The following is a 54,561-nucleotide window of genomic DNA, read 5'->3' on the forward strand; positions in this document are numbered from 1 at the left end:
CCCAGGCGCAGCAGCGCGCAGGACCAGCAGCCGCTGGAGCCCGCGGTGCTGAGCGGCCCGATGACGGAACGGTTGCCGAAGGTCCACGCGGGGATCAGCGTGCGGCCCGGAGGCACGCCCTCGGACAGCAGTCGGTGAGCACGGCGGGACGCGTCGGCGCCGGTGACCACGACGACGTCGTAGTCGGCGAGTTCGTCCCAGCCCGGGTGCGCGTGCGCGCGTTCCGGCGGGGACTCCGCAGGAGCACCGGGGCCGCCGAGCCGCACGATCTCCACCGGGCAGCCGTCGGCGGCCAGGCCGTCCGCCTCGGCTCGTACGTCGGGGAAGTCGCGCAGCACGCCGATCCGGGCGCACCCGTTGCGCAGCAGGCTCAGGGCGCACCACTGTGCCACCGCGTCGCCACCGAGGACCGCGACCCCGGTCTCGCGGAAGCGGCGGAAGCGTTCCGCCGGACCGTCGGCGTAGTGGTCGACGTAGGCGATCTGCGCGGCGAATCTTCGGGCCGCGTCCGCTTCGGGCCCCGCCTCCGGGGCCGCGGTGTCCCCGGGCGGGATGTCTCGGGCGTAACCGCGTTTGTAGAGGGTCTTCACCAGTTCGGCGGCCATGGTCTGCTGGGCGGGGCCGAAGCCGTCGCAGATGGCCGACAGTGTGTGCTGGCCGTTCAGATGCGGGACGAGGAGGGAGGCGAAACGGTACGCCGTACGTCCCGTCAGATGGAATCCGCCGTCGGCGTTGTGGAAGAGCACGCCTCCGGGGGTCTCGGTGAAGAGAACGTCCCGGTTCACGCGCGGCCGGGTACCTGCCAGCGCTTCGAACGCTTCTGGAGCCATGGGGTCAGACTTTCTGTGTGGTCTGGGTGTGTTGGGACGCCCTACGCGCATAGATGCGGAGGAGCTCATGCATCCGGTACGGGCCGGGCGGCCCCTCCTCGAGCAGCCCGGCCTCGGCCAGCCGCTCCAGTACCTCCTCGGCCTCGGCCACCGGGAGGCCGAGCGCCTCCGCGGTGTCCTCGGTCCTCACCTTGTCGTGGGACCGGGCGCCGATCCGGAGAAAGGCGTCGGCCAGGCTCGGGCCCAGGCGGTCCAGAGCCTCGCCGAGTACCTGCTCGACGGACATGCCGGGGTCGTCGGTGAGCGAGAGCCGGGCCATCGGGTCGTCGGCCAGCCAGCGGACGCTGTCTGCGAGGCCGAGTCCGGGGCGGGTGAGCAGACGGGCCGTCAGGATCCGTAGCGCCAGCGGGTAGTGGGCGCACACGGCCGCCAACTGCCGTGCCGCGTCGGGCTCGGCATCCACCCGCTCGGTGCCCAGGACGGCCACCAGCAGTTCCCGGGACTCCGCCTCGTCGAAGGCGCCCAGCCGGTGCACCGAACCGCCGTGGGTGGCCACCAGTCCTGCGAGGCCCCGGCGGCTGGTGACGACGGCGGCGGCGCCGGGTGCGGAGGGCAGGAGGGGACGGACCTGGCCGGCGTTGACGACATCGTCGAGGACCAGCAGGATGCGGTCGCCACCGCCGTTGCGGGCGTTCCGTGCCCTGAACTCCTCCAGTTCCGCGGACACTTCGGCGGGGCGGCGGGGTTCGCCGCCGGGGCCGGTCATCGTCACCAGGAACCGTCCGCCGGGAAAACGGTCGCGGACGAGCTGGGCGACATGGCAGGCCAGTGCTGTCTTCCCGATGCCCGGGGCGCCGGAGACCAGCACCGTGGCCGGGCCGCCGGTCTCTCCCGTGAGCCGGGCCGCCATGGCCGCGACCTCCGCGGACCGTCCGCTGAACGACGGCACCGTGGGAACCGACGGCAGCACGGCGGGAGCGGCGGGAGCGGCGGGAGCGCTGGTGGCAGGTGCGGGCTCCTTCTCCTCTTTCGCCGGCTCCGCCGTGAGCGCGAGGATCTGCGGTGCGGGACGTTTGCCGGAGGCCGGGCCGAGATCGTCGCCGCGGAGGATGGCCAGTTCGAGCCGCTGCAACGCAGGGGAGGGGTCCACCCCCAGCTCTTCCAGCAGGTACTCCTTGACCCTCCGGTACTCCGCCAGCGCCTCCGTCTGACGCCCCGTCCGGTACAGACACTCGATGAGCTGCTCCCGGAACCGCTCGTGGCCCGGGTGGGCGCGCGTCGCGCTCCACAGCTCGACGAGCGCCTCGCCGCAACGGCCCAGCGCGAGTTCGAGGTCGCAGGCGCGCTCCACGCACCGCAGCCGCTCCTCGGTCAGCCGCGGGACCTCGTCGCGGTGCAGGACGTCGGACCGTACATTCGCCAGCAGCGACCCCTGCCACAGCGCCAGGGCGCTCTTCAGGACGTCGAGCTCCGTCTCCGGGTCGTGGCTCAACCGGGCCGCGCGGCGGACGCATTCGCGGAAACCGATGAGGTCGAGGTGCTGCTCCCCCGCGACGATCCGGTAGCCGCCGGGCACCGCCTCGATGGGCGTCTCGGTCACCCCGTGCTTGGCGAAAAGCCGACGCAGCCGCAGGACGCACGTCTGCAGAGCGGCCTTCGCCGTGGCGGGCTGGACCTCGCCCCAGACGGTGCGCAGCAGGTACTCGGCCGAGACGACGGAGTTGGCGTGGAGCAGCAGGGAAGCGAGCAGGATGGTGGGCTTGGACGGAGCGAGCACGACGGATTCCGGCCCGTCGGTGATGCTGAGCGGGCCGAGCAGTTGGAAGCGCATCGCCGCCTACTGCCAACCGTTGGCGCAGGCGCGGAACTCCGCGGGCGGGGCGGGCCGTTGGAGACCGGCGGTCGCCCCGGCCCAGAGGTCACAGAAGGTGTCGAGAAGGGGTTGCGGAATCAGGGGCGAGGCGACCCCGGAGAGGTGCCGCGGCGACGACGGGGGACCCTCCGTCGAGGTCGCCGCCGCAGCACCGGCTGATGTGTACAGGACCGCCGCACCGAGTCCCAGGACGAGCGCCGTCCGCGCCCAGAGTGTTGGTCTGCGGGAAACTCCGGTCACGTTCTCCCCCTTGCCGTAGCTGGTCAACTAGCGGGCACGCAAGACCATGCCAGCGAGGGAGGGGGCGTAACAGACAGAAGGCTGACAGCTTGTTGCACGCGTGGAGGCAGCATGCTGTCAGCGCTCAAGTCCGTGTCCAGGCGCCCGGTGACTTTGGTCCGCGGCTGCCGAGGAAGCGGCGGGACAGGCCACGCGGCCGACGCGTGTGCGCTGCGGATGATCATGGATCGTTGACCGGTCGCCGTACGGCGAGGGGTGCGCCGTTTCGCTACCCAGGCCCCGATCGGAGCTGAGCCGAGGGGGAAGTCGAGCCCGCCGGACCCCGTCGTCTCGTCCGTACGAGGCGCGGGGCCGGCCGGGCCCGGTGGTCCGGCCGGCCCGTCCCGGGAGCGGGCCGGAAGTCCGGTCCGAGCGCGGCCGTGTGGTCAGACCGAGGTGCCCACGGGCTCCCTGGCCCCCTCCTCCTTCTCCGTGATCCGGACCCGGGACCCGGCCTCGTTGTGGCGCGTCACCCAGGTGTCGAGCGCAGTGGTCGACGCCAGGTCGCGGTGGCGCAGCCCGGTCAGGTCCAGCTCGACCGGGCGGTCGGCGGGCAGAGCCTCCAGGGAGTCGAGGATGACGGGCAGGCGCAGGAACGTGGCGTTGCCGGTGAGGGATACGCGGATCGCCCCGCTGCCCGTGTCGGCTGACCGGATACGGACGTGGGAGGTGTCCCAGGCCAGCTTGACGATGGAGAGGCCCAGCCCGATGAGAACGCCCTCGAACATGTTGACCGTCACGATCGCCAGCGCCGTGGCCACCAGGATGACGGCCTCCATCCGGTGCTCGCGCCACATCGGGACGATGCGGTCGGTCGGCAGCAGCTTCCAGCCCGCGTGGACCAGAACGCCGGCGAACGCCGCGAGCGGGATGATGCCGAGGACCGCGGGGAAGAAGACGGCGAACAGCAGCAGCCAGACGCCGTGCAGGACCCGCGAGAGCTTCGTCCTCGCCCCGGCGTTCACATTGGTCGCGCTGCGGACGATGACGGCCGTCATCGGCAGGGCACCGAGCAGACCGCACACGGTGTTGCCCGCGCCCTGGGCCATCAGCTCCTTGTCGTAGTCCGTACGCGGTCCGTCGTGCAGCCGGTCCACGGCCGCGGCGCTGAACAGGCTCTCGGCGGAGGCGATGAGGGTGAAGGAGACGACGGTTCCGATGACACCGACCTGGGCGAGCGCTCCGAAATCGCCGCCACCGGGAAGGTTGACGGACTCGAGCAGGCCCTGCACCTCGACCTGCTTCAGGGGAAGGCCGAACAGCCAGGTGACGACTGCGGACAGCACCACGGCGACCAGCGCGCCGGGCACGAGGCGGACCCGCCGCGGCATCCGCTGCCAGCCCAGCATCACCAGGACGGTCCCCGCCCCGATGCCCAGGGCCGACAGGGCGTGGGGCGAGCCGAGGACGGTGGAGACCAGGCCGGGCAGTCCGGCGATCTTTCCGAGCCCGCTGGAGGGCGAGGACTGGTCCGCCATCGCGTAGAGCTGTCCGGCGATGATCACCAGGCCGACGCCGGCGAGCATGCCCTCGACCACGGAGACCGAGACGGCACGGAACCAGCGGCCCCATCCCAGGAATCCGAGGAGCAGCTGGATGAGCCCGGCGGCCAGGACGATGACGCCGAGGGCGCCGAGACCGAACTCGCGGACGGCCTCGGCGACCAGCACGGTCAGACCGGCGGCGGGACCACTGACCTGCATGCTGCTGCCGGGCAGCATGCCGACCAGGATGCCGCCGACGATCCCGGTGATCAGACCGGTCTCGGCCGGGACACCTGAAGCGACGGCCACACCCACGCAGAGGGGCAGGGCGACGAGGAACACGACGACCGACGCGCTGAGATCGCGGCCGAAGGAGGGGGGAAGCATCAAGGACCTCTCGGTTCTGTCATCCGCGTCATCGGGAGACGACGGGTCGGGAACGGCGTGCGGCACCACGGCTCACAGGGGCAGGAATTCCTCGACTCCGGCGCGGTGGGTGCTGACACGGCCGGTGTGGACCTCGTAGAACCAGGCATGCAGGCGCAGCCGTCCGTCGGCGAGCCGAGCGGACACACAGGGGTACGTACGCAGTGTCCCGAGCTGGATCAGGATGTGCTCCTGCACGGCGCGGGCGATGTCGGGCACGGTCGCCCCCGAGCCCCGCGGCGCGCTGCTGACGGTCGGCTCCCGCTCGAGCCAGCCCCGCACCGCCGGTACGGCTCCCAGATCCGCCCCGGTCACCAGCGCGGTCACCGCGCCGCATCCCGAATGTCCGCAGATCACGATGTCGGAGACGCCGAGCACCTCGACCGCGTACTCGATGGTGGCCGCCTCGCCCGTGGCGTGCACGGCCGAATAGCGGGGGACGACGCCCCCCGCTGTGCGCAGCTCGAACAACTCGCCCGGCCTGGCACCGGTGATGAGCGCCGGGACGACCCTGGAGTCGGAGCAGCTGAGGAACAGCGTGTCCGGCGACTGTCCGGCTTCCAGATGGCTCAGCTCCGCCCCTTCGCGGCTCGCGAAGCTCCTTGCGTGGTCGATCAGTGCGTGCACGTCGCTCTCCCCTTTGCTCGGGTGACGGGTATCAACTGCGCCGAACGAGTGCCCCGTTCGGCCATGTCGATCACCGTGTCAAAGCGCACCTGAAGCCCACCTGAAGCTGTTTCACAGGGTGAGACGGGCCGGGGCGGGAGCAGGGAGGAGTAGACGGGCGTTAGGGGCGTTGGGGGCGGTCGGGATGCCGGCGCGCCCGGACGCAAACGACGAGGCACCCCCGGCAAACACCGGGGATGCCTCGTCACCGGAACGTGATCGATGCGCGGGGTGGTGCGGGGCCGTTCATGCGACCGGGGCACCGAACTCCGGCTCGTGTCAGGGGCGTCGCAAACGACAGGCCGTCATCAGGCGGCGCTGCGGCCCACGATGACGGACTCGCGCCCTTTCGCGCCCTCGACCACCGTGAGCGCGACCGTACGCACCTCCCGCGCCCGCCACAGCCACAGGACGTCGCGCCCGAAGGACCAGACGAGCGAGGCCAGCGCGAGAGCCACGGTCGCGAACGCCACCGCGTACGGCAGGAGTTCGCTTCCCGCCACGACCAGGACGATGCCCTGCGTCGCCGCCACGGTCTTGCGCGCCCTGCTCGGTGGCAGCGCCCCGCGCATCCAGGGCAGCACGCGGGCCGCCGCGACGAACGCGTAGCGCATCATGCCGATCGCCAGCACCCACGGTCCGAGCGAGAAGGAGTCATGGAAGCTGAGCACGAGGATCAGAAAGGCGTCGACCTCCATGTCGAAGCGGGCTCCGAGCCGGGACGACGTCCCGGTGCGCCGGGCCACCTGCCCGTCGACCGCGTCGAGGATCAGGGCCACCGTGGCGAGCGCCACCAGGACGGTGACGGGCGGGCGCCCTCCGAGGGAGTCGGCGACCAGAGCGGCAACACCCCCCGCGAGGGTCGCCCTGGCCAGCGTGACGTGATTGGCCGGCCCGAAGGACCGGGTTCCTGAACGACGCAGGGCGAGGGTGAGCACCACCCAGGTGGCGACCGCGAAAACGGAGCCGGTCAGCCATCCGACAGGCCCCAGGCCGACCGCAAGCCAGAGCAGAGCCAGGAGCAGTAGCTGAGCACCTATCCCCGCGGTCGTTTCCTGCCGGAACGGCCGGGTTTCGTACCCGCCGTATACGGCCATTGCGCCTCCTCCGGCTGTGTGACAAGTCGATCAGTGCCGCGTACCGTACCTGCGGACTTCGTGACTACTAACAACGTGAACCGTCGCCCCAGCGTTCAAGGAGGCTGCCGATGAATCGCGCCGCCCGCGCCTTCTGGCTCCGCTCTCCCGGACACGGGGAGATCCGGACGGTCGACCTTCCCAGCCCCGGCGCCGGTGACGTCGTGGTGCGCACCCTCTGCTCGGGAGTGAGCCGCGGGACGGAGACGCTGGTCTTCCGCGGCGGGGTGCCCGAGAGCCAGTACGGCACCATGCGGGCGCCGTTCCAGGACGGCGACTTCCCCGCCCCCGTCAAGTACGGGTATCTCAACGTCGGGGTGGTCGAGGAAGGGCCCGGAGAGCTCCTCGGCCGTACGGTCTTCTGCCTCTACCCGCATCAGACGCGGTACGTCGTCCCCGCGAGCGCCGTGACCCCGGTGCCGGACGCCGTCCCCGCAGAGCGCGCCGTGCTGGCCGGAACGGTGGAGACCGCGGTGAACGCCCTCTGGGACGCGGCGCCCATGATCGGCGACCGCGTCGCCGTGATCGGAGCCGGAATGGTCGGCGCGAGCGTCGCGGCGCTGCTGGCCGGGTTCCCCGCCGTCCGTGTGCAACTGGTCGACGCCAACCCCGCCCGGGCGGCGCTGGCCGAGGCGCTGGGCGTCGACTTCGCACTGCCCGAGGACGCGGCGGACGGGTGCGACCTCGTCGTCCACGCCAGCGCGACCGAAGCCGGGCTCGCGCGCGCCCTGGAACTCCTCGATCCGGAGGGCACGGTCCTCGAGCTGAGCTGGTACGGGGACCGGAAAGTCGCCCTTCCGCTGGGCGAGGCCTTCCACTCCCGCCGTCTCGTCGTACGCAGCAGCCAGGTCGGCACCGTCTCCCCGGCCCGCGCGTCCCGGCGCACCTACGCGGACCGGCTCGCGCTCTCCCTCGACCTGCTCGCGGACCCCGCCTTCGACGCACTGATCACCGGCGAGTGCGCCTTCGAGGAGCTGCCGCAGGTGATGCCCCGTCTGGCCTCCGGCGACCTCCCCGCGCTGTGCCACCGAGTCCGGTACGGAACCGGCCCGGAATCGGGCTGAGCAGATCTCCGCTCCGGCCCGTACCCATGGGCACGAGAAGCGAGCTCGGACCGGGACACGGGCCCGGCCCGCACCGTACGCCCCTGCCGGGGCGTTCTCCGCACAACCTGGAGGGTCATCCGTTGTTCAGCGTCACCGTCCGCGATCACATCATGGTCGCTCACAGCTTCCGCGGCGAGGTCTTCGGGCCCGCGCAGCGCCTGCACGGCGCGACCTTCCTCGTGGACGCCACGTTCCGACGGGCCGAACTGGACGCGGACAACATCGTCGTCGACATCGGGCTGGCCTCCCAGGCGCTGAACGGCATCACGGCGGAGCTGAACTACTGCAATCTGGACGACGACCCGGACTTCGCGGGCATCAACACCTCCACCGAATTCCTGGCCAAGGTCATCGCCGACCGTCTGGCCGACCGCATCCACGCCGGCGCGCTCGGCGAGGGCGCCCGCGGTCTGGACGGCCTCACCGTCACCCTCCACGAGTCCCATATCGCCTGGGCCGGTTACGAGCGCTCGCTGTGAAGCCCGCCGACGCCACCCCGACGACCGTGCCCACGGTGCACGTCGTCCTGCCCGGTGACGTCGACGACCCGACGGCGCCCAGCGGCGGCAACACCTATGACCGCCGCGTGTGCCTGGAACTGCCCCGCGCCGGCTGGCGCGTCCACGAGCACCCGGTGCCAGGGACGTGGCCCCAGCCCGGAGCTGCCGCCCGCGCCAAGCTGGCCCGGATCCTCAGCGGGCTGGCGGACGGCAGCGTCGTTCTCCTGGACGGGCTCGTGGCCTGCGCCGTCCCCGACATCGTCGTCCCAGAAGCGGCCCGGTTGCGCCTGGTGGTGCTACTGCACCTGCCGCTCGGCGACGAAACGGGACTGGCCCCCGCCACCGCCGCGGACCTCGACGCCCGCGAGCGCAGGACCCTGCAGGCGGCGTCGGCCGTCGTGGCGACCAGCGCCTGGGCCGCCCGCCGGCTCGTCGCGCACCACGGGCTCGCCCCGGGCCGGGTGCACGTCGCCGCCCCGGGCGCCGACCCCGCACCCAAGGCCCTCGGCACCGACGGCGCGTCGCGCCTGCTCTGCGTCGCATCGGTCACGCCGCGCAAAGGACAGCACAGGCTGGTCGGCGCGCTGGCGACGGTCGCCGACCTGCCGTGGACGTGCATTTGCGTCGGGGGACTGGGCCAGGACCCCGCGTACGTCGTCCGACTGCGCGCCCTGATCGCGGAGTTCGGGCTCGCGGACCGGGTGCGGCTCGTCGGCCCGCAGACCGGTGAGGAGCTGGAGGCCAGCTACGCCGCGGCCGACCTCCTGGTGCTCACCTCGTACGCCGAGACATACGGCATGGTCGTCACGGAGGCCCTCGCACGCGGGATCCCCGTCCTCGCCACGGCCGTGGACGGCCTCCCGGAGGCGGTCGGGCGCGCGCCGGACGGAAGCGTACCGGGCCTCCTCGTACCGCCGGGTGATCTCCAGGCCCTCGGCACCGGGTTGCGGCGCTGGCTCGAGGAGCCCGATCTGCGCGGGCAGTTGAAGGTCTCGGCGCGCCGGCGGCGGACCACGTTGGAAGGGTGGGACATGACGTCGCGCAATCTCGCCGCCGTGCTGGAGCGGCTTCCGCAGGCCCCCCGGAGGTCGGCATGACGAAGACCGAAGTACCGCCGTACGCCCCGGAGTGGCTGGAGTTGCGGGAGGGCGCGGACGCCGCCGCCCGCGCGAGCGAACTCCTGGCCCCGCTGCGCCGGCATCTGGCCGCGCTGCCGCGCTGGGAGCCGGGCGCCGGACTGGTGATCCGCGATCTGGGCTGCGGCACCGGCTCCATGGGACGCTGGCTCGCCCCCCGGCTGCCCGGCCCTCAGCGCTGGGTGCTGCACGATCGCGACCCCGGTCTGCTGGCGCACGCCGTGGCCCGGATGCCCGCCGCTGCCTTCGACGGCAGCCGCGTCACGGTCACCGCACGCCACGGCGACATCGCCCGGCTGTCCACGGACGACCTCTCCGGCACCGCGCTGGTGACGGCCTCGGCTCTGCTGGACGTGCTCACCCCCGACGAGGTGGACGGCCTCGTGGCGGCCTGCGCCGGTGCCGGCTGCCCCGCGCTGCTCGCGCTTTCGGTCGTCGGACGTGTCGAGCTGACCCCGGCCGATCCGCTCGACGCGGAGATCACCGAGGCGTTCAACGCCCACCAGCGGCGCAGCGATCACACCCGCCGGCTGCTCGGCCCGGACGCCGTCGCCGTGGCGTCCGACGCTTTCGCCCGGCACGGCATGGACGTACAGGTGCACAGCAGCCACTGGCGGCTGGGCGCCGACCAGTCCGCGCTGACCGCGGAGTGGCTGCGGGGCTGGGTGGACGCGGCCCGCGAGCAGCGTCCGGATCTCGACGCGTCGGCCTCCGCCTACCTGCAGCGCCGCCTTGCGGCGTGCGACGCGGGCGGGCTGCGCGTGGTGGTGCACCACAGCGATCTCCTCGCCCTGCCCCGCCGGACGCCCGGGGGGCCGCGATGATGCGTGCGGCCTGGGCGAGGATACGGATCCTCGTCGGCGTGGGGATTCTCGTCGTCCTGCTCTGGCGGCTGGGCAGCGACGCGTTCGTCGACGGGCTCCGCAGGATCGACGCCGCGGCGCTCCTTGCCGCGCTCGCGCTCGGCGTGATCACCACGGTGTTCAGCGCCTGGCGCTGGTGCCTGGTGGCCCGCGGGCTGGGGCTGCGGCTCCCGCTCGGCCAGGCCGTCGCCGACTACTACCGCTCCCTGTTCCTGAACGCGGCGCTGCCCGGCGGAATCCTCGGCGATGTGCACCGCGCCGTACGGCACGGGCAGGACGCCGGTGATGTCGGACGCGGAGTACGGGCGGTGGTCCTGGAGCGGACCGCGGGCCAGGTGGTGCTGATCGGCGTCGGCGTCGCGGTGCTGTTCGCCTCTCCGTCACCGGCCCTGCATGATGTGAGGTCTCTGGTCGCCCCGGGTGCGGTCCTGGCGTTCGCGGTGGCGGCCGCGATCGTGGTCGCGGCCGCCGTGGGCCTCCGGCTGGCGCCCGGTGCGTCCCGCGTCCGCCGTGCGGTCGGCTCCGCTCTGGTTGAGTCCCGCGAGGGGCTGTTCGGCCGGGAGAGCCTGCCCGGCGTGGCGGTCTCGTCGGCCGCCGTGCTCGCCGGGCACCTCGCCACGTTCCTGCTCGCCGCGCGGGTCGCCGGATCCGCCGCGCCCGCGGTCGAGTTGCTGCCCCTGATGGTGCTGGCGCTGCTCGCCATGGCCCTGCCGCTGAACGTCGGCGGCTGGGGGCCGCGGGAGGGTGTCACCGCGTGGGCCTTCGGCGCCGCGGGTCTAGGCGCGACCCAGGGGCTGACGGTCGCCGTGGTGTACGGCGTGCTCACCTTCGTCGCGAGCCTGCCCGGCGCCGGGGTGCTCGCCGGCCGGTGGCTCGCCGGACTCCGGCCGCAGCGGCCGGAGTTCGAGTTCGAAGAGCGTGTCCTCGCCGAGAGCGGAGCGGCGCACCGCGGGGCGTAGGGCTTCCCGCATCACCGGGGTGCCGTCGAAACGGAGTCCCGGGATGCCGTCGCCGATGAGGACCGGAGCGACAGTGACGTAGAGACGGTGGAGGGCCTGTTCATGGAGAAAGCGCGAGACCGTGACACCGCCGCCCTCGACGAGCAGGCGGCCGAGGCCGCGCCGGGCCAGGGTGTCGACCAGGCGCCGGGGGGCGAACGCCGCACGGTCCGGCAGCGGCAAAATGTCCACACCATCCGGAACGTTCAGTTTTCTACCTCTGCTCGGTCGGGTACGCCCGGGGCCGGCATGGTCCGGGTCCGAACGGTCCGGGCCGGCATGGTCCCGGCCCGAACGGTCCGGGCCGGCATGGTCCCGGCCCGAACGGTCCGGGCCGGCATGGTCCGGACCCACCACCCACAGCGTCGGTGCGGCCCCGTCGGTGAAGACCTGGCGATCCAGCGGTACGCGGCCGTGCGGGTCGAGGACGACGCGGACCGGATTGGTCCCAGCGCAGGCGCGCACGGTGAGCCGGGGGTCGTCGGCGACGGCGGTACCCGCTCCGACCACGACCGCATCGACCAGGGCGCGCAGGCGGTGGAGGTGGCAGCGGTCCTCCTCGCCGGTGACGAAGTCGGCGTCGCCGTTACGGGTGGCGATGAAACCGTCGAGACTCTGCCCGAGTTGGGCGAAGGCCAGGCGCGGTCCCCCCAGACACAGCGACGCATAGCGATCTGCCAGCGCGTCCGCTTCCGGGGAGGCGTCGCCGTCCCAACGCCAGGTGCCGTCCGTGTCCCGGACCAGCCCGGCGGCCCGGGCCTGGACCGCCGTCCGTATGCCGAGCAGCCGGTCCCAGGCTTCGGCCGCCTCGAGTGGATCGTTGCGATGCGGCGCGCTGCCGGTGGTCATCGGTTCACCTCGGGGTGGTCGGGGCGCGCGGAACCGGTGCCGGCCCCGGAGAGAAGGGAGTAGTACTCACCGAAGGATTCCGCAAGGCTCGCCAGAAGTTCTTTTCCCTTTTCCGCCGACGCCTTCGAGGGTCGGCCGATGACACCCGACTCCGTATAGGCGGCCATACCGAGCGTGAGCAGATGCCTGCGATCGTCGGCGAGACAATCCGCCGTTTCATATCCCGGACGAACGAGTTCGGGATGGGCATGAAGGAGGATGGACGTCTCGAGTTCCCCGGCATGCATATCGCTGAACGATGAAGTCTCCACACCGGCGCGTGAGCGTGCGGCATCCCAGTCCACCGAACCCGGGAAAAGCGCCATGCGGGTGCCCCTGCCCGCGGATTCCTGAACCGCGTTGCGTAGTACGTAGTTTCCGCCGTGTCCGTTCACCAGAATCAGGGACGCGACGCCGGAACGGCGGAGCGAGTCCGCGATATCCCGTACGACGGCGAGGAGCGTCGCGGCGGAAATGGAGACCGTGCCGGGCCAGTCGGCGTGCTCGTGCGAACAGGAGAGGGTGAGCGGAGGGAGGTGGTGGACCGGGTACGCCGCTGCGATCTCCCGGGCAATGGTGCAGGCCACGACCGTGTCCGTGACCAGTGGGAGAAATGCCCCATGTTGCTCGAAACTGCCGATGGGCAGCACGGCGACACGGGCTCTCCGGTCCCTCACCTCCTCGGTCGTGCTCGGCGGCAACAGACTCCCGGAAGCCGCCCCGTGCGTTTCCGAACCGCTCATGCCATTCCGGCCTTTCGCTCCTCGATACGTGTATGCGGCCGCCATCCGGCCCGAATGCGGCGTGCAAACGGACTTTCCGAGCCGGTACCCGCAAGAGCAGAGTACGCGGCATCGGTGATCCCTCCCAAGGGGCGAACGCGACGAACTCCGCAACTTGTTGAAGTGTTGCCACTTCATTCTTCATACAGGTCCCGCGCGGCGCGCATTAGGGGTAGCATCTCGGCATGACAGCAATGGATGTCGTGACCGACCCAGGCCCAGGTCCATCAGGTGTCGTTCGCGTGGTAAATGTCCGACTGCCCACCGTGCACGGCGATTTCCGCGCAATCGGCTACCTGGACCGCGACGGCGGCGAGGAACAAGTGGCGCTGGTATACGGCGATGTCGCGGGAGAGCGCACGCTGACCCGCCTGCATTCCGAGTGCCTGACCGGGGACGCCTTCGGGTCCATGCATTGCGATTGCGGAGATCAACTGTCGGCGGCGCTCCGCGCCATCGCGGCCGAGGGAAGCGGCGTTCTCGTCTACCTCCGCGGCCACGAGGGCCGGGGCATCGGGTTGCTGGCCAAGCTGCAGGCGATGAAGCTCCAGACGGAGGGGCTGGACACAGTCGAGGCGAACCTCGCCCTCGGCTTCCCCGTCGACGCCCGGGACTACCGCGTGGCTGCGGACATCCTGCACGACTTGGACGTGGACTCCGTACGGCTGATGTCCAACAACCCGTGCAAGCGGGAGGCGCTTTTGCGGCACGGCATCAAGGTCGCCGAGCAAGTCCCCTTGCTCATGCCGCCGCACGAGGAGAACATCCGCTATCTGCGGACCAAGCGGGAGCGCCTCGACCACTACCTGCCGCACCTCAATGCGGCGGGGGAATAGGCAGCGATCCCCCAGGCTCCCGCCGCCAGGACGCGAACTCCCTTGGCCCGTCCGGGCGTTGACCCGCGCGGGTGGCTGCGTCCGGCCCCGGCCGGCCGCAGCCGTTCCCGTGGCGGCGCGCCGGGCCGCCGGAACGGTCCGGAGCCGAGGCACCTGCCCGGCACCGCCGGATGCCGACAGCCGCGCTGCACCCTGACCCGTACGGCAGGCACGCCGATCCTCGGACCTCAGCCGAACCGGTCCGGCTCCCGCATCGCGGATCATGGACCGAGACCGTGCGGATCACGGGTTCCGCGTCCCCGGCGTCCTGAATGCGGTCATGGATACTGGAAGCCATGCGCATCGATCTGGACCCCGCGGCCATGGACAGGAACTCCTTCTACAAGCTCCTGACTTCCGTGGTCGTCCCTCGCCCCATCGCGTGGGTCTCCACCGTCTCGCGGGACGCCTCCACCCCGAACCTCGCACCGCACTCGTTCTTCACCATCGCCTGCGTGGCACCACCCGTCGTGCAGTTCACCTCCGTCGGACGGAAGGACACGCTGCGCAACGTCGAGGACACCGGGGAGTTCGTGGTGAATCTCGCGCCCGAGCCGCTCTTCGAGAAGATCAACGCCACCGCCACCGACTTCCCGCCAGGCATCAGCGAGTTCGAGGCCGTCGGTGTGGAGACCGAGCCGAGCCTGCGGGTGAAGCCGCCGCGCGTCGCCGACTCGCCCGTCGCTCTGGAGTGCGCACTGCACAGCACACTGTGCCTCGGTGACTCCACGGTCGTCATGGGGCGCGTCCTGCACGCCGCCGTCTCGGAGGACGTGATGGACGGGCGCCACCCGGAGATCACCAAGCTGCGTCCGCTGTCCCGGCTCGGCAAGGACGAGTGGGGCGCGCCCGGCGATGTGCTCGAGATCTCCCGCATCCGCTACGCGGACTGGGAACTCCCCAGCCGCGGGGACGCGGACTGAAGGAGCGCCGCCCGGGAGCAGCCGTACGCACGACGTCCGGGAGCAGTCGTACGCACGACGTCCGGGAGCAGCCGTACGCACGACTTCCGCGGTGCACGCGAGAAAGAACCCGCCGTACGCATGTCGTGCGTCGCGCACACAGCGTCCACGGTGCGCGCGCTCGGCGCGTGCTCCGTGGACGTGTGTCCGTAAGGGGTGAGAGGCCGCCTCAGCCTGCGGAGGCCGCGGCCCGTGGGTCCAGCACTCCGCTCGCGACCAGCACGAAGAGGGCGATGCCCAGCAGGATCCGGTAGATCACGAAGGGCATGAAGCTCTTGGTCGTGATGAACCGCATGAACCAGGCGATCACCGCGTAGCCCACCGCGAACGCCACCAGGGTCGCGAAGATCGTCGGCCCCCACGAGACGTGCCCCTCGCCGGCGTCCTTGAGTTCGTACGCGCCGGAGGCCAGAACGGCCGGGATCGCCAGCAGGAACGAGTAGCGGGCCGCGGCCTCGCGCGTGTAGCCCATCAGCAGACCGCCGCTGATCGTCGCCCCCGACCGGGAGACGCCGGGGATCAGCGCCATGGCTTGACATACGCCGTAAATCAGGCCATCCCGGACGCCGAGTTCGGCGAGCGTCTTGCGCTCCCGTACGGCACGGTGCTTGGCGCCCTGCTCGTCCCGTGCGGCCAGCCGGTCCGCAACACCCAGCACGACGCCCATCACGATCAGCGTGGTGGCGATGAGCCGCAGATCCCGGAACGGACCCTCGATCTGGTCCTTGAGGGTCACGCCCAGCACCCCGATGGGGATCGAGCCGACGATCACCAGCCAGCCCATCTTGGCGTCATGGTCGCCGCGCATCTCCTTGTTGAGCAGCGACTTCGACCAGGCACTGATGATCCGCGCGATGTCCTTGCGGAAGTAGATCAGTACGGCGGTCTCCGTGCCGATCTGGGTGATCGCCGTGAAGGCGGCGCCGGGGTCGTGCCAGTCCGCGAACGCCGCGGTCAGCCGCAGATGGGCGCTGGAGGAGATCGGCAGGAACTCGGTCAGCCCCTGGACGAGCCCGAGGATGAATGATTCGAACCATGTCATGACGGGGTGCGCTCGTCCTTGTGATCGTGATCGTCGGGGAGTTCGCGTAGATGCTATGGCCTCCCGGTGGCGGTCATCGCCCCCGGGGTCACCCTTGGCGCCCCAACGGCCTCGACGACTCTGCGCTTCGGGTCACCTCCACCGTCAACCCCGGTGCAGCCGCCCGCGTTTGCACCAGGCGACCGCGGCGCCCGCGATCCCCGTCACGGCGATGAAGCCGGCGGCCGTCAGGAACGCGGGGGAGGCCGGAGTCGCGGCCCGGCTCCCCGCGATCACATATGCGGCCGTGTTCGGTACGCAGCCCAGGCCGGTGGCGGTCAGGAACGGAACCCAGCCCATCCGCGATACGGCGGCGCAGTAGTTGGCCGCGGCGAACGGAACGCCGGGAAACAGCCGGACGGCCAGCATCGAGCGGAAGCCGTGCCTGCTGAGCTGCCGGTCCGCGGCAACCAGCCACCGGGCGCGCAGCAGCGGCCGCAGCGCGTCCTGGCCGAGCAGCCGGCCGAGACCGAACGCAATGCCCGCGCCGGTCACCGTGCCCGCGACGGCGGCGGCCAGCCCGAACTGCGCGCCGAACAGGGCCCCGGCCGCGAGATTGAGGACCGGCCGGGGTACGAGCGCCGCGGTGCACACCCCGTACGCCAGGGCGAACAGCACGACGGCCGCGCCTCCCGGGACGCGCGGCATGCCCTCGGCCAGAATCTGCTGCGGCTCGACGAGGACGAGGGTGGTGGCCGCCGCGGCGAGCAGCGCGAGGAGCAGGACGAGCCGGGCCCACGGCGACAGCAGCGTGCCGCCGGCGCAGCGCGCGGCCGCCCCGGCGGTCGTGACCTGCGGCGGCGATGGGACCACGCCCGCTGTCGCGTGCCGCGGAGGATCAACGGCAGGGTCCGGACCCGGCATCAGGGGGTGCGGGCTCCGGGTGGTCGGGGCTGGCATCCGGGGAGAGTAACCGACGATGTCGGTGGCCCGCCGTATGTTGGGCCACATGCGACGTATCACGGCGGGGCCTGGGGAGCCGCAGAACGCGATGGGACCGGGCGCCCCGGAAGGCCGGGTGGGACCGGGCACTCCGGAGCGACCGCAGGGCCCGGGCGGTCCACCGAGTCAGGGGAGCCCAACGGCTCAGGGGAGCTCGACGGGGAGGGGGAGCTCGACGGGGCAGGGGGACCCAACTGCTCAGGGGATCCCAGAGCTCCCCGAGAGCGACCTCGCGGACACGGTGCTCGCGCGGCTGACCGAGGCCTACGCCTCGGCTGCCGACCCCGTGCGCGCTGTGAGCGCCGCCGCGTACATGAAGAACATTGCCCCGTTCCTCGGCATGCCCACCGCCGAGCGCCGGGCCCTCTCCCGTACCGTCCTCGCCGGTACGCCGCGCCCGGACGAGGCGGACTGCACAGCCATCGCGCTGCGTTGCTGGGAGCTGCCCGAGCGCGAGTACCAGTACTTCGCGGCCGATTACCTTCGCCGCCATGTGAAGCGCTGCTCCTCGCGGTTCCTGCCCGTCGCCCGTCATCTCGTCGTCACCCGGTCCTGGTGGGACACCGTGGACACGCTCGCCGCGCATGTCGTCGGCCCGCTCGTCGCGGCTGATCCCCGGCTCGCGGCAGCAATGGACGCGTGGATCGCCGACGACGACCTCTGGATCGCCCGTACCGCACTCCTGCACCAGCTCCGCTACAAGGAAGCCACCGACACCGAGCGGCTCTTCGGCTACTGCCTGCGCCAGGCCGGTCATCCCGACTTCTTCATCCGCAAGGCCATCGGCTGGGCGCTGCGGGAGTACGCCAAGACCGACCCCGACGCGGTCCGTTCATTCGTCGAGTCCGCCCGGGAGCGGCTGGCGCCCCTCTCGGTCCGTGAGGCGCTGAAGAACATCTGAGACGCCGAAGAACATCTGACGCCGAAGACCGTCCGAGGACCGCATGGCGCGTACGTAACCGCATGGCGCGCACGTAAGCGCATGGCGTACGTCGCTCACGGCACCAAGGAGCGCTCCGCACAAATTCGTTGGCGGTGCGGCCGACCGGCCGCGATCATTGGCGGCATGTTCCGGCACGCCTTCCTCGCGCTTCCGTCCGCAGTCGCGGACGCGCCGAAGGCTGCCCTCGCCTCGTCGGCGACCACTCCCTCGGCCATCACGTTGTTTGCATCCCGGGCCCTCGCCACTGCCGCCGTCGCCGCCGTGGCCGCATGTGCTGCGGCCGATTGCGCTGTGGCCGCTGCCACGGCAGCCGCCGCGGTGGGCGTGAACGCCGTCGTCCCGGCGCCCCTCGGCGGCGCCCGAAGCTGACCCTTCCCGGACAGTCCGGCGGACCCCGCAGGGGGAGGGTCGGCCAGTTCTCGGGGTCCCGCTCACGCTGCTCACTTCCGAGGAAGAAGCCATGTCCAAGCAGGCATATGTGCGCACCAAGCCGCACCTGAACATCGGCACCATGGGCCATGTCGACCACGGGAAGACCACGTTGACCGCCGCGATCACCAAGGTTCTCAGCGCCCGCGGCTCCGGGACGTTCGTGCCGTTCGACCGGATCGACCGGGCGCCCGAGGAGGCGGCGCGCGGCATCACCATCAACATCGCCCACGTCGAGTACGAGACGGGCACCCGGCACTATGCGCACGTCGACATGCCGGGTCATGCCGACTACATCAAGAACATGGTCACCGGCGCAGCCCAGCTCGACGGCGCGATCCTCGTCGTCTCCGCGCTCGACGGCGTCATGCCGCAGACCGCCGAACACGTCCTCCTGGCCCGGCAGGTCGGCGTCGAGCACATCGTCGTCGCCCTCAACAAGGCCGACGCCGGTGACCCCGAGCTGACCGACCTGGTCGAGCTGGAGGTACGGGAGCTGCTGTCGGCGCACGGCTACGACGGCGACCACGTGCCCGTCGTACGCGTCTCCGGGCTGCGGGCGCTGGAGGGCGATGCGCGCTGGACCAGTGCCGTGGAGGCGCTGCTGGACGCGGTCGACACCTACGTGCCGACACCGGAGCGCTACACCGACGCGCCGTTCCTGCTGCCGGTCGAGAACGTGCTGACGATCACCGGGCGCGGCACCGTCGTCACCGGGGCGGTCGAGCGGGGGCACGTGCGGGTCGGCGACCACGTCGCCGTCCTCGGAGCCGACGTCGAGACCGTCGTCACCGGACTCGAGACCTTCGGCAGGCCGATGGAGTCCGCTGAGGCGGGCGACAATGTGGCGCTGCTGCTGCGTGGTGTGCAGCGCGACGCGGTGCGGCGGGGCCACGTCGTCGCGGAACCGGGAAGTGTCGAACCACGGCGGCGGTTCACGGCGGAGGTGTACGTACTGTCGGCGGCCGAAGGCGGCAGGAGCACTCCCGTCGCCACGGGCTACCGACCGCAGTTCTACATCCGTACGGCTGACGTGGTCGGCGACGTCGACCTCGGCGAGGCCGCGGTCGTCCGGCCCGGGGACACCGTCACGATGACGGTGGAACTGGGCCGGGAGGTGCCCCTCGAGGCGGGCCTCGGCTTCGCGATCCGTGAGGGCGGGCGCACGGTGGGGGCGGGCACGGTGCACACCCTCCTGGACTGACGCGAGTAACCCGGGCCCCCGGCGGCGCACCGACGCCGGGGGCCCGGCGCGTCCGCCTGGCCGCGGCGGTCCCGACGGGGGCACCGACCGGGACGTGCACGCTCCACCTGCATGCAAGGGGATGTCGCCATGGTCGGACCCCCAATGCCGTACCGCTCCTGCCCGATGTGGCGCGAACGCGACGCGGGCTACCGGACGGCGGTCGCCGGTGCCATGCTGCGCGGGACGGGGAGGTGCACCGCGCCGAACCCCGGCACGAGCACGAGCCGGGACGAGGACAGGAACACACGAGGACTGGAAAACGTACGAGGCCCGAACGCGCGAGGACAGGAACGTACGAGGACTGGAAAACGTACGAGGCCCGAACGCGCGAGCCCCGAACGCCTGAGGACAGGAACGCGCGAGGCGCAGAGCGCACGAGGGCCGGAGCCCGCGAGGACTGTGCCGACGAGGGCCCGAGGGCAGGAACGCACGACGAGCGGCGCCACGGGTCCACGGAAACCCCGGGGGTGGCCGGTCCGGCAGAGGCGGCCAGCGGAAGGAGCGGTACGTGGCGACGACGGCACTCGTGCTCGGCGGCGGTGGAATCACCGGCGTCGGCTGGGAGATCGGCATGCTCACCGGACTCGCCGCGTCCGGAGTGGATGTGAGCACGGCGGACACGGTGATCGGTACATCGGCCGGTTCCGTCGTCGGTGCCCAGCTGACCTCCGGCCGCCTCGCCCTGGAGGAGCTGTACGAGCGCCAACTCGCCGACGCCACGGGTGAGATCGCGGCGCGCATGGGGCGTATGACGATCGCCCGGTACGCCCTTGGCGCCCTCCGGTCCCGCGACGGCGCGGAGTTCGGCGCCCGTATGGGCCGTCTGGCCCTGGCCGCCAGGACGCCCGACGAGGCCGAGCGGCGTGCGGTCATCGAGCAGCGGCTCGTCGCGCACGAGTGGCCCGGCCGCCGCTTGCTGATCACGGCGGTGAACGCGGCCACGGGGGAGTTCGCGGCCTTCGACGGCTCCAGGGGTGTGGGCCTCGTCGATGCCGTGGCGGCCAGTTGCGCCGTGCCAGGGGTGTGGCCGCCGGTCACCATCGACGGTGGCCGCTGGATCGACGGCGGCGTGCGGTCGGCCGCCAACGCCGACCTCGCCTCCGGGCACGAGCGCGTGGTGATCCTGGCACCCATGACCCAGGGCGGTGGCCCGGTGCCGAGCGCCCGTGCGCAGGCCGCGACGCTCACGGCCGCCGGAGCCCGCGTCGTTCTGCTCGCCCCGGACCGCGTGGCCCGTTCCGCCATCGGCCGCAACCCGCTCGACCCCGCGCGTCGCGCGCCCGCCGCCCGCGCGGGCCGCGCCCAGGCGGCCGCCCATGCGAAGGCGGTGGCAGCGGTGTGGGACGTCTGATCCTCAAGAGAAACGGCTGACGCGAGATCAAGGGACAGTGAATCGCGAGGAGTCCGGAGGTTTGCGGCATCCTGACCGCGGCGGACCGTAGCGGGCGGCCAGTTCGTCAACGGTCCGGGCGACGGCCTCGCGCAGCTCGTGCGGGTGCAGGACCTCGGCGTCCGTACCAAGGCGCAGCAGGTCGCCGACGGCGACGGTCTGCGACTCGACGGGGACCTCGACCTGCACCCAGCCATCGGGATCCGCGGGCCCGGCGTTCGCCAGCGCTCGCGCACCGGGTGCGCCGAACAGCATCGGCAGCAACTGCCCCCCGCGGGGCGAGATGCGCAGCCGCGCCGTACCTTTGAACCGTGCCGCCTCCAGGCGGCGCGTGGCGTCCTCCCAGTGTGCGGCGAGATCGAAGCCGGATGGGCGCTCGAAGCCCGCCTCGGAGCGTTCCACGGAGAGGAAGCGCGCTATCCGATAGGTCCGTACCGGCTCCTCCGATCGCTTCTGACCTCCGCCTTCGGCCCCCGCGCCCTCGGCCGGCCGGTTTTCCCGAGCCTCCTCCGCCGGTGTCGCCCGTGGCCGCGCCCGCGCGACGACGTACCAGATACCGCTCTTGAGCACGATGCCGAGCGGATGCAGCTCCCGGTGCACCTCGCCGCTCCAGCTCCGGTAGTGGACGTGCAGCACTCGCTGGTCCCATACGGCTTGCGCCACGTCCCCCAGATACGGGACGGGTTCGGCGTCCCGGAACCATCCAGGCGCGTCCAGGTGGAAACGGGCCTCGATGCGCCGGGTGCGTTCGGCCGGTCCGGCCGGCAGGGCGGCCTGGAGCTTCAGCCGTGCGGTCGCCAGTACGGCCCCAAGTCCCAGTTCCCGCGCGGGTCCTGGCGTACCGACGAGGAACAGGGCCCCCGCCTCGGCGTCGGTCAGGCCCGTCAGCCGGGTGCGGTAGCCCTCAACCAGGCGGTAGCCGCCGGCCGGCCCGCGGTCGGCGTGGACCGGGACGCCCGACGCGCTGAGGGCCTCGATGTCCCGGTAGACCGTACGGACGGACACCTCGAGTTCGGCGGCCAGCTCGGGAGCGGTCATGTGCCCGCGGTTCTGCAACAGAAGCAGCAGCGAAAGCAGCCGGTCAGCACGCATGGACGATCCTTCTCCGTACCTGACAAGGGATGTCAGGTAGCGAACCTAACGTGATCGGCGGCGCTGCGGACCCCCGTGTGCGCCGACCGACACCGAAAGGGAAACCATGCCGCAGACCACCGGACACTTCGCCTCCGCCGACTGGCAGGAGCGATGCGTCGGGACCGAGGGATCGCACCCCGTCCTCGCCCATGCCTCGGTCACCAACACGTTCTCCGGCGGGATCCGGGCCGCCGGAACCACCTGCGCCTACAGCATCGTCTACGTGGCCGAGGCGACCGGCACCTTCTCCGGCATGCAGGTCCTGAGCGGAAGTCTCGACGGGCGCACGGGCACCTTCGCCCTCGAGGAACGCGGCTCGTTCGGCGCCGACGGCACGCTGCGCTGCACCTTCGACGTCGTACCGGGGTCGGGCACCGCTGAGCTGGCCGGGCTCCGCGGAAGCGGCGGCTTCACCGCTCGGCAGGGCGAGACATCCGTTCCGTTCGCCTTCTCCTACCACTACGACAGGGACTGACCGGGCGGCGAACCGTCCCCGACCGAGAGCGCGCACACATGAACTACTACGACACCTTGATCGCCGTGGCGGACGACTGCCCCGTCACGACCAGCGCCGTACCGCCGCTGCGCGGCGGCAGGAAGACCGTCGCCGTGCTGCAGTACGAGATGATCGCGGATCCGACGGAACGCCTCACGCAGGAAGACGTACTGTTCCTGTCCTGGCTCCGGCGGCAGCCCCGGGCCGATGAGATCACGGACGCGGAGAGAGCGTCCCTGCGGGCGGAGTTCTTCTCCAGGGACCAGCCCTGTCTGCGAACGTCCCCGCTCCCCAAGGCGTACGGGTTCGGCCTGCTCTTCGACACCGGAGGGCTGGTGTCGCTCTGCCCCGTGGAGTCCGCGGAGTATCAGCGCATCGTCGCAGGTGAAGGCGGTGTCAGGGTCGTCAGGGCCATGCGCTCGGCGCGCCGTTGATCCGGCGCACCGTCCGGTGAGGCGGGCGGTGGGGACGGCCGGTGCCGATCGCCTACGCCCCGCCCGGTCCGGCCGATGTCCGAGGGCCGAAGGCCGCACGTGACCAGGCGCTGCCACGCGCTCCCCGGGGACAATGGAGCCGTGGACGAGCCGATTCCCGTGATGCGCGAGGTGGATACCGGGACCGCCAAGCTGATGCCCGATGTCGACCGGAGCCGGGCCTGGCTGCTCACGGTCGACGACGCTCCCCAGTCCTACGTCGATCTGGACGATCCCGCGCACCTGGAGTTCGAGTACGCGCAGCGGATCGCCCATGTGCTCGACGCCGTGCTCGGCAGGGCGCCCGTCCGCGAGGGCGCGGCAGGCGTCGTCCACCTCGGCGGTGGCGCGCTCACCATGCCCCGCTATGTGGCGGCCGCTCGTCCCGGCACACGGCAGACGGTGATCGAGGCCGACCGTGCGCTGCTCGAACTCGTCGCTGACGTCCTTCCGTTGCGACCAGAGAGCGGGATCGAGCTCCGCGGTGCGGACGCCCGGCAGTGGCTGGAGAGCGCCCGGCCGCATCAGGCGGACGTGCTCATCGCCGATGTCTTCGGCGGCTCGCGCGTCCCCGCCCACCTCACCTCGGTCGAGTACGCCCGTCTGGCGGCCCGTGTCCTCCGTCCGGACGGCGTCTACGTGGCGAACGTCGCCGATGCCGCCCCCTTCACCTTTCTGGGGTCCCAACTCGCCACCCTGGCAGTGGTCTTCGGCCGTCTCGCGCTGATCGCCGAACCCGCCGTGCTCCGGGGGCGGCGCTTCGGCAACACCGTACTGATCGCCTCGGACGCCGAGCTGCCGGTTCCGGAGCTGGCCCGCCGGGCTGCCGCGGATCCCTTCCCGGCGCGCGTGGAGCACGGCACCGCACTGGACCGCCTGATGGCCCGGTCCCGTCCGGTCCACGACGCGGATGCGGTCCCCTCACCGGAGCCGCCGGACGGCGCGTTCAGCATCGGCTGAAGCCTCTCCCCCTGAGCCCCGCCTCATCGGCCTTGCGCCGCGCCTCATCGGCCCGGACCGAGGCCGCGCAGGCTCCGTTCCGGGCCGCCCTTCGCGCAGGCGGACCCGGCGTCCCCCGCCGCAGATGCCGTACGTCCGGAACCGCCACCACTGCGGACGTCAGCAGGACGATCTGCTGACGGCCGCCGCCGTGATCACCGGCCTCGGGGCGCTCGGGGCCATGATCGCGGGGTGTTCGCGGTACTCCGGAGCGGGGGCGACGGAACCGGACGACCGGTTTTGGCTCCCTGCTGCTTCGGGCGCAGCGGCGCCGAACGCAGCGGCCCCGCGCGGGTTGCCCCGGGGACGCAGCCGGTACGCGTACGGCACCGTGGGCCCGCCTGGGGACGGGGAGCGGCAAGGAGCGGCTCAGGAGGCGGTCTTGAGCGGGCGCAGCGAATTCATGATCTTCTTGATCGTCGCATCCGGGATCTCGTCCTTGACCCCCTTGGCCGCGTAGAGGGACCAGATCGCCAGGTCCCCGTTCCGGGCCTTGTAGGCGACTGTGAAGGACTTGCCGTCGGACGAGCACTTGTCGGTCTTCTTCACGCCCGTGACCGTCGCGGAGGAGGAGAAGCCGGTGAGCCCGTGCTCGCTGGAGAACGGCTTGGCCTTGGTGACCTTGCGCGTGCCCGTCTCGTTCTGGTCGTACCCGGCGTAGACCCACATCTCGGCTGCGTCCTGCGCGGCGTTGGCCGTACTTCTCGCCCCTTGCGCGCCCTTGGTCCCTGCCGCGGCCAGAGCGGTGTCGGAGTCGTAGCCGCTCTCGGTCTTGACGGTGCACCACTTCCTGTCGGCGAAGGCGGGCGCGGACATGACGATGAGCGCCCGGGGGAAGTCGGACTTGTCCTTGGAGTCCTCGAAACCGATGGAGGTCCCCTGGGACTCCACCGACCACTCCGGAGGTACGTCGAAAGCGTTCTGCCGCTTGGCGTTGACCACGGTCTTCCAGCCCGGGACGACCGGCTCGACCTCCGTGTCGCCGCCCGCACGGGGGTTGTCCAGCTCACCCTCGTCGGACGGCTCCTCTCCGGGCGACTTCCCGTCCGACGGTGCGCTGCCGGCGGGCTTTCCGCCCTTCTTCGCGTCATCGGTCCTCGCGTCGTCGCCCCCGAGGACGACGACCCCGGTGATGACGGCGGCGGCCACCACGGCGGCGGCGGTGAGGATCGCGATCGTCGCGAACTGCTTGTTCCGGCCGCCCTGGGGCGGCTGCGGCGGGCCGGGGGGTACGCCCTGGTTCCACTGCGGTGCCGGATTCTGCTGATACGGATTCGGCTGCTGGTACCCGGGCTGCTGGTAGGGGTTCGATTGGTGGTATCCCGGCTGCTGATATGGATTCGCGTGCGGGTCCTGCGGGTTCTGCTCGCCCCCGGGCGGCTGCTGTCCTGGCCACATGGCCCGTAACAATAGAAGGGGCTGCGCATCCCCTGCCACGGGCCCCTCCACAGCTTTGCTACTCACTGGTAACGTGGTCGACATGTCCGAGACCCTGCCGTCGATCGGCGAGATGCTGGCGGCCACCGTTCCGATGGCCCGCACCCTGAACCTCGAGTTCCTGGAGACCACCGCGGAGCGTGCCGTTCTGCGGCTGCCCGACCAGACCGAATTCCACAACCACGTCGGGGGGCCGCACGCCGGCGCGATGTTCACGCTCGCCGAGTCGGCCAGCGGCGCCATCGTGATCGCCGCGTTCGGCGATCAGCTCACTCGGGCGGTGCCACTGGCCGTACGGGCCGAGATCGGGTACAAGAAGCTCGCCATGGGGCCGGTGACCGCCACCGCCACCCTCGGCCGGCCGATCGCCGACGTCGTCGCGGAACTGGACGCGGGGCAGCGCCCCGAGTTCCCGGTTGCCATCGAGATCACACGCGAGGACGGGGCCGTGACCGGAGAGATGACCGTGGTGTGGACGCTGCGCCCCAACACGTGACCCGTCTCCGTGGGTGATCCGCTCGCCGTATGCGATCCGTGATCGACTCGCCTTGCGATACGTGTCCGCCCGGGCATGTGATCCGCCCGGGCATGTGATGCGCCGCCCCGCGTCGCCGGGACACCCGAGTCGGCCCCGCGTGGCCGGATCTCCCCCGCGCCGTTGTGCCGACCCGCGTGAGCGCCGGTCGCCTCTGCACCGCCTCCGCGGGCGGCCCACGCCGGTGTTTCCCGGGATCGAGTAGGCTGCCCGGCGACTGTCCGTGCGCCGCCCGCCGGGCAGCCTTGAGACAACGGGAACGGGGAGGAACCGGCTTGCACGTCCAGGAGTGGCTCGAGACCGTTCCCGCGCTGAGCATCTACCTGCTCGTCGGCGTCGTCATCGGCCTCGAGAGCCTCGGCATCCCGCTGCCCGGTGAGATCATCCTTGTCAGCTCCGCGCTGCTCGCCTCCCAGCACGGCGAGATCGACCCCGTGATCCTCGGGGCCTGCGCCACCACCGGCGCGATCGTCGGCGACTCCATCGGCTACGCGATCGGGCGCAAGGGCGGCAAGCCGCTGCTGACGTGGCTCGGCGGGAAGTTCCCCAAGCACTTCGGTCCGCACCACATCGCCTCGGCAGAGCGGTCCTTCGAGCGGTGGGGCATGTGGGCGGTCTTCTTCGGCCGCTTCATCGCCCTGCTGCGGATCTTCGCCGGTCCGCTCGCGGGCGTGCTGCGCATGCCGTACTGGAAGTTCCTCATCGCCAATGTGCTCGGCGGCATCGTCTGGGCGGGCGGCACCACCGCGGTGATCTACTCCGTCGGCGTGGTCGCCGAGGCCTGGCTGAAGCGGTTCTCCTGGCTCGGGTTCGGCGTGGCGCTGGTCTTCGGCGTTGTCTCGTTCCTGGTGATGAAGAACCGGGCGAAGAAGGCCGCGGCCTGGCTCGGGCAGGAAGGGGTCCAGGACGAGGCCCCGGGCAGGGAGCCTGCTCGCGCCGCGGAATGAGAGCGCACCGCCCCGGCCCGAGGGCCGGGCACCTTGCGGCCCGTGCTGTGATCTTCGTCTATCCGTGCTCCGCGCCGTCCCCGGCCGGTTTACCGTGCCCTCTGACGAGACGAGCGGAACGAGGCGAGGACGATGACGCACGAGGCACTGATCGCGGGCATGGGCGGCAGGGAACCGCGGATCGATCCCTCGGCGTACCTCGCGCCCACATCCGTCGTCATCGGTGATGTGACCATGGCCTCCGGGGCCAGCGTCTGGTACCACGCGGTCCTGCGAGCCGACGGCGACACCATCACCCTCGGCGCCGACAGCAACATCCAGGACAACTGCACGGTCCACGTCGATCCCGGCTTCCCGGCGACCATCGGCGCGCGGGTCTCGGTCGGGCACAACGCCGTCCTGCACGGCTGCACCGTCGAGGACGACGTCCTGATCGGCATGGGCGCGACGGTCCTCAACGGGGCGGTCGTCGGGGCGGGTTCGCTGGTGGCCGCCCAAGCGCTCGTACCGCAGGGCATGCGCGTGCCCCCCGGCTCGCTCGTGGCCGGTGTGCCCGCCAAGGTCAAGCGCCCGCTCACCGACGAGGAGCGCGAGGGCGTCACGTTCAATGCGACCGCGTACGTGGACCTGGCCACGGCGCACCGCGATGCCATCGGCCGGAACTCCACGGCCGGTTGAGGCCGCGGGCGGCGCCGACGCCCGCGCTCCGCCCGCGGGTGCCGGAACCGTCCGTGTTTGCTGCCCACCCGAGCGGCAACGCGGAGACCATGACTGACAAGAAACCAACCCCAGCGAACGGCACTGCCCGCAAGACCTCGGCGACCGCCGGGTCCCGCAAGTCCACGGCCAACGCCACGACGCGACGGTCGACCGCGAAGGCGTCCACCGCGAAGGCCAAGGCCGCCGCGGACAAGGCACGCGAGCCCGCCAAGGACACGGCCAAGGACGCCGAGGCGGGGACGGACAGCACGTACCGGAGGGCCGCCACGCGGGCGGGCGAGGCCAAGGCGCAGGCAGCGCGCAAGACCTCGGCCGCCGTGAGCGCCGCAGGAACGACCGTCAAGCGCACAGCGGTCACCGCGAGCACCAAGGCGAGCGCGGCCGGGCACACCCTGGCCAACGCCCCCAGGAAGGCCGGGGCCACGGCCGGTACGGCCTGGAAGTTGATCAAAGCTCGCAAGGCCGTCGCCGCCGGGGGTGCGGGTATCGCACTGGCCGGCGCCACCTCGGTCTTCATACGGCAGCGGGCCAAGCGCCGGCGCGGCATACTCGCGCGACTGACCGGCGGGCGCCTGGGTGCCTGAGCCGGGGGGCTACGGACGCAGTTCGTATCGAGACAGCACGGCACGGCCCGCCGGGGGAGCCGACATGCGGACCTCGAACGCCGGCCCGGGGGCGGCCGCGGGACCGGAGTCCGGCGGAGACACCTTCGACGTGACACCGACGTCCCCGGCCGCCGCACCCGCTGACGGCCGGCCCGGACTGCCCGCTCCGACGACTTCCCGACCGCGCTGCGCAGGACCCTGCGTCCGTCTGGAACGATGACGTGACCGAATGGGCCGCCGCGCTCACCTGCTACGCAATGCTCGCGATCGTTCCGGCCCTGCTCGTCACGGTGTCGCTGATCGGCGCGGCGGACGCGACCGCGGTTCATGAGCTCATCGACCAGGTCGGCGCCATCGTGCCCGCCGAGGGTGCGCTCGCCGACGGACTGTGGCTCGTATGATCGGCCGGATTTGCCCTTATGCGCCGCATGTCGACACCTACGGCCGCCTCTACGGGGCACTGGCAGTAATGGTCGTCTTCCTGGTGTGGCTCCGGGTCTCCAATCTCGCCCTGCTGACCGGTGCTCAGTTCAACGCCGAGCCGGCCAAACTCAGCCGCTGACCGCCGTAGCCCCTCCAGCCTCAATCCGTGCCGCATATCCGCTCGTTGCTATTTCCCTGTGCGGATCAGCTCTGCAATTCCCGGAGAAGAATCAATTGATCGGAGGCATGGGCAACTCGGAGCAGGGCACTCGGAGTACCGGAGGTTGATACACATGGTTCCGCTTCTACTGGTTCTGTTGCTCGTCCTGCTGCTCGCCGGCGCGGGATTTGCACTCAAGGCCCTGTGGTGGGTCGCCATCATCGTGCTCGCGCTCTGGCTGCTCGGATTTGTGATCCGGCCCACTGCGGCTGGCGGCCGCAGGGGACGCTGGTATCGCTGGTAGAACTGCGCGCATCAATGTCACCGGCCGGGGCTGGTGCTCGGAGAAGGTACTTTCCGCGCACCGGCTCCGGCACATGACTTCCCCGGTGAGACCATGTGATGTCACGGCGCGGCTCGCACGAGGAACGGGTCCTTTCCGGGCCCGGGTGCGCACGGTACGTCGGCGAGGTCGCCTGGGCCTCCAACTCCGGGACGATGAGCAGGGGTTGAGCGGAGCGGCCGCGTACCGCCGCGTTCTCATCGCCGTATTCAGAAAATCATGGATGCGAACGCATATGCCTTGAGGTGTCGGGCAGGCGGGACCGAACGGAGACGACCACGAGGTCCTATTCCATTCGATGCGAAAGAAGGCCATCATGCCGACCGCCGAGCGGAAGAGCAGCGACAGCAACAAGGCGGGTGAACGTGCCCCGGCCGCTGTCGCCATGAGAAAAGCCGCGGAACAGCTGTCGGAGCTCCTCGGAGCGGTTCCCGACTCGATTTCTGCTCTGAAACCGAACGACGACGGTTGGGCCGTGGACATCGAGGTCGTGGAAATCGAGCGCATCCCCGAGACCACGAGTGTGATGGCCACCTACCGCGTACTGCTCGACCCCGGCGGCGAACTCCTCGGCTATGAGCGCATACGACGGTACGCCCGGGGCCAGACCGACCGCGACACCCGCCGCGGCTAAGCGCACGCCACCACACGGAACCCCTCAATGCGACACCGCAACGCCCAATGACGCAACGCCCAACGACCAACGCCGTACGACGCAACGTCAAAGGAGAGGAAGAACCGTGACCGTCATGCAGCAATCCCGTCCCACCCCGGCGACGAGCAGCAGCGGCGGCGGCACATCGGGCCTCTACGACGTCCTGGAACTCATCCTGGACCGAGGCCTCGTCATCGACGCTTTCGTCCGGGTCTCCCTCGTCGGCATCGAGATTCTCAAGATCGACGTACGGGTCGTCGTCGCCAGTGTCGACACCTACCTGCGTTTCGCCGAGGCGTGCAATCGCCTCGACCTCGAAGCCGGGCGCAAGGCCCCGAGCCAACTCACCGATCTGACCGGCGAGCTCACCGAGAACGGTGCCAAGGGCAAGTCGAAAGGAGCGCTGAGCGGTGCCGTCGAGGCGTTCACCGAATCGCTCCAGGGCGGCCGCGAATCCGAGCAGGAGGAGCGCGAGCGTGAGCCGCGCCGCACCACCAAGTCGTCCAGTAGCCGCCGTACCACGCGCCGCAAGGAGGAGGACGCATAAACCATGGCCGTCTACATATACGCGATCACCGCGGCCGACCACCCCCTGCGCCTCGACGGGCTGAAGGGGGTGGGGGAGACCGGTGGCGACCTCACAACGGTGGGCTCCGGATCGCACCGGGCCGTGGTGAGCGAAGCCCCCGAGGAGCTGCGGGCCAAGCGGCGCGATCTGGTCGCCCATCAGACGGTCCAGGAACGGCTGCTGGAGGACGGCGCCGTACTCCCCATGCGCTTCGGCCTCGTGGCCCCCGACGAGGAGGCTGTGGCCGAGGCGCTGGAGGAGAACGCCGAGAGCTACACCGAACGCCTCGGGCAGCTCGACGGCTGCGTCGAGTACAACCTGAAGGTCGCCCGGGACGAGGACGACCTGCTGCGCGAGATCGTCGACGAGTCCGAGGAGATCCGGGCGCTCAATGAGCGCACCCGGCAGAACCCTGACGCCCATGACGACAAGGTCGCGCTCGGCGAGCTGATCTCGCAGGAGGTCGAGCGGCGCCACAACAACGCCGTTCTCGAAGTCGTCGACGCGGCGGCGCCGGCAGCCGTCACCTACACCCCCGGCGACCCCACCCGGGAGCACTTCCTCAATGTGTCCTTCCTGGTGGAGCGCAAGCGCGCCGGTGAGTTCTCCCAGGCAGTGGCGGCCGAGGCCGAACGCCGGGGCAGGGCCTACGACCTGACGCTCCACGGGCCCCTACCGCCGTACAGCTTCGTCTGACCGGAGTCGACGTGGGACTCATCACGCAGATCCTGACGTTCCCGCTCGCGCCCGTACGCGGTGCCGGATGGGTGATGGACCAGGTGATCCTCGCGGCGGAACGCGAGTACTACGACCCGGCCCCTGTGCTGCGGGAACTTCGGGAACTGGTGCAGGAGCTGGCGGAAGGCCGCATCGACGAAGCCGAATTCGACCGGCGCGAGGACGAATTGCTCGACCACCTGGAGTGGCTCGAGGCGCGAAGTCGAGAGCTGGATGCCCGTTCCTGACCGGCTCCGGACCCGTCCCACCCCCCGGGACGAGGGCCGGGGAAGGAGAGATGAGAAACATGATGACCAATGGAAAGATAGCCGTGGCGCTCGTGGGAGGTTACCTCCTCGGGCGTACGAGGAAAGCCAAACTCGCCCTCGCCCTGGGCCTGTTCCTGGCCGGGAAGAAACTCAGCCTGGATCCGCAGCAGCTCGGCAAGCTGGTGGCGAACTCGCCCGTCCTGAGCGGGCTGAGCAACCAGGCGCGGCAGCAGCTCGTCGACGCCACGAAGTCGGCCGCTACCACGGCGCTGACCAACCGCGCGAACAGCCTGGCGGAGTCGCTGCACGAGCGGACACTGAGCCTGCGCGACATCGGCACCGGCACCCGCGGCGGGGACGAGGTGGACCACGACGCGCAGGACGAGGTTCAGGCCGACGACGACGCCGCGCCCGAGGACGAGCGAGGAGGAGAGCGCGGGAAGACACGACGCGCCGCATCCGAGGAAGAGCCGAGCCGGGAACGGGAGTCCGCGCCGCGCGGCAAAACCACGGCCTCCTCCCGGTCCCGTAAGGGCACGACCCCCTCCACCAGGCGCAAGACGGCCGCCGGCGGAACCCGGAAGGCGGCGAGCGGTACCCGCAGGACCGCGTCGAGCCCGGCCAGGAAGACGGCCACGAAGACGGTCGGTAAGACGGCCAAGAAGACCGTCGGGAAGACGGCCGGGGCCCGCGGGAGCCGCAATGAATGACACCCTCGGCAAAGTGCGGAACGAGATCGCGAACAACCCCGCGACCGACAGGCTCAAAGAGGAACTCCGCGGCTATCTGCAGGCCCGCGCCGAGCATGCCGTGGCCGGACTCGGCCGGACACTCGGCGAGACCATCAGAAAGGCCGGTGACCCCACCCAGGGGCCGGGCGCCCTCATGGGCAGCCTCGCCAAGGGCGGGCAGGTCCTCGCCGAAGGCAGGTCACCTGCCCAGGCCGCACTGAAGGCCGGCACCTCACACTTGAAGGCCACCCTGAAGGACAAGTTCAAGGGGATGTTCGGCAAGGGGCGCGGCAAGAGCGGCGGAGGCAAGTCCAAGAGCGTCGTCATCGTCGAGGACATCGACGTCGGCGTGCCGCTGCGCGAGGCTTACGACCAGTGGACCCGGTTCCAGGAGTTCTCCACCTTCGCCAAGGGCGTCGTCAGCGTCGAGGCATCGGACGACACGACCAGCAACTGGAAGGTGAAGGTCGCGGGTTCCACACGGAGTTGGCGGGCCTACGTCACCGAGCAGGTCCCCGACGAGAAGATCGTGTGGACCACGGAGGGCGCGAAGGGCACCGTCAAGGGAGTCGTCACTTTCCATCGCCTCGGGGACTCCCTCACCCGTGTGCTGCTCGTGCTGGAGTACTTCCCCAAGGGGCTGTTCGAGAAGACCGGCAACATCTGGCGCGCCCAGGGAAGGCGGGCCCGGCTGGACCTCAAGCTCTACCGCAAGTTCATCATGATGCGCGGCGAGGCCGAAGACGGCTGGCGCGGCGAGATTCGCGACGGCGTGGTGGTCGTCGATCACGAGACGGCCGTCGAGGAGGAAGAGCGCGCGGAGTACGCCCAGGAGCCGGAGGACGGCGAGGAGTTCGCCGAGGGCGACGCGCCGGACGAGGGCCTGCCGGAGGCCTCCGACGAGGACGACGCACCCCACGACGACGAACCGCTCGACGACGAACCGCTCGACGACGAACCGCTCGACGACGAGCCGTACGACGACGCACCCTACGTCGACGAGGAGGACGAGCGGGACGAGGCGGAGGCCCACGAGGAGCCCTACGACGACGAGGCAGAAGACCTGGACGAGGCGGACGAGCCCGAAGCCGTCGCCGATGAGGGTGACGAGGATGCCGACGACGGTCCCCAACCCGAGGACGGATACGAGGACGACGCGCCCGACGACGACGCGTACGAGGAAGCCGAGGCGTACGAGGAACCGGAAGAGGCCGACCCCGAGCCTCCACGCCGGCGCTCCGCCTCGGCCCGCCGCTGAACCGAAGCACGAAACGAGGCTGATCTCATGTCGTCCGATTCTCTGGCAGGCCGTATGGGGCCCGCCCCCGCCCGGGGTGCGGCTCCCCTCAGCGGAGGAGGTTCGTCGGCCAATCTCGCCGACATTCTCGAGCGGGTACTCGACAAGGGTGTCGTCATCGCCGGCGACATCCAGATCAATCTGCTCGACATCGAGCTGCTCACCATCAAGCTGCGGCTCCTGGTCGCCTCCGTCGACAAGGCGAAGGAGATGGGGATCGACTGGTGGGAGCACGACCCCTCCCTCTCCTCCCGGGCCCCCACAGGTCCGCGGGATGTGGCAAGCGGGGCGCAACGCCGACTGGAGGCCGGAGCGGAGGACCGACTGGAGGGCGGAGCGGAGGTCCGTACCTCGCTCGCCGATGAGAACGAGCGGCTGCGGGAGGAGATCGCGCGGCTCCGGGCCGCGGAGAAACCGCAGCAGGGAGCTGACGCCCGATGAGCAGCAATGGACCCGCCGCCACGTCCGGCCTCCTGAGCTATGTGTACGCCGTCGGCCGCGCCGCCCCCGAGCTGGAGGGCGCGGCGACCGGCCTGACCGGGCACGGGGGCGCCGCGATGCGTACGGTCGGCGCGGGCGGTCTGGCCGCAGTGGTGTGCAGCGTCCCGGCTGCCCAATTCGACGAGGAAGGCCTCAAGGCCCAGTTGGGGGACCTCACCCGGTTGGAGGCGATCGCGCGCTCCCATCACGGCGTCGTCGGCGCGCTCGTGGAGCGTACGGCCGTTCTCCCGCTGCGCCTGGCCACCGTCTACCTCGACGACGCGCGGGTGACCTGGATGCTCCAGGAGTCGAGGGACGCCTTTGCCACCACGCTCCAGCGACTGGAGGGGCACGTCGAGTGGGGCGTCAAGGTGTACGCCGAACCGGGCGAGCCGCAGCCGGTCGCACCTGGGACCTCGTCCGGGAGCGCCTCGGCACCGGCGGAGACTTCCCTCAGCCCGGGCCGGGCCTACCTTCTGCAACGGCGGGCGCACCGCAGCCGCCGCCAGGACGCGTACCGGGCCGCGGGGGAGGCGGCGGACCGTATCGCCGCCGTCGCGGAGTCGTTCGCGGCCGACCGCGTGGCGCACCGGCCCCAGCAGGGGGCACTGGCCGCGGGAGCGGGCGAGAACATCGTCAATGACGCCTACTTGGTGCCGATGGAGCGCAGCGAGGAGTTCCGCGCGGCGGTCGCGGAGGAGGGCAGGACCCTGTCCGGGGCGCGTGTCGACGTGACCGGGCCCTGGGCGCCGTACTCGTTCGCCACTCCGGTGCAGGACGGCGGGGCAGGGGACGGACGTGTCCACTGACCTCGCGTACGACGCGAACTCCGCCTCCGCGTACGAGCCCGCCCCGGCCGGTCCGCAGGTGGCGCTCATCGATCTGCTGGACCGGCTTCTCAACGGCGGGGCGGTACTGACCGGTGACCTGGTGCTGTCCGTGGCGGACGTCGATCTGGTGCACATCAATCTGCGGGCCGTGATCCGCTCGGTGACCGAGGACGGCTCCGCGCCGTGGTGACCGATGGCGTGCGGGTTCCGGTCGGGATGGCGAACAGGGCTTGTGGCAGCGGGAGTCGGGCTGCGAACGGAACGATGAAGGGACGGAGAGCGTGAGGGACACCTCTGAGCGGACCAGCGCGTCCGAGAGCCGGGGCCCGGCCCGCCTCGACGAGGTCGCCACCGCCGCGGCCAGAGCGTTCGACCTGCTGCCGGCCGGTCCTGACGACCGCGGTACGGGAGGCGTCGCCCAGCGGCTGAAGACCGACCCGGACACGGTCGAGCGGGACCTCCTGAAGCTGGTGCTGACGATCGTCGAACTGCTGAGGCAGTTGATGGAGCGGACGGCTCTGCACCGTGTGGACCAGGGCGATCTGACCGACGAACAGGAAGAGCGCATCGGCATGACGCTGATGACGCTTCAGGATCGGATGGCGGCCCTCTGCGAGCGGTACGACCTGACGCCTGAGGACCTGAACCTGGACCTCGGCCCCCTGGGGTCCCTGCTCCCACAGTCCTGATGGCGAAGGTGCGGACCGGCGGGCGCACCCCGGTGCCGACGGTCCCGGTGGCGCCCCCCGGCAGGGCTGACCCGGTCCAGGCATCGGGGGTGATGGCGGCCACATGATGCGACCAGGTGGTGGCGCTCGGGCGACGGAGACCTGTGCTGACGGAGGCCGGGTCGGGAGGAGACTGGGCCGGACGCCCGGGGCGGACGGAGACGGGGCCGGGAGGAGATGGGGCCGGACGCCCGGGCCGGACGGAGACGGGGGCTGGCGGAGGTGGCCGGGGGGCCACCGTCATGACGGGGACGAGGACCGAACGGCACCGCACGCCCGGATGGGGCGAAGATCACAGGACAGCACATACGCCGCCCGTCGCACGGCTGAGTACCGTGTGCGGGTGCCGAAGAACCGGAACACGTTCTCATCGCTCGCCGCTTGGCGCCGCCGCCTGGTCACGCGGGCGGTGCACCGTGGTTGGCGCTGGATGCAGAGCGCGGGAGCGGTGACGGCCGAGCGTCCGGGACGCCACCGTTTCGGCCGGATAGGCAGCGGGACCCGGCTGGCCTTCCCGCAGGGCACGCTCTTCGGCGAGCCGTGGATCCATCTCGGCGACCACTGCATCATCGGCGAGCACGTCACGCTGACCGCCGGGATGATGCCCGGGCTCGACCTCGGGCCGGATCCGGTTCTGCGGCTGGGCAACGGCGTTGTACTCGGCCGCGGCAGCCACGTCGTGGCCTCCCGGTCCGTCGTCTTCGGCGACGACGTGTTCTGCGGCCCCTATGTCTATGTCACGAGCGACAACCACAGCTACGACGATCCCGACCAACCGGTGGGCCGGCAGTGGCCGCGCACCGCTCCCGTCGAGATCGGCTCGGGGAGCTGGCTCGGCGCGGGCGCCGTGATACTCCCCGGTGCGCGCCTCGGCCGAAACGTGGTCGTCGCGGCCGGTGCGGTGGTCCGGGGCGAGGTGCCCGACCGAACAGTGGTGGCCGGGGCACCCGCTCGAGTCGTCCGGCGCTGGGATCCGGAGTCGGGATGGGAGCCACCTCTGCGCACCCCGCCCCCGGTGCCGATCCCCGAAGGCATCACACCGGAGCAGCTCATCGCGTTGACGGAGCTCGACGGGCAGCCCGCAGACCCGGGCACACTGGATCTGTCGGCCGACCGCTGAGGCTGCGCGGCCGGTCGAGTTGATACGGGCGAAGACGAGGCGGTCGAGGAGGTACGGGCGATGAGCAACCGGCATCTGCGCATCCTGCTGGCGATCGCCGTCGTGATCCAGGGCATCGCCCTGGCGGTGTTCGCCCTGCGGCAGATGTGACCCCGTGAAGATGGGATCCCCTGCAGACGCCGCGCAGACATGACGCCGCGCAGACATGACGCCGCGCAGACATCAACCGGGTGCGAATGTGGCTCCGCGCAGACATGACTCCGTGCGGTAAGACCCGGTGCGAATGTGACCCCGTACATATGGGACGTCCCGTCCGCCATCGCTCGGTTCACCGTCGACGTCCGGCCGCCGCCCCCCTCGCGAACGTCCGGCCGACTCCACTCAGCCCGGCACCAGAAGCATCCTCCCGCTCAGCCCGCCGCCAGAAGCACCGTCCCGAACAGGGCCAGCCCCGCTCCCGCCGCCTGCACCAGCCGCAGCCGCTCCTTGAGGAAACCGCGCGCTGCCACGGCGGTGATCACGGGGTAGAGGGAGGCGAGCACGGCGGCGACGGTCACCGGACCGTGGTTGGCGGCCATCGCATACGTGCCGTTTGCCGCGACGTCCGCGAGCCCGACGAAACCGAGCGCGGGCAGCGACGTGCGTATCGTCCGCCAGCCGCCGTCCTCCGGGAAGGCGTCGCCGCCGCGCCGCACCGACGCATACAACGCCGCACCGCCGACGACCACATTGGTCACCCGCTGGACGAACAGCGCGAGGAAGAGGCCCGTGACGGTGGTCGAGGCCTCCGCGATCAGCGCCATGACCGAGCCGAACCCGAACGCGGCCACCAGCGTCAGCAGGATGGCCTGGCGCTGCACCGGCGCGCCCCGGAGCTGCGGTCCGCCCGCCAGCACCACGCCCGCCACCGCCACCACGATCCCGGCCATCTGCAGCAGCCCGGGGCGTTCGCCGATCATGAGCCCGACCCCCACGGGGACGGCGACCCCCAGCGACCCGAGGGGCGAGACGACGCCCATCGGCCCGAGCGCCAGCGCGCGGTAGAAGCACAGCATCGCGACCGGTCCCACCACGCCCGCCGCGACGGCGAACCACAGCTGCGGCCCGGCCTCGTGCCGGCCCCCCGTCGCGATGACGATCGCGCCGAGCACGGTCGCCGCCAGGATCTGCGAGACCACGACCACGGTGAGGGCCGGGATGCGCTTGGTGAGCAGCCCGCCGCCGAAGTCGGCCAGCCCCCACAGGAAGCTGGTGGCCAGGGCGAAAACGGCTGTCATCGGAAACCTCGCAGTACAGTGGAGTGAACGCTGGGGTATAGCACACCGTAGTACATCCCATTGACCTCTGTCATCCACAATATTGAACGGAACGGCGGAACGGCGGACGTGACGGACCTCGACCACCTCACCCAGTCCCTCGCGCGCAACATCAAGCACTGGCGCACGCAGCGGGGCTTCACCCTGGAGACACTGGCCGCACGTTCCGGAGTGAGTCGGGGCATGATCATCCAGATCGAGCAGGCCCGGACGAATCCCAGCGTCGGGACGACCGTGAAGCTTGCCGACGCCCTCGGCGTCAGCATCACCACCCTGCTCGACTACGACGACGAGCCCCGGGTCCGGATCGTCCCCGCCGACCAGGCCGTACGGATGTGGTCCACCGACGCCGGCAGCTCGGTCTCGCTGCTCACCGGCGCCCAGGCGCCCGGCCCGCTCGAACTCTGGGCCTGGCGCCTCATGCCCGGCGACGGGAGCACCTCGGACCCCCACCCCAGCGGCACGTTCGAGATGGTGCACGTGACCACGGGCGAGCTCACCCTGGTCGTCGATGCCGAGGAGTACCAAGTGCCCGCGGGTGCCTCGGCCAGCTTCGAGGCCAGCGGCTCGCACACCTACCGCAACGACGGCGGGGAACCGCTCGAGATGACCATGACGGTGTCCGTCCCGCCGGTGCGCTGAGTCGTCCGCGCCTGCGGCGCCGATGCCCGCCTGCGCCCCGCCGATGCCCGCGCCCGGCTGCTGTTAGCGTGGCAGACATGCGCGCTCCCATCGGAAACTTCGACTCGGTCCGGCCCGCCACCGAGGCCCTGGACGAGCTCAACCCGGCCGTCGCCGAAGGCATTCGCTCATGGAGCGGCCCGGTCCCCGTGGAGCACCTCCTGTACGTCGACACCGATCCGGAGAAGGCCGACACCGCCGTCTTCGCCGAGACCTACGGACCGGGACTCCACGATGCGTCGGCCAACTGCGTCGTCGTCGCGGGCAAACGCGGTCAGACCGTCACCCTGGCCGCCTGCATGGTCCTGTCCACCACCCGCCTGGACGTCAACGGGGCGGTGCGCCGCCATCTCGGTGTGCGCAAGGCGTCCTTCGCGGCCGTGGACATGGCCGTGGGGGAGTCCGGAATGGAGTACGGCGGCATCACACCCATCGGGCTGCCCGAGGGCTGGCCCGTGCTGGTGGACTCCGCTGTCGTCGAGGTGCCGTACGTCGTCATCGGCAGCGGTCGGCGCCGCGGCAAGCTGCTCGTCCCGGGCAAGGCGCTCGCCGGCCTTCCCGGTGCGGCCGTGCTCGACGGCCTGGCGGGCTGACCAGGCGGGGCGGCGCAGCCACCCCACCCGGCCGCGCCCGGTCCGGCACGCGCTCAGTCCAGCAGCGGGATCTCGATCGCAGGGCAGCGGTCCATCACCATGTCGAGCCCTGCCGCGCGGGTGCGCGCGTACGCGTCCTCGTCCACGACCCCGAGCTGGTACCAGACGGCCTTCGCCCCGATCGCGACCGCCTCGTCGGCCACCTTCCCGGCCAGGTCGCTGTTGAGGAACACATCGACCACGTCCACCGGGAACGGGATGTCCGCCAGCGAGGAGTACCCCTGCTCCCCGTGCACCGTCTCCGCCTTCGGATGCACCGGCACCACGCGCTTTCCGAAGCGCTGGAGCACACGGGAGACCCTGTAGGCGGCGCGGCGGTCGTTGGTGGACAGGCCGACGACCGCCCAGGTGTCGCCCGTGGCGGTCAGAATCCTGCGGATCGTCGCCTCGTCTGCGTACATGCCCCCGTCAACCACGGGCCGGGCGCAGCCATTCCCGGCGCCCGGCATAGGGTGAGGAGAATGCAGGAGCAGTACCGGACGGTCGCGCGCGAGGGCGTGCACGAGATCGAGATCAACAAGTCGCGCTTCCTCTGCACGCTCGCCCCGGCCGCGACCGAGCAGGATGCGCAGGACCTCGTCCGGCGCATCCGCCGAGAACACCCGACCGCGACGCACAACTGCTGGGCGTATGTCATCGGCGCCGACGCCGGCCTGCAGAAGGCGAGCGACGACGGTGAACCGGGCGGCACCGCAGGGGTCCCCATGCTGCAGATGCTGCTCCGCCGCGAAGTGCGCTACGCCGTCGCCGTCGTCACCCGCTACTACGGTGGCGTCAAGCTCGGGGCCGGCGGGCTGATCCGGGCGTACGGCGGTGCGGTCGGCGAGGCGCTCGACGCGCTCGGCACCATCACCCGCAGGCGCTTCCGGCTGGCGACCGTCACCGTGGACCACCAGCGAGCGGGAAAGCTGGAGAACGATCTGAGGGCGACGGGCCGCGAGGTGCGGGAGGTCCGGTACGCGGACGAGGTCACCATGGACATCGGGCTGCCCGAGGCGGAGGTCGACGCCTTCCGGTCCTGGCTCGCCGATACCACCGCGGGCACGGCCGTACTCGAACTCGGCGGCGAAGCCTATGGAACGGTCTGATGCCTCTGCCGTACGACGCGGGGAGTCCGGGCCCACCACCCCGCCACGAAGGACCCCCCCGCCCAGGAGGTCCCGTGCAGCACCTCGGAATTCTCGCGCACAGCACGGAGGGGCGGCGCTGTGCTTCCGCGCCTTCTGCCAGGAGGGGATCCGTGAACTGGGCCCCATGAGCACCCGGACGTGACCCTGGACTGCATCGCCCTCGCGCGCAGCATGCCCGCATGGGAGGCAGGGGACCATATCTCGATCCGCGCCACGCTCGGTGAGAGCGTGCGCCGACTGGCCGGTGCGGGCGCGGAGTTCTTCGTCTGCCCGGACAACACCGCGCACCTGGCTCCGGAAGAGCCGGGAGAGGACCTGGCCCTTCCGGGCCTGCATCTCGTTGCCGTCGTCGCGGACCGGGCCGCCCGGGAGGGCCGCCGGCGCGTCGGCCTACTCGGCACGACCTACACGATGGACGGTCCCCTCTACCCGCGGGAGCCGGCCGACCGCGGCATCGCCGCAGAGGTGCCGGACGTCGGGGACCGGGACCTGATCAACGAGATCAACTTCGAGGAGCTGGTGAACGGTGTGTTCACCGAGGAATCGCGCCGGGAGTACGTCCGCGTCATCGAAGGGCTCGCGGCGCGGGCCTGCGACGCGGTCGCCCTGGTCTGCACGGAGATCCCGCTCCTGGTGACGCCCGAGGTCTCGCCGCTGCCCACGCTGGACTCGACCCGCCTGCTCGCGCGCGCCACCTTCGAGGTCGCCGTCGGGCGGCGGGACCGGCCGACCTGGCGCGGCGGGCCCACCGGGGGCTGATCCCGGGCGGGGGAGGGGCGCCGGGCGCAGGGCGCGTACGGATCAGGGGCCGGTCGGTTACGCACCGGAGTCCGCACGCGGAGCGAGGACCGGACGCATACGTATCACAGGCCGGTGCAGTCGCCGGATACGGCGTCGAGGTCCGCGGCGTCCAGTGTTTCCGTCAGCGCCCGCAGGCGGGCGCGGACCTCCCGCATCTCCTCCAGCGAGAACCCGGTCGCCGCCGCGATCCTGCGTGGAACGTCCAGTGCCTGCTTGCGCAGCCCGTACCCCGCAGCCGTGGGGCGGGCCGTGACCGAGCGCTCGTCGTCGGCGCTGCGCCGCCGCTCCACGTAGCCCGCCGATTCCAGGCGCTTGAGCAGGGGGGACAACGTCCCCGAATCCAGGCGCAGATGCTCGCCGATCCGCTTGACCGGAAGCTCGCCGTGCTCCCAGAGCACCAGCATGACCAGGTACTGGGGATAGGTGAGGCCGAGGTCCTTGAGCACGGTTCGGTAGGCGCTGTTGAACGCTCGCGAGGCGGCGTGCAGCGAGAAGCAGATCTGGTTTTCGAGGCGGAGCAGTTCCTCCTCGGGTGCGGTGGTCGGCGTCTCCATGAGCCCCAGAGTACCGCGCGTCATTGAGTTGCGCACAACTGAATTGTGTGCTGTAGTCATCTCCGTCGGATTCCACGGACAACCAGGGATGGAACTCATGGACGCGCTGTACACCGCTGTCGCCACCGCCAACGGCCGCGAGGGTCGCGCCGTCAGCTCCGACGGCCGGATCGACCTCCCGCTCGCCTTCCCGGCTCAGCTCGGCGGCAACGGACAGGGCACCAACCCCGAGCAGCTCTTCGCCGCGGGCTACGCCGCGTGCTTCGCCAGCGCGATGGGGGCCGTCGGCCGCCAGGAGCGGATCGACGTCAAGGACGCCTCCGTGACCGCCGAGGTCTCCATAGGCAAGGACACCGACGGCGGCTTCGGCCTCGCCGTGGTCATGCGGGTCGAGCTGCCCGAGCACCTGCAGGGCGAGGCGGGCCGCGACCTCGTCGAGAAGACCCACGCCTACTGCCCGTACTCCAAGGCCACCCGCGGCAACATCGACGTCCGGCTCGTCGTCGAGTAGGCCGCACGGCCGGGTGGGCGCGCGTAACGGCACGCGCCCACCCGCCACGCCGCCCACCTGCCGCACACCCTCCGGAGCCCGGTCCCCTGTCCTGAGACACGGGCCGGGCTCCGGCCGTGTCCCCAGGGCGGGGAACGGCGCGGACGCGGGTCAATATCCGAGGTCCGTGATCGGTGTGAGGCCCGGCGGGTTACGGTGGTCGGTGCCGGTGTCCGCGCTCCCGCCGGACGGCGCCGGCCGCAGGGGTGGAGAAAGGAAGAACGTGCAGGTCGGTGTCTGCTGTTGAGAGTGCTTCACACATCCGACTGGCACCTCGGCCGGTCGTTCCACCGGGTGAGCCTCCTCTCCGCGCAAGAGGCATTCGTCGACCATCTCGTCGAGACCGCCAGGACCCGGCGCGTCGACGCGGTGCTCGTATCGGGTGACGTGTACGACAGGGCCGTACCGCCGCTGCCCGCCGTCGAGTTGTACGACAGCGCGCTCCACCGGCTGGCCGGACTCGGAGTGCCCACCGTCATGATCTCCGGCAACCACGACTCGGCCCGCCGTCTCGGCGTCGGCTCCGGCCTGATGGAGCGTGCCGGCATCCACCTGCGGACGGACCCGGGCCGCTGCGCCGAGCCGGTCCTCTTCACCGACGAGCACGGCGACATCGCCGTCTACGGCCTGCCCTATCTTGAACCCGCCCTGGTCCGGGAGGAGTTGGGAGCCGAAGTGCCCGGACACACCGCAGTCCTCCGCAGCGCCATGGACCGTGTGCGCGCCGACCTCGCGACACGCCCGCCCGGCACCCGCTCGATCGTCCTCGCCCACGCGTTCGTCGCGGGCGGCGCGCCGAGCGACAGCGAACGCGACATCACGGTCGGCGGGGTGGCGGCCGTCCCGGCCCAGCTGTTCGACGGGATCGACTATGTCGCGCTCGGACACCTGCACGGCTGTCAGGCCATCAGCGACCGCATCCGGTACTCCGGTTCGCCCCTCGCCTACTCCTTCTCGGAGAGCGGCCACCGGAAGAGCATGTGGCTCATCGACCTCGGGGCCGGGGACACCGTCACCGCCGAGCGGATCGCCTGCCCCGTGCCCCGGCCCCTCGCCCGGATCCGCGGCCGCATCGAGGACCTCCTCGCCGACCCGCAGTACGCACCGCACGAACAGGCGTGGCTGGAGGCGACGCTCACCGACCCCGTTCGCCCGCATGAGCCCATGGCCCGACTCGCGGAGCGCTTCCCGCATGTCCTCAGCCTCGTCTTCGCGCCCGAGAGATCCGCCGAGGACCCGCACACCCGATATGCGGAGCGGCTCAAGGGGCGTACGGACCGGCAGATCGCCGAGGACTTCGTGGCCCACGTGCGCGGCGGCGCCGGGCCGGACGAATGCGAACGTGCCGTCCTCCACGGCGTGTTGGACGAGGTGCGGGCCGACGGTGCGCTGAATGAGGTGGCCGGGTGAGGCTGCACCGACTGCGGATCACCGCCTTCGGCCCGTTCGCGGGCACCGAGGACGTCGACTTCGACGAGCTGTCCGCGGCCGGTCTCTTCCTGCTCCACGGCCCTACGGGCGCGGGCAAGACCTCTGTGCTCGACGCCGTCTGCTTCGCGCTGTACGGCGGCGTGCCGGGCGCCCGGCAGGGAGGGCAGTCCCTGCGCAGCGACCACGCCGACCCGAGCACCCCCACCGAGGTGAGGCTCGAACTCACCGTCGGCGGACGGAGGTTGGAGATCACACGCCGCCCCGAGCAGCTGCGGCCCAAGAAGCGGGGAGAGGGGCTCACCCGGGACAAGGCCCAGACGCGGCTTCGCGAGCGCACCGCTCCCGGAGCGGAGCGGCCGGGCGAGCCGGATGGCGCTTGGAAGGCCCTGAGCCGCTCCCACCAGGAAGTGGGAGAGGAGATCGGGCAGCTCCTCGGTATGAGCAGGGAGCAGTTCTGCCAGGTCGTCCTGTTGCCCCAGGGCGACTTCGCCCGCTTCCTGCGCGCCGACGCCGAGGCCCGAGCCCATCTGCTCGGCAGGCTCTTCGACACCCGGCGCTTCGCGGCCGTCGAGGACCGGCTCGCGGAGCTGCGGCGCGCCGCGGAGAAAAGGGTGAGGAGCGGCGACGAACGCCTCCTCGGCCTCGCCCACCGCATGGCCCAGGCCGCGGGCGAGACCGCCGACCTCCAGGACCACCCGCTCCCCGAACCGTCCCCCGGCGAACCGGGATTGGCGCATGCCGTCCTGGAGCGGGCGGCCATCGCCCGTACGAGCGCACGCGAGCGTCACGCCATCGCGGTGGCAGCCGTGCGGGCCGCCGAGAACGATCACGGACGGGCCCAGCGACACGCCGAAGACGTACGAGAACTCGCTGCCCTCCAGGAACGACACGCCGAGGCCCGGCGTCGCGCCGAGGTGCTCGAGACGCGCCGGGAGGAGGCCGACCGCGTGCGCGCCCGGATGGACCGGGCCCGCTCGGCGGAGAAGGTCGTCCCCGCACTCGAACTGCGCGCTGCGGCAGAGCGCGAACACCGGTCCGCCGCAGCGGTGTTGGGGGAGAGCCGGTCGGCTCTGGCACGCGAAGCCCGCGCCCTGCCCCCCGGTCTCGCCGAGGCCTCCGCCGACCGGCTCGCCGCCCTGGAGCGCGAACTCCGCGAAGAGCTGGGCGGGCTGGCCGCCGCACGGGGCGCCGAGGAACGGGCGGCCCGGATGGCGGCCGAGCGCTCCGCCCTCGACCGTGAGGCACGGTCCGACGACGACCTCCTGCGCGAGGCCGAGGGCTGGCTCTCATCGTGGGAGTCGGTTCGCGACGGACTCCGGCGGCGCATCGAGTCCGCGCAGGACGCCGCCACCCGCGCCGAACAGCTCGGCGCCCAGGTCGCCCAGGCACTCCAGCGGCTCGAGGCCGCCGAGGAACGCGATCGGCTCACGTCCCGGCTGGCCCGGGCCGAGGATCAGGTGGACCGGGCCCGGCGCCGTGCGTCCGGCGCGCGGGAGCACTGGCTCGACCTCAAGGAACGGCGCCTGGCCGGTATCGCCGCCGAACTGGCCGGTTCTCTCCGCCCGGGGGAGGCGTGCAAGGTGTGCGGCGCGACCGAGCACCCCGCACCGGCGCGCGCCGCCGACGACCATGTGGACCGTGCCGCCGAGGACGCGGCGCTCCAGGCGTACCAGCGGGCCGACGCGGACCGGGAGGAAGCCGACGGCCAGGTGCGGGCGGTGCGCGAATCCCTGGCGGCCGCGTGCTCGGCAGCGGGCGATACGCCCACCGTCGGACTCCGCGACGAGGTCCAGGACCTGCGGCGGTCCCACGCCGACGCGCGCACCGCCGCCGCCGACGCGCATGACGCCCGCGAAGCACTCATCGCAGCCGAGCGGGAGTACGAGCTTCGGCGTGCCGCCCAGCAAGAGGCCGGACGCCGCGTCTCCGCGCGCGCCTCCAGGCAGCAGGTGCTGGACGGCCAACTCGCCGAGGCGCAGGCCGAAGTGGAGCGGGCGCGTGGCGACGCGCCGAGCGTCGCCGACCGCGCCGCACGCCTTGAGCGGCACGCGACGCTGCTCTCCGAAGCGGCCGCGGCCGTCCGCACGGCCGAGGCGACGGCGCAGCGGCTGAAGGAGGCCGACGCGCGACTCGCCGATGCCGCCTACCGGGCCAAGTTCGACACGCCGGAAGCAGCCGCGGAGGCCGTGCTGGACGCGGCCCAGTGGCGGGAGCTGCAGCACCGCCTCGACCAGTGGCAGGCGGAAGCGGCCTCCGTCGCCGCCGTGTTGGCGGACCACCGCCTCGCGACGGCCGCGGACCGCCCGCCGGCCGACGGCGCAGCAGCCCAGGCCGGCGTCGACACGGCCACCCGCCGGTTGCGCACCGCGTCAGCCGCCGAGGCGTCCGCCGCGACACGCTGCACCGAACTCGACGCCATCGGCGCCGAGGCCGAGACCCGCGCACGTGAACTCGCCCCGCTGCGGCGCGAGTACGACCGCGTGGCACGCCTCGCTGGGCTCGCTGCCGGAACCTCCGCCGAGAACGAGCGAAGGATGCGCCTGGAGTCCTACGTCCTCGCCGCCCGTCTCGAACAGGTCGCCGCGGCGGCGAGCGCCCACCTGGCGCGGATGTCCTCCGGGCGTTACACCCTCGTCCACTCCGATGCCAGGGCCGGCGGGCGTCTCCGGTCCGGACTCGGCCTGCATGTGATCGACGCGTGGACGGGCAGCGAGCGCGACACCGCCGGCCTCTCCGGAGGCGAGACCTTCTTCGCCTCGCTCTCGTTGGCCCTGGGCCTGGCGGACGTGGTCACGGAGGAGGCGGGAGGCACCCGGCTCGACACCCTCTTCATCGACGAGGGATTCGGCAGCCTTGACGAGCAGACGCTCGACGACGTCCTCGACGTCCTCGACTCCCTTCGCGAGCGCGACCGCACGGTCGGGATCGTCAGCCACGTCGCCGAGCTGCGGCGGCGCATCCCGGCCCGGCTGGAGGTCACAAAGACCCGCACCGGCTCGTCCCTGCGCCACCACCCGGCGGGCTGACCGCTGATCCCGCCGGCCGCTGAAAACTGCCGGCCGCTGAACCCGCCGACTGCTGAACCCGCCGACCCGACCGCCGCCGCTGCGCACCGCGGACGCCTGAGGCAGCATCCCCCTCTTCGCACGCCTCTGTTCAGTGAAGAGGGGCTGGCGCGAGGGACTTGGGGGCTCGGTTCGCCGACCACTTCTCAGCACGCGCAGGGGGCGTAAGCAGGCGCGTCGGTTGTGCGGCCCGGCGGGCACCCGCCGGGCCGCACAACCGACGGCCCCCGCCTGTCGGCGAGGGCTCCAGCAGCTGCCTCAGAGCCGGGACAGCTCCTCCACCAGGTCGTCGAGACCGAGAGAGCCCTGCGACAGCGCCGCCATATGCCACTTCTTCAGGTCGAAGGAGTCGCCGTGCGCCGCCCGCGCCGCCTCCCGGCCCTTCAGCCAGGCACGCTCGCCCAGCTTGTAACCGATGGCCTGCCCCGGCATGCCCAGGTAGCGGATCAGCTCGCTGTCCACGAAGTCGTCCGGACGCCCGCTGTGCATGCCGAAGAACTCCCGTGCCAGCTCGGGCGTCCAGCGCTCGCCCGGGTGGTACGGCGAGTCGGCCGGGATCTCCAACTCCAGGTGCATGCCGATGTCGACAATGACCCGCGTCGAGCGCATCATCTGCGCGTCGAGGTAGCCCAGCCGCCGCTCCGCGTCGGAGAGGAAGCCCAGTTCGTCCATGAGCCGCTCCGCGTACAGAGCCCAGCCCTCGGCGTTCGCGCTCACCCCGCCGACCGTCGCCTGGTAGCGCGAGAGGCGGTCGGCCACGTGCACCCACTGCGCCAGCTGCAGATGATGCCCGGGAACGCCCTCGTGGTACCACGTCGACACCAGGTCGTAGACCGGGAACCGGGTCTCGCCCATGGTCGGCAGCCAGGTGATGCCCGGCCGGGAGAAGTCGACGGTCGGTGCCGTGTAGTACGGGGCCGCCGCACCGCCCGCCGGGGCGATCCTGGACTCGACCTTCCTGACGCGCTCGGCGAGTTCGAAGTGCGTGCCGTCCAATTCCTCGATCGCTTCGTCCATCAGGCCCTGCAGCCAGACCCGCACCTCCTCGACGCCCTCGATGTGCTTGCCGTGCTCGTCCAGGTACTTGATGGCCTCCCAGGGGGTGGCCGCGCCGGGGAGGACCTTCTGCGCCTCGGTGCGCATCTCCGCCATCAGCCGGTGGTACTCCGACCATCCGTAGGCGTATGCCTCGTCCAGGTCCAGGTCCGTACCGTTCCAGAAGCGGGACCACCGGGCGTAGCGCTCGCGGCCCACCACGTCCGGGGCGCCCTGGACGGACGGGGCGTACGTGTCGTGCAGCCAGTCGCGCAGATCCTCGAACGCGCCGGTCGCGACGGCCGCCGCCATGTCGAGGTCGGTCCGGAGTTCCTTCGGTCCCGCGGAGGTGAACTCCGCGAACCAGCTGCGGTCCTTGCCCACCCACTCGTCCAACTGGCCGATGACGGTCTCGACTTGCCGCGGGCCCGCTGGCAGCTTGCGCTCGATGCCCTCGGCCAGCGAGGCGCGGTAGCCGTCCAGCGCGGCGGGGACGGCGCGCAGCCGCTCGGCGATCGCCGCCCAGTGCTCCGCCGTCTCGACCGGCGTCACCGTGAGGACGGTACGGATCGAGTGCACCGGGGAGTGGATGTTGCTGACCGCCCGCAGCCCCTCGTGGGCTTCGTGCACGGCGAGTTCCGCGGTCAGCCGCTCGCGCAGCAGCCGGGCGCAGCGCCGCTCGGCGTCGCTGCCGGCGCCCGGCCGGGCCTCCGCCTCTGACAGCCGGTCCAGTGTCGTACGGGCCAGATCGGCGAGGGCCTCCTGCCCGGCCGGGGAGAAGTCCGGAAGCCGGGTCGAGCTCTCGGCATCGCCCAGGTAGGTGCCGGTGATCGGGTCGAGGTCGATGAGCGCGTCCACGTATGCGTCGGCGACCTGGCGGGGCAACGGGCTGCTGATGTTGTCGGACATGGGCTCATCCTCGTACGTGACCCGCGCCCGCGTCACCACCATCCCGTTCGCCGCGATTCGGCCGCGAAGGCCCACCCCTCGTTCCACGCGGATGCGCGGCGCCCCGGCCTCCTGCGCCCGTGATGCGCGGCGCCATCCGGACCCGGCCCCCCGCGCGGCTGGGGCCGAGGGGATCACTGAGCACACCTGAGCCCCGTCTTCAGAAGTCGCCTCTGCCCCGCCCTTCGGGCCGGCGACACTACGTTGGAGACGGGCGCTGGGCATCCGGTCCCGGAGGCAGCAGTGGCCCGCACTCCCACTGCTGGAAGATCAGCCGGGTCTCGACCCGGGCGACCTCACGCCGTGAGGTGAACTCGTCGAGCACCAGCCGCTGCAGATCGGCCGTGTCGGTCACGGCCACGTGGACGAGATAGTCGTCCGGACCGGTCAGGTGGAACAGCGCCCGCGACTCAGGGAGCGCGCGGATCCGGTCCACGAACGGGCCGATGAGCTCACGCCGGTGCGGCCGTACCTGCACCAGCAGCAGGGCCTCCAGACCGCGCCCGAGCTTCGCCGGGTCCAGACGCAGCTCGTGGCCGAGGATCACTCCGGCCCGCCGCAGCCGGGCCACACGGTCCAGGCAGGTGGACGGCGCCACGCCGACTTCCGCGGCAAGGTCGCGGTACGTGGTCCGGGCGTCGTTCTGCAGAAGCCGCAGAATCTGCAGATCTACCGGATCCAGAGGTACGGAATCGGCCATGGATCGAACATTACACGGACGATCCCCGCTGGGCTCCGTCGAGTGTTCAGCATCGACCTATGGACACGACAGCCACGGAGCCCACTCGCTCGCTCGCCACCGAGGCCGTGCACGCCGGACGCGAAGACCTCGCCGACCTCGGCCTGCACGCCCCGCCCCTGGATCTGTCCACGACCTACCCCTCGCGCGACAGCAGGGAGGAGGCCGCGCGCGTCGACGCGTTCGCCGCGACCGGCGCCCAGCTCGAAGGGCCGCCCGTCTACGCCCGCCTCGACAACCCGACGACAGCGCGCTTCGAGACCGCGCTCGCCCGCCTCGAGGGCACGGAGAGCGCGGTGGCCTTCGCCAGCGGCATGGCTGCCCTGACGGCCTGCCTGCTCGTGCGGTCGGCCATGGGACTGCGCCATGTGGTCGCCGTCCGCCCGCTCTACGGCTGCAGCGACCATCTGCTCACCGCCGGACTGCTCGGCACCGAGGTCACATGGGTGGACCCGGACGGCGTGGCCGAAGCGATCCGCCCCGACACCGGGCTTGTCATGGTGGAGTCGCCGGCCAATCCGACGCTCGCCGAGCTCGACCTGCGGGCCGTCGCCGACAGGTGCGGCGACGTACCGCTGCTGGCCGACAACACCTTTGCCACTCCCGTACTCCAGCGCCCCGCGGAACAGGGGGCGCGGATCGTGCTGCACAGCGCGACGAAGTACCTGGGCGGACACGGCGACGTACTCGCCGGAGTGGTCGCCTGCGATGAGGCCTTCGCCCGCGGGCTCCGGCAGGTACGGTTCGCCACCGGTGGCGTCCTGCACCCGCTCGCCGGCTACATGCTGCTCCGCGGGCTGTCCACGCTGCCCGTCCGCGTACGGGCCCAGTCGGAGACCGCCGCGCGGCTCGCGGAGCGGCTGGCCGGGGACCCGCGGATCGCCCGTGTCCACTACCCGAAGCTGGGCGGTGCGATGGTGGCTTTCGAGGTGAACGGTGACCCGCACGAGGTGATCGCCGGCGTGCGGCTGATCACGCCCGCGGTCAGCCTCGGCAGTGTCGACACCCTCATCCAGCACCCCGCCTCCATCAGCCACCGCATCGTGGACGAGGGCGACCGCCGCTCGGCCGGGGTGAGCGAGCGGCTGCTGCGGATGTCGGTGGGGCTCGAGGACGTCGAGGACCTGTGGCGCGATCTCGACCGCGCGCTCGGCGCCCCGCCCGCTCTCCGTGAGACCGGGAAGGGCGCCGAAGCCGCGGCGGACGGCACGGTGCAGGAAGGGGTTACGCAGGCCCGTACGACTCCTGCTCCTCCCGCTCCGGTTCCCGCGGGCCATGGGGCTCGGGGGTCACGACGGGCGTCGGAGCCAGTCGGGTGGTGATGACCAGGGTTCCCTCCTCGACCTGGTAGTCCAGCGGCAGGCCGAGGCCGCGCATGGCGGCGGCCATCCCGGTGTTCGACGCCTGGGTGACGGCGTACACGCTGTCGCAGCCCGTCTCCACGGCCATGGCGACCAGGCGGCGCAGCAGTTCGCCGCCGATTCCGCGGCGCTGCCAGTCGTCCTCGACGAGCAGCGCCACCTCGGTCTCGTTGCCGTCCCACAGCAAGTGCCCGAGGGCGACGAGCCGGCCGGAGGGGGTCTGGACAGCGAGGGTGCGGCCGAAACGGGGGCTGAGCAGGTGGCCGAGGTAGCGGTCGGCGTCGTGGACCGGACCGTGGTAGCGGAGGCCGAGCGTTCTCGTGGAGCAGCGTCCGTGCATCGCGAGGGCGGCGTCCAGGTCGTCGGTGTCCGCCCGCCGTACGGTGATCTCATTGCCCTCGGGGAGGGTGAACACGTCCCTGCTGCCCGGCACCCGCGGACCGAGCTGGGCGTCCAGCTCCACCAGGGCGCGGGCGCGCGCGAACTCCGTGGGCGTGAAAGGCAGATACGGGCGCTCGACCGTGATGACCCCGCCGGAGGGGTCGGGCAGTCGTATCACCGTGTCCTCCAGTACGCCCTCATCGGGCACCCTCTCGCCCAGGGACCGCCCCCCGAGCGACGTCGCGGGGAGCGAGTGGATCGTGCAGCGGCCGAGCAACTGCCGCAGAGCGAGCGGGAGTTCCGCTGCGTCGAGGGCGGTCCGGGTGGCGAGGTTCAGGACCCGGGTCGGCGCGTCGACCAGATCGTGGGCGTCCGCGCGCTCGACCCATGTGCCCCGGCCGCCCGCGGCGTCGATGGTGCGCGTCAGGTCGGCGGCCGTCAGGCCGTCGGGGGCCCGCAGGAGGAACTCGTCGACCGTGCCGTCGGAGAGCGGGTGGGTCTGCAGGGTCAGGATGTCGACCCTGCTGCGTGCCAGCGTCGTGCATAGTACGGCGAGGCTGCCGGGCAAGTCCCGTACGGTGGTGCGGAGGCGCCACAGCGTCGTCCCGTTCGGGTCCGGGTCGGGGGCGGCGGAGGGCGCCGGTGCCGGAGCGGGGCCGGCGCCGTGGCCGGTATGGCTGGTGCCGGGCGTGGGGCCCGGCGGTGAGTCGTGCCTGTGGCGCCGTGCCCACCATGTGTGGAAGCCGGCCGTGGCGATCATGACGGCGGCCGAGGTTCCGAGCAGCACCGGCCCCTCCGGGCCGTGGGCGATGGTGTTGGCGGCCGCGTCGGCGACCGCCACGGCCGTGAAGAGGGCCGCGAGTTCAACGAGATCCTGCCGCCAGTGATGCGGGCGGCGGGCATGCTTCGACGATGTCATCCGAGTCATGGGATTCACCCTCCCTGACAGGTGTTGCGTGATCACAAACGCACTGTGACCGATGGATTAAGGGTGGCTATGATCACTTTCCGTCTGTTTTTGGCCATTTGGCGAGAGGCTCGGGCCGTCGCCTCGCCCGGGGGTCTCCCGGTGGAGCTGTCCGAGCTGCGCGCAGACATGCGCGCGGCCGGTCCGCCGCGGCCGCCTCGGTGGGGCGGAGCCGCGAGCCCGGCTCGGCAGCCGGGACGATTCCGTACGGCCGTGACCCTCGCAAGACGGGAAAATCAGCCGCATCCCCGGTGCCCCCCGACGCCGGACATACGCCCCAACAGCCCAGCCCACAGGCCTGTTTCGGCCATCCGCAGGGCAGCACGGCACTGCGGTCCGGCCCCTGTCGGAGGGTCCGGCCGCCGTCCCGCACGGTCCCTTCGTCGGCGGCTCGAAGTCCGCGCTCAGAGGCCGTTGACGACGGGAGCCGCCCCCCTCGTCACTGCCCCACGCGGCCGGGCTGGAGCACCGTGGTGAACAGCACCGTGCCGCCCTCCTCGCGCAGCCGCACCGTCAACTCGCCGCTCTCCCCGTCGATGTCCACCTCCCCGTAGAACTGGTAGCCCTCGGCGGGGGAGACATTCGCCCGCGCCGGGGCCTTCATGAAGACCCGCTCGGGACCGAACGTGGAGTCCAGCGCGGCCGCAGGGAACGCACCCGCGTTGAGCGGCCCCGACACGAACTCCCAGAACGGCTCGAAGTCACCGAACGCCGCACGCGCGGGGTCGTAGTGCTGAGCCGATGTGTGGTGGACATCGGTCGTCAGCCACACCGTGCCGGTGATCCGGTGGTGCTTGATGTGCCGTAGCAGTTCCACGATCTGCAGTTCACGGCCCAGGGCAGCGCCCGGGTCCGCGTTCGCCACGGCCTCGAAGTCCGTCGCGCCGTCGGGCACCACGAGCCCGAGCGGCATGTCGGAGGCGATCACCTTCCACATCGCCCGCGACCGCCGCAGCTCCCGCTTCAGCCATTCGAGCTGCTCGCGTCCGAGGATGCCCTGGGCGTCCTCCGGCTGCCGGTTGGGGGAGTTCCGGTTCCGGTACGTCCGCATGTCCAGCACGAAGACGTCCAGCAGGGGACCGTGCCGCACCACCCGGTGCACCCGGCCCTCGGTGTGGCCGGGCCGCAGCGTCGGCACCGGGAAGTACTCGGAGAACGCCCGCTTCGCACGCGCCGCCAGGACGTCCACGGACTTCTCCGTGTAGCGGGCGTCGTCCAGGAACTCCCCGGGGTACCAGTTGTTGAGGACCTCGTGGTCGTCCCACTGCACGATCGCCGGCACCTGGGCGTTGAAACACCTGAGGTTCTCGTCCAGCAGGTTGTAGCGGAAGTTGCCGCGGAATTCGGCAAGAGTCTCGGCGACCTTCGCCTTCTCCTCCGTGGTGACGTTCCGCCACACGCGCCCGTCCGGCAGCGTCACGCTTCCGGTCAGCGGGCCGTCGGCGTAGATCGTGTCCCCGCTGAAGAGGAAGAAGTCGGGGTCGCCGCGCCGCATCTCCTCGAAGATGCGGTAGCCCCCGCGCTCGGGATTGATGCCCCAGCCCTGCCCGGCGAGGTCGCCCGACCACACGAACCGCACCCCCTGGCGCCGCCGCACCGGAGCCGTACGGAACGTGCCGTGGACCGGCTCGCCGGTGCGTCGCGGGTCGTCCGGGTCGGCGAGCACCACGCGGTAGTGCACCTGCTCGCCGGGCGGCAGGCCGCTCAGCGCGGTCGTGCCCGTGAAGTCCGTGCCGGGGCTGATCAGCGGCCCGTGCGTCCCCCGCGTGTTGCGGAACGACTCCGTGGCCGAGGTCTCGACGATCATGCGTGCCGGACGGTCCGACCGCACCCACACCAGCGCCGACGAGGTGGTCACGTCGCCTGCCTGCACGCCCCACCGGGCCTCCGGGCGTCCCGACAGCGTCTGTGCGGCGGCCGGACCGGATGCGGACAGCACCGCGGGGACCGCCGCCCCGGCCGACGGAAGAACGAGCCCCGCCGATACCAGCGCACCGCCCCGCAGTACGGACCGCCGTCCGATGCCGCTCCCCGACTCCTGCTCCATGCCGTGCCTCCCGTTTCTCGCGCGAACGGTCCTTGTGCGAATCGGTCTCGCGCGACGTGCCGCTTGGCCGCCCCGGTTGTCGGTGACGGCGTCCCGTTGCTACCGGCGCCGGATGCCGCGCACCGAAACGCCCAGTGAACAACGGCCCGTGGCGTGGCAGAAGACCCCGCACGCCTTCGCGCGGGCGGATCCCGGGAGGTCGGGCACGCGCCACCGGCGAGGTCCGCAGCGAGGATTGACGCGGACCGGGGTTCGTATGCGGTCGATCACCCGATCGCCCCACGCACACAACCCCCCTGCCCGCACCGGCTCCCCGGGGCCGCCGCGGCGCACCGGAACCGACGCGCGGTCGGCCCCGCTTGCGAGGCCGGGCTCCCCCGGGGCCGCGGCGCCCGGTGCG

58 protein-coding genes and 1 pseudogene (1 of these 59 cut by a window edge) are annotated in these 54,561 nt (G+C 71.6%); 40 read left to right on the top strand and 19 right to left on the bottom strand.

The annotated features are described in order from the left end of the window. The 6 genes from AB0M26_RS13965 to AB0M26_RS13990 form a co-directional block, all read right to left on the bottom strand. Positions 1-830 carry the beginning of a TOMM precursor leader peptide-binding protein gene (locus AB0M26_RS13965; RefSeq protein WP_365259567.1) on the bottom strand. It extends 1,462 nt beyond the left edge of the window, so only the first 830 of its 2,292 coding nucleotides appear in the window; its start codon is at positions 828-830; the stop codon falls past the left edge of the window. Between the two features lie 4 nt (positions 831-834). Continuing rightward, a complete protein-coding gene (locus tag AB0M26_RS13970; RefSeq protein ID WP_365259570.1) occupies positions 835-2,661 on the bottom strand; it encodes a BTAD domain-containing putative transcriptional regulator in 1,827 nt (608 codons plus the stop codon). Positions 2,662-2,667: 6 nt separating this feature from the next. Next, on the bottom strand, positions 2,668-2,943 hold the full coding sequence (locus tag AB0M26_RS13975) for a hypothetical protein (protein ID WP_365259573.1): 276 nt from the start codon (positions 2,941-2,943) through the stop codon (positions 2,668-2,670). Positions 2,944-3,368: 425 nt separating this feature from the next. After that, the gene (locus AB0M26_RS13980; RefSeq protein ID WP_365259576.1) at positions 3,369-4,853 is read right to left on the bottom strand and encodes a SulP family inorganic anion transporter; all 1,485 of its coding nucleotides are present in this window, start codon (positions 4,851-4,853) and stop codon (positions 3,369-3,371) included. Between the two features lie 72 nt (positions 4,854-4,925). After that, complete coding sequence (locus AB0M26_RS13985) at positions 4,926-5,519, bottom strand: carbonic anhydrase (RefSeq protein ID WP_365259579.1); 594 nt, start codon at positions 5,517-5,519, stop codon at positions 4,926-4,928. Positions 5,520-5,866: 347 nt separating this feature from the next. Further along, positions 5,867-6,655 carry a CDP-alcohol phosphatidyltransferase family protein gene (locus AB0M26_RS13990; RefSeq protein ID WP_365259582.1) on the bottom strand — a complete coding sequence of 263 codons (789 nt, stop codon included), beginning with the start codon at positions 6,653-6,655 and terminating at the stop codon, positions 5,867-5,869. Positions 6,656-6,765: 110 nt separating this feature from the next. On the opposite strand from AB0M26_RS13990, the gene AB0M26_RS13995 reads away from it, so the two are divergent. The 5 genes from AB0M26_RS13995 to AB0M26_RS14015 all read left to right on the top strand — a co-directional run bounded on the left by AB0M26_RS13995 (position 6,766) and on the right by AB0M26_RS14015 (position 11,258). Beyond that, the gene (locus AB0M26_RS13995) at positions 6,766-7,758 is read left to right on the top strand and encodes a zinc-binding alcohol dehydrogenase (protein ID WP_365259585.1); all 993 of its coding nucleotides are present in this window, start codon (positions 6,766-6,768) and stop codon (positions 7,756-7,758) included. 122 nt (positions 7,759-7,880) lie between these two features. Then, positions 7,881-8,279, top strand: coding sequence for a 6-carboxytetrahydropterin synthase (locus AB0M26_RS14000; protein ID WP_365259588.1), 399 nt, complete (start codon positions 7,881-7,883; stop codon positions 8,277-8,279). Next, entirely contained in the window at positions 8,276-9,397 is a 1,122-nt protein-coding gene (locus tag AB0M26_RS14005) for a glycosyltransferase family 4 protein (RefSeq protein WP_365259591.1), read from the top strand. Before AB0M26_RS14000 ends, AB0M26_RS14005 begins: the two co-directional genes overlap by 4 nt. After that, a complete protein-coding gene (locus AB0M26_RS14010; RefSeq protein WP_365259594.1) occupies positions 9,394-10,260 on the top strand; it encodes a class I SAM-dependent methyltransferase in 867 nt (288 codons plus the stop codon). The genes AB0M26_RS14005 and AB0M26_RS14010 overlap by 4 nt, the downstream gene beginning before the upstream one ends. After that, positions 10,257-11,258: a lysylphosphatidylglycerol synthase transmembrane domain-containing protein gene (locus AB0M26_RS14015; protein WP_365259597.1), complete on the top strand. Its 1,002-nt coding sequence runs from the start codon at positions 10,257-10,259 to the stop codon at positions 11,256-11,258. Before AB0M26_RS14010 ends, AB0M26_RS14015 begins: the two co-directional genes overlap by 4 nt. 99 nt (positions 11,259-11,357) lie before the next feature. Here AB0M26_RS14015 and AB0M26_RS14020 read toward each other — a convergent pair. After that, positions 11,358-12,146: pseudogene (locus AB0M26_RS14020) on the bottom strand (RibD family protein); the annotation flags it as partial. Next, entirely contained in the window at positions 12,143-12,928 is a 786-nt protein-coding gene (locus AB0M26_RS14025; protein WP_365259600.1) for a creatininase family protein, read from the bottom strand. The pseudogene AB0M26_RS14020 and the gene AB0M26_RS14025, both read right to left, overlap by 4 nt. A gap of 224 nt (positions 12,929-13,152) precedes the next feature. Between AB0M26_RS14025 and ribA the strand changes: the two genes are divergently transcribed. Next, positions 13,153-13,803 (top strand): GTP cyclohydrolase II, encoded by a 651-nt coding sequence (ribA, locus tag AB0M26_RS14030; RefSeq protein ID WP_365259603.1) that lies wholly within the window; start codon positions 13,153-13,155, stop codon positions 13,801-13,803. Between the two features lie 335 nt (positions 13,804-14,138). After that, positions 14,139-14,765: a flavin reductase family protein gene (locus tag AB0M26_RS14035; protein ID WP_365259606.1), complete on the top strand. Its 627-nt coding sequence runs from the start codon at positions 14,139-14,141 to the stop codon at positions 14,763-14,765. A gap of 208 nt (positions 14,766-14,973) precedes the next feature. Here the strand turns inward: AB0M26_RS14035 and AB0M26_RS14040 are convergent, their stop codons facing one another. Then, positions 14,974-15,846, bottom strand: coding sequence for an undecaprenyl-diphosphate phosphatase (locus AB0M26_RS14040; protein ID WP_365259609.1), 873 nt, complete (start codon positions 15,844-15,846; stop codon positions 14,974-14,976). 144 nt (positions 15,847-15,990) lie between these two features. Further along, positions 15,991-16,785, bottom strand: a complete 795-nt coding sequence (locus AB0M26_RS14045) for a TVP38/TMEM64 family protein (protein WP_365259612.1) — start codon at positions 16,783-16,785, stop codon at positions 15,991-15,993. A 247-nt stretch (positions 16,786-17,032) separates the two neighbouring features. Here AB0M26_RS14045 and AB0M26_RS14050 point away from each other — a divergent pair, with 247 nt between their 5' ends. The 4 genes from AB0M26_RS14050 (at position 17,033) to AB0M26_RS14065 (ending at position 20,796) form a co-directional block, all read left to right on the top strand. After that, positions 17,033-17,728, top strand: coding sequence for a DNA alkylation repair protein (locus AB0M26_RS14050; protein WP_365259811.1), 696 nt, complete (start codon positions 17,033-17,035; stop codon positions 17,726-17,728). 81 nt (positions 17,729-17,809) lie between these two features. Further along, a complete protein-coding gene (locus tag AB0M26_RS14055) occupies positions 17,810-18,139 on the top strand; it encodes a hypothetical protein (RefSeq protein ID WP_365259615.1) in 330 nt (109 codons plus the stop codon). A gap of 91 nt (positions 18,140-18,230) precedes the next feature. Next, on the top strand, positions 18,231-19,403 hold the full coding sequence (gene tuf / locus AB0M26_RS14060) for an elongation factor Tu (protein ID WP_365259617.1): 1,173 nt from the start codon (positions 18,231-18,233) through the stop codon (positions 19,401-19,403). 550 nt (positions 19,404-19,953) lie between these two features. Then, positions 19,954-20,796 carry a patatin-like phospholipase family protein gene (locus tag AB0M26_RS14065; RefSeq protein ID WP_365259620.1) on the top strand — a complete coding sequence of 281 codons (843 nt, stop codon included), beginning with the start codon at positions 19,954-19,956 and terminating at the stop codon, positions 20,794-20,796. Between the two features lie 27 nt (positions 20,797-20,823). Here AB0M26_RS14065 and AB0M26_RS14070 read toward each other — a convergent pair whose 3' ends face one another. After that, a complete protein-coding gene (locus AB0M26_RS14070; protein ID WP_365259623.1) occupies positions 20,824-21,927 on the bottom strand; it encodes a WYL domain-containing protein in 1,104 nt (367 codons plus the stop codon). A 106-nt stretch (positions 21,928-22,033) separates the two neighbouring features. Between AB0M26_RS14070 and AB0M26_RS14075 the strand changes: the two genes are divergently transcribed. From AB0M26_RS14075 to AB0M26_RS14085, 3 genes are all read left to right on the top strand, one after another. Beyond that, entirely contained in the window at positions 22,034-22,444 is a 411-nt protein-coding gene (locus AB0M26_RS14075) for a DUF3224 domain-containing protein (protein WP_365259626.1), read from the top strand. Positions 22,445-22,482: 38 nt separating this feature from the next. Further along, a complete protein-coding gene (locus AB0M26_RS14080) occupies positions 22,483-22,899 on the top strand; it encodes a DUF6157 family protein (protein WP_365259629.1) in 417 nt (138 codons plus the stop codon). Between the two features lie 141 nt (positions 22,900-23,040). Next, positions 23,041-23,898 carry a fused MFS/spermidine synthase gene (locus tag AB0M26_RS14085; RefSeq protein WP_365259632.1) on the top strand — a complete coding sequence of 286 codons (858 nt, stop codon included), beginning with the start codon at positions 23,041-23,043 and terminating at the stop codon, positions 23,896-23,898. 408 nt (positions 23,899-24,306) lie between these two features. Here the strand turns inward: AB0M26_RS14085 and AB0M26_RS14090 are convergent, their stop codons facing one another. Continuing rightward, complete coding sequence (locus tag AB0M26_RS14090) at positions 24,307-25,335, bottom strand: hypothetical protein (RefSeq protein ID WP_365259635.1); 1,029 nt, start codon at positions 25,333-25,335, stop codon at positions 24,307-24,309. Positions 25,336-25,417: 82 nt separating this feature from the next. On the opposite strand from AB0M26_RS14090, the gene AB0M26_RS14095 reads away from it, so the two are divergent. From AB0M26_RS14095 to AB0M26_RS14180, 18 genes are all read left to right on the top strand, one after another. Beyond that, positions 25,418-25,870 carry a DUF4442 domain-containing protein gene (locus tag AB0M26_RS14095; protein WP_365259639.1) on the top strand — a complete coding sequence of 151 codons (453 nt, stop codon included), beginning with the start codon at positions 25,418-25,420 and terminating at the stop codon, positions 25,868-25,870. A 314-nt stretch (positions 25,871-26,184) separates the two neighbouring features. Next, positions 26,185-26,856 carry a DedA family protein gene (locus AB0M26_RS14100; protein WP_365259642.1) on the top strand — a complete coding sequence of 224 codons (672 nt, stop codon included), beginning with the start codon at positions 26,185-26,187 and terminating at the stop codon, positions 26,854-26,856. Between the two features lie 132 nt (positions 26,857-26,988). Beyond that, complete coding sequence (locus AB0M26_RS14105; protein ID WP_365259645.1) at positions 26,989-27,534, top strand: gamma carbonic anhydrase family protein; 546 nt, start codon at positions 26,989-26,991, stop codon at positions 27,532-27,534. A gap of 89 nt (positions 27,535-27,623) precedes the next feature. Beyond that, positions 27,624-28,160 (top strand): hypothetical protein, encoded by a 537-nt coding sequence (locus tag AB0M26_RS14110; RefSeq protein WP_365259648.1) that lies wholly within the window; start codon positions 27,624-27,626, stop codon positions 28,158-28,160. Between the two features lie 242 nt (positions 28,161-28,402). Next, complete coding sequence (locus AB0M26_RS14115) at positions 28,403-28,582, top strand: YhjD/YihY/BrkB family envelope integrity protein (protein ID WP_365259651.1); 180 nt, start codon at positions 28,403-28,405, stop codon at positions 28,580-28,582. Further along, the gene (locus AB0M26_RS14120; RefSeq protein ID WP_365259654.1) at positions 28,579-28,743 is read left to right on the top strand and encodes a YhjD/YihY/BrkB family envelope integrity protein; all 165 of its coding nucleotides are present in this window, start codon (positions 28,579-28,581) and stop codon (positions 28,741-28,743) included. The genes AB0M26_RS14115 and AB0M26_RS14120 overlap by 4 nt, the downstream gene beginning before the upstream one ends. Before the next feature lie 154 nt (positions 28,744-28,897). After that, positions 28,898-29,068, top strand: a complete 171-nt coding sequence (locus AB0M26_RS14125) for a hydrophobic protein (RefSeq protein ID WP_365259657.1) — start codon at positions 28,898-28,900, stop codon at positions 29,066-29,068. A gap of 355 nt (positions 29,069-29,423) precedes the next feature. Further along, positions 29,424-29,741 carry a gas vesicle protein gene (locus tag AB0M26_RS14130; protein ID WP_365259660.1) on the top strand — a complete coding sequence of 106 codons (318 nt, stop codon included), beginning with the start codon at positions 29,424-29,426 and terminating at the stop codon, positions 29,739-29,741. Between the two features lie 115 nt (positions 29,742-29,856). Further along, a complete protein-coding gene (locus AB0M26_RS14135) occupies positions 29,857-30,309 on the top strand; it encodes a gas vesicle structural protein GvpA (RefSeq protein WP_365259814.1) in 453 nt (150 codons plus the stop codon). 3 nt (positions 30,310-30,312) lie between these two features. Then, positions 30,313-31,026 (top strand): GvpL/GvpF family gas vesicle protein, encoded by a 714-nt coding sequence (locus tag AB0M26_RS14140; RefSeq protein WP_365259663.1) that lies wholly within the window; start codon positions 30,313-30,315, stop codon positions 31,024-31,026. An 11-nt stretch (positions 31,027-31,037) separates the two neighbouring features. Continuing rightward, entirely contained in the window at positions 31,038-31,295 is a 258-nt protein-coding gene (locus tag AB0M26_RS14145) for a gas vesicle protein GvpG (RefSeq protein WP_365259666.1), read from the top strand. 59 nt (positions 31,296-31,354) lie between these two features. Further along, positions 31,355-32,026: a hypothetical protein gene (locus AB0M26_RS14150; RefSeq protein WP_365259669.1), complete on the top strand. Its 672-nt coding sequence runs from the start codon at positions 31,355-31,357 to the stop codon at positions 32,024-32,026. Then, positions 32,019-33,305 carry an SRPBCC family protein gene (locus AB0M26_RS14155; RefSeq protein ID WP_365259672.1) on the top strand — a complete coding sequence of 429 codons (1,287 nt, stop codon included), beginning with the start codon at positions 32,019-32,021 and terminating at the stop codon, positions 33,303-33,305. Before AB0M26_RS14150 ends, AB0M26_RS14155 begins: the two co-directional genes overlap by 8 nt. A 54-nt stretch (positions 33,306-33,359) precedes the next feature. Continuing rightward, entirely contained in the window at positions 33,360-33,785 is a 426-nt protein-coding gene (locus AB0M26_RS14160) for a gas vesicle protein (RefSeq protein WP_365259817.1), read from the top strand. After that, positions 33,782-34,633: a GvpL/GvpF family gas vesicle protein gene (locus tag AB0M26_RS14165; RefSeq protein ID WP_365259675.1), complete on the top strand. Its 852-nt coding sequence runs from the start codon at positions 33,782-33,784 to the stop codon at positions 34,631-34,633. Before AB0M26_RS14160 ends, AB0M26_RS14165 begins: the two co-directional genes overlap by 4 nt. Beyond that, positions 34,623-34,844, top strand: a complete 222-nt coding sequence (locus tag AB0M26_RS14170) for a gas vesicle protein (protein ID WP_365259678.1) — start codon at positions 34,623-34,625, stop codon at positions 34,842-34,844. The genes AB0M26_RS14165 and AB0M26_RS14170 overlap by 11 nt, the downstream gene beginning before the upstream one ends. Before the next feature lie 91 nt (positions 34,845-34,935). Further along, complete coding sequence (locus AB0M26_RS14175; protein ID WP_365259681.1) at positions 34,936-35,343, top strand: gas vesicle protein K; 408 nt, start codon at positions 34,936-34,938, stop codon at positions 35,341-35,343. A gap of 382 nt (positions 35,344-35,725) precedes the next feature. After that, positions 35,726-36,502, top strand: coding sequence for an acyltransferase (locus AB0M26_RS14180; protein WP_365259684.1), 777 nt, complete (start codon positions 35,726-35,728; stop codon positions 36,500-36,502). 410 nt (positions 36,503-36,912) lie between these two features. Here AB0M26_RS14180 and AB0M26_RS14185 read toward each other — a convergent pair whose 3' ends face one another. Next, the gene (locus AB0M26_RS14185) at positions 36,913-37,779 is read right to left on the bottom strand and encodes a DMT family transporter (RefSeq protein ID WP_365259687.1); all 867 of its coding nucleotides are present in this window, start codon (positions 37,777-37,779) and stop codon (positions 36,913-36,915) included. A gap of 108 nt (positions 37,780-37,887) precedes the next feature. Here AB0M26_RS14185 and AB0M26_RS14190 point away from each other — a divergent pair, with 108 nt between their 5' ends. After that, positions 37,888-38,460, top strand: coding sequence for an XRE family transcriptional regulator (locus tag AB0M26_RS14190; protein ID WP_365259820.1), 573 nt, complete (start codon positions 37,888-37,890; stop codon positions 38,458-38,460). Positions 38,461-38,537: 77 nt separating this feature from the next. Next, positions 38,538-39,092: a YbaK/EbsC family protein gene (locus AB0M26_RS14195; protein ID WP_365259690.1), complete on the top strand. Its 555-nt coding sequence runs from the start codon at positions 38,538-38,540 to the stop codon at positions 39,090-39,092. Between the two features lie 53 nt (positions 39,093-39,145). Here AB0M26_RS14195 and AB0M26_RS14200 read toward each other — a convergent pair whose 3' ends face one another. Further along, a complete protein-coding gene (locus AB0M26_RS14200) occupies positions 39,146-39,553 on the bottom strand; it encodes a CoA-binding protein (RefSeq protein ID WP_365259693.1) in 408 nt (135 codons plus the stop codon). Positions 39,554-39,613: 60 nt separating this feature from the next. Here AB0M26_RS14200 and AB0M26_RS14205 point away from each other — a divergent pair, with 60 nt between their 5' ends. Further along, complete coding sequence (locus AB0M26_RS14205; RefSeq protein WP_365259696.1) at positions 39,614-40,240, top strand: YigZ family protein; 627 nt, start codon at positions 39,614-39,616, stop codon at positions 40,238-40,240. Positions 40,241-40,420: 180 nt separating this feature from the next. After that, positions 40,421-41,041: an amino acid racemase gene (locus AB0M26_RS14210; protein ID WP_365259699.1), complete on the top strand. Its 621-nt coding sequence runs from the start codon at positions 40,421-40,423 to the stop codon at positions 41,039-41,041. Between the two features lie 104 nt (positions 41,042-41,145). Here AB0M26_RS14210 and AB0M26_RS14215 read toward each other — a convergent pair whose 3' ends face one another. Then, the gene (locus tag AB0M26_RS14215) at positions 41,146-41,637 is read right to left on the bottom strand and encodes a MarR family transcriptional regulator (protein ID WP_365259702.1); all 492 of its coding nucleotides are present in this window, start codon (positions 41,635-41,637) and stop codon (positions 41,146-41,148) included. Positions 41,638-41,734: 97 nt separating this feature from the next. Here AB0M26_RS14215 and AB0M26_RS14220 point away from each other — a divergent pair, with 97 nt between their 5' ends. The 3 genes from AB0M26_RS14220 (at position 41,735) to AB0M26_RS14230 (ending at position 46,644) form a co-directional block, all read left to right on the top strand. Beyond that, a complete protein-coding gene (locus tag AB0M26_RS14220; protein WP_365259823.1) occupies positions 41,735-42,148 on the top strand; it encodes an organic hydroperoxide resistance protein in 414 nt (137 codons plus the stop codon). Between the two features lie 282 nt (positions 42,149-42,430). After that, positions 42,431-43,597 (top strand): exonuclease SbcCD subunit D, encoded by a 1,167-nt coding sequence (locus AB0M26_RS14225; protein WP_365259705.1) that lies wholly within the window; start codon positions 42,431-42,433, stop codon positions 43,595-43,597. After that, positions 43,594-46,644: an SMC family ATPase gene (locus AB0M26_RS14230; RefSeq protein ID WP_365259708.1), complete on the top strand. Its 3,051-nt coding sequence runs from the start codon at positions 43,594-43,596 to the stop codon at positions 46,642-46,644. Before AB0M26_RS14225 ends, AB0M26_RS14230 begins: the two co-directional genes overlap by 4 nt. A gap of 297 nt (positions 46,645-46,941) precedes the next feature. Here the strand turns inward: AB0M26_RS14230 and AB0M26_RS14235 are convergent, their stop codons facing one another. Both AB0M26_RS14235 and AB0M26_RS14240 read right to left on the bottom strand, forming a co-directional pair. Beyond that, entirely contained in the window at positions 46,942-48,627 is a 1,686-nt protein-coding gene (locus AB0M26_RS14235; protein WP_365259711.1) for a DUF885 domain-containing protein, read from the bottom strand. A gap of 238 nt (positions 48,628-48,865) precedes the next feature. Beyond that, positions 48,866-49,366 (bottom strand): Lrp/AsnC family transcriptional regulator, encoded by a 501-nt coding sequence (locus tag AB0M26_RS14240; RefSeq protein WP_365259714.1) that lies wholly within the window; start codon positions 49,364-49,366, stop codon positions 48,866-48,868. Positions 49,367-49,425: 59 nt separating this feature from the next. Between AB0M26_RS14240 and AB0M26_RS14245 the strand changes: the two genes are divergently transcribed. After that, positions 49,426-50,727: a PLP-dependent transferase gene (locus AB0M26_RS14245; protein WP_365259717.1), complete on the top strand. Its 1,302-nt coding sequence runs from the start codon at positions 49,426-49,428 to the stop codon at positions 50,725-50,727. Here AB0M26_RS14245 and AB0M26_RS14250 read toward each other — a convergent pair. Both AB0M26_RS14250 and AB0M26_RS14255 read right to left on the bottom strand, forming a co-directional pair. Further along, entirely contained in the window at positions 50,630-52,066 is a 1,437-nt protein-coding gene (locus tag AB0M26_RS14250; protein WP_365259826.1) for a GNAT family N-acetyltransferase, read from the bottom strand. The genes AB0M26_RS14245 and AB0M26_RS14250 overlap by 98 nt on opposite strands. Before the next feature lie 487 nt (positions 52,067-52,553). Further along, positions 52,554-54,161 (bottom strand): alkaline phosphatase D family protein, encoded by a 1,608-nt coding sequence (locus AB0M26_RS14255; protein ID WP_365259720.1) that lies wholly within the window; start codon positions 54,159-54,161, stop codon positions 52,554-52,556. Positions 54,162-54,561: the final 400 nt, after the last annotated feature.

The sequence above is a fragment of the Streptomyces sp. NPDC051776 genome (assembly GCF_040681345.1).
In the GTDB taxonomy this organism is placed as follows: Bacteria; Actinomycetota; Actinomycetes; order Streptomycetales; family Streptomycetaceae; genus Streptomyces.

Excerpts from the sequence above, each read along its gene's own strand:
- AB0M26_RS14125 (WP_365259657.1), top strand. The coding sequence starts at position 28,898 with ATGGTTCCGCTTCTACTGGTTCTGTTGCTCGTCCTGCTGCTCGCCGGC.
- AB0M26_RS14195 (WP_365259690.1), top strand. The coding sequence starts at position 38,538 with ATGCGCGCTCCCATCGGAAACTTCGACTCGGTCCGGCCCGCCACCGAG.
- AB0M26_RS14120 (WP_365259654.1), top strand. The coding sequence starts at position 28,579 with ATGATCGGCCGGATTTGCCCTTATGCGCCGCATGTCGACACCTACGGC.
- AB0M26_RS14080 (WP_365259629.1), top strand. The coding sequence starts at position 22,483 with ATGAACTACTACGACACCTTGATCGCCGTGGCGGACGACTGCCCCGTC.
- AB0M26_RS14025 (WP_365259600.1), bottom strand. The coding sequence starts at position 12,928 with ATGAGCGGTTCGGAAACGCACGGGGCGGCTTCCGGGAGTCTGTTGCCG.
- AB0M26_RS14150 (WP_365259669.1), top strand. The coding sequence starts at position 31,355 with ATGATGACCAATGGAAAGATAGCCGTGGCGCTCGTGGGAGGTTACCTC.
- ribA (WP_365259603.1), top strand. The coding sequence starts at position 13,153 with ATGACAGCAATGGATGTCGTGACCGACCCAGGCCCAGGTCCATCAGGT.
- AB0M26_RS14235 (WP_365259711.1), bottom strand. The coding sequence starts at position 48,627 with ATGTCCGACAACATCAGCAGCCCGTTGCCCCGCCAGGTCGCCGACGCA.
- AB0M26_RS14185 (WP_365259687.1), bottom strand. The coding sequence starts at position 37,779 with ATGACAGCCGTTTTCGCCCTGGCCACCAGCTTCCTGTGGGGGCTGGCC.
- AB0M26_RS14010 (WP_365259594.1), top strand. The coding sequence starts at position 9,394 with ATGACGAAGACCGAAGTACCGCCGTACGCCCCGGAGTGGCTGGAGTTG.
- AB0M26_RS13995 (WP_365259585.1), top strand. The coding sequence starts at position 6,766 with ATGAATCGCGCCGCCCGCGCCTTCTGGCTCCGCTCTCCCGGACACGGG.
- AB0M26_RS13990 (WP_365259582.1), bottom strand. The coding sequence starts at position 6,655 with ATGGCCGTATACGGCGGGTACGAAACCCGGCCGTTCCGGCAGGAAACG.
- AB0M26_RS14200 (WP_365259693.1), bottom strand. The coding sequence starts at position 39,553 with ATGTACGCAGACGAGGCGACGATCCGCAGGATTCTGACCGCCACGGGC.
- AB0M26_RS14255 (WP_365259720.1), bottom strand. The coding sequence starts at position 54,161 with ATGGAGCAGGAGTCGGGGAGCGGCATCGGACGGCGGTCCGTACTGCGG.
- AB0M26_RS14130 (WP_365259660.1), top strand. The coding sequence starts at position 29,424 with ATGCCGACCGCCGAGCGGAAGAGCAGCGACAGCAACAAGGCGGGTGAA.
- AB0M26_RS14160 (WP_365259817.1), top strand. The coding sequence starts at position 33,360 with ATGGGGCCCGCCCCCGCCCGGGGTGCGGCTCCCCTCAGCGGAGGAGGT.
- AB0M26_RS14250 (WP_365259826.1), bottom strand. The coding sequence starts at position 52,066 with ATGACATCGTCGAAGCATGCCCGCCGCCCGCATCACTGGCGGCAGGAT.
- AB0M26_RS14090 (WP_365259635.1), bottom strand. The coding sequence starts at position 25,335 with ATGTGGCCAGGACAGCAGCCGCCCGGGGGCGAGCAGAACCCGCAGGAC.
- AB0M26_RS14215 (WP_365259702.1), bottom strand. The coding sequence starts at position 41,637 with ATGGAGACGCCGACCACCGCACCCGAGGAGGAACTGCTCCGCCTCGAA.
- AB0M26_RS14015 (WP_365259597.1), top strand. The coding sequence starts at position 10,257 with ATGATGCGTGCGGCCTGGGCGAGGATACGGATCCTCGTCGGCGTGGGG.
- AB0M26_RS14040 (WP_365259609.1), bottom strand. The coding sequence starts at position 15,846 with ATGACATGGTTCGAATCATTCATCCTCGGGCTCGTCCAGGGGCTGACC.
- tuf (WP_365259617.1), top strand. The coding sequence starts at position 18,231 with ATGTCCAAGCAGGCATATGTGCGCACCAAGCCGCACCTGAACATCGGC.
- AB0M26_RS14245 (WP_365259717.1), top strand. The coding sequence starts at position 49,426 with ATGGACACGACAGCCACGGAGCCCACTCGCTCGCTCGCCACCGAGGCC.
- AB0M26_RS13980 (WP_365259576.1), bottom strand. The coding sequence starts at position 4,853 with ATGCTTCCCCCCTCCTTCGGCCGCGATCTCAGCGCGTCGGTCGTCGTG.
- AB0M26_RS14045 (WP_365259612.1), bottom strand. The coding sequence starts at position 16,785 with ATGCCAGCCCCGACCACCCGGAGCCCGCACCCCCTGATGCCGGGTCCG.
- AB0M26_RS14095 (WP_365259639.1), top strand. The coding sequence starts at position 25,418 with ATGTCCGAGACCCTGCCGTCGATCGGCGAGATGCTGGCGGCCACCGTT.
- AB0M26_RS14105 (WP_365259645.1), top strand. The coding sequence starts at position 26,989 with ATGACGCACGAGGCACTGATCGCGGGCATGGGCGGCAGGGAACCGCGG.
- AB0M26_RS13970 (WP_365259570.1), bottom strand. The coding sequence starts at position 2,661 with ATGCGCTTCCAACTGCTCGGCCCGCTCAGCATCACCGACGGGCCGGAA.
- AB0M26_RS14155 (WP_365259672.1), top strand. The coding sequence starts at position 32,019 with ATGAATGACACCCTCGGCAAAGTGCGGAACGAGATCGCGAACAACCCC.
- AB0M26_RS14165 (WP_365259675.1), top strand. The coding sequence starts at position 33,782 with ATGAGCAGCAATGGACCCGCCGCCACGTCCGGCCTCCTGAGCTATGTG.
- AB0M26_RS14240 (WP_365259714.1), bottom strand. The coding sequence starts at position 49,366 with ATGGCCGATTCCGTACCTCTGGATCCGGTAGATCTGCAGATTCTGCGG.
- AB0M26_RS14110 (WP_365259648.1), top strand. The coding sequence starts at position 27,624 with ATGACTGACAAGAAACCAACCCCAGCGAACGGCACTGCCCGCAAGACC.
- AB0M26_RS14135 (WP_365259814.1), top strand. The coding sequence starts at position 29,857 with ATGCAGCAATCCCGTCCCACCCCGGCGACGAGCAGCAGCGGCGGCGGC.
- AB0M26_RS14220 (WP_365259823.1), top strand. The coding sequence starts at position 41,735 with ATGGACGCGCTGTACACCGCTGTCGCCACCGCCAACGGCCGCGAGGGT.
- AB0M26_RS14205 (WP_365259696.1), top strand. The coding sequence starts at position 39,614 with ATGCAGGAGCAGTACCGGACGGTCGCGCGCGAGGGCGTGCACGAGATC.
- AB0M26_RS14055 (WP_365259615.1), top strand. The coding sequence starts at position 17,810 with ATGGCGTACGTCGCTCACGGCACCAAGGAGCGCTCCGCACAAATTCGT.
- AB0M26_RS14140 (WP_365259663.1), top strand. The coding sequence starts at position 30,313 with ATGGCCGTCTACATATACGCGATCACCGCGGCCGACCACCCCCTGCGC.
- AB0M26_RS14070 (WP_365259623.1), bottom strand. The coding sequence starts at position 21,927 with ATGCGTGCTGACCGGCTGCTTTCGCTGCTGCTTCTGTTGCAGAACCGC.
- AB0M26_RS14075 (WP_365259626.1), top strand. The coding sequence starts at position 22,034 with ATGCCGCAGACCACCGGACACTTCGCCTCCGCCGACTGGCAGGAGCGA.
- AB0M26_RS14035 (WP_365259606.1), top strand. The coding sequence starts at position 14,139 with ATGCGCATCGATCTGGACCCCGCGGCCATGGACAGGAACTCCTTCTAC.